We start from the raw sequence: 54,113 nt of genomic DNA on the forward strand, positions 1-54,113 counted from the left end.
TCCCACAAGATCATGCGACTTAGACACTCACATGATCAACGAGCGCCGTGCCCGCCTTGCGTCCAGGTGAAACGACTTTGCCGAAGCCCTGCCCCTGACTGGGAACCCCTGCGTTTCAACGTACTCAGGGGGTCTGACAACGGCGCGGAGCTGTTTTTCACGTACTTTCTGCGTGTGCAGCGAATTGCTTACGGTGACCATGCCAGCCAGTTCGGGGAGCTTTCTGTTCCCGCCGGCGACACGCTCGGTGCTGTTGTCGTCATTCACGGTGGTTTTTGGCATCAGCGGTACGGGCTGGAGCTCGGGCGGCCGTTGGCCGAGGTGTTGGTGGCCGACGGGTTCGCTGTGTGGAACATCGAGTACCGGCGCATTGGCGGGGGCGGTGGGGGATGGCCGCAGACCGGGGAGGACGTGCTCGCGGCCATCGAGGCCGTCGACCTCGGGCCCGTGGTGACGCTCGGGCACAGCGCCGGTGGCCATCTCGCTGTGTGGGCGGCCAAGCACAGTGCGCGAGTGGTCGGAGCTGTGGCCCAGGCGGCGGTGCTCGACTTCGGCCGGCACATAACCGCGCGGGCGTTGGAGCTGTGTGCCGAGGAGCAGTTCGCGGAGGCGTCGCCGCGGGCGTTGGTGCCCATCGGGAAGCCCGTGGTCTGTGTGCACGGGGATCGGGACGAGGACGTTCCGGTGGAGCAGAGCATCGGGTTCTGCGCCGTGGAGCCGCAGGCGGAGCTCGTGGTGGTGGAGGGGGCCGGGCACATGGACGTGATCACGCCCGGCACCGAGGCCTGGGAGCGGTGCCGCTCGGCCGTCGGGCGGCTTGCGCGCGAGTGCTAGAAATGGTCGGGTGCCGAAGGTTGTCGACCATGAGGAACGTCGTCGCGAGCTCGCCGAGGCCGTGTGGCGCATCGTGCGGCGCGACGGGATCGACCACGCGTCCGTGCGGGCCGTCGCGGCCGAGTCCGGGTGGTCGAGCGGGTCGCTGCGCCACTACTTCCCCACGCAGGACGCGTTGCTCGGGTTCGCGATGGAGCTCGCGTACCGGAGGTTCCTGGCACGGCTGGAGAAGATCGACACCTCGGCCGGCAACCAGGCGCTGCTGAGGGCGTTCGCGCACGAGCTGCTGGCGCTGGACGAGGAACGACGGCTTGAGGCGGCCGTGCTGTTGTCGTTCCTGCCGCGGGCGATGGTCGAGCCGTCGTTGCACGACCTCGAGCGCTACGGCACGCGCGAGCTGTACGGCGAGGTCGCGCGGGTTCTCGTTGCGGCGCAGGAAGCAGGTGAGCTGCGCGAAGGCGTCGCGCCCCAGAAGGCGGCACGGCGGCTCATCGTGCTGATCGACGGGCTCAACATCCACCACGGGCTCGGGCCCGCCGACGTGACGACCGGCGAGATGATCGAGGCCGTCGACGAGCAGCTGGACGCCTTCTTCGCCTAACGTCGGGGACATGTCCTGTTTGTTCTGCCGGATCGTCGACGGTGAGATCCCCGCGACGGTCGTGCACGAGACCAAGACGACGCTCGCGTTCCGCGACATCCAGCCCAAGGCGCCCGTGCACGTGCTGCTCATCCCGCGCGAGCACGTGCCGAACGCCGTCGACCTGGACGGCGACCAGCTCGGCGACCTCTTCGCCGCCGCGAAGGAGGTCGCCGAGGCCGAGGGCGTGGCGGAGAGCGGGTACCGGCTGCTCTTCAACACCGGCCCGGACAGCGGGCAGGAGGTCTTCCACGCCCACCTGCACCTGCTCGGCGGGCACAGGCTCTAACCGAGGGCCTGCAGCAACGGCGCGTGGTAGCGGGTGCGGTCACCGGGCAGCCGGTCGGCGTTGCGGACCATCCACGTGGGCGTGCCCCACGACTCCATGCCGTGCTTCTGCACGAACGCCACCACCTCAGGGTCGTGCACGTCCACGCGCACACGGCCGTTGCCGACGGCGGAGTCCGCTATCAGTGCACACGCGTCGGCCGGCGTGTCCGCGATGACCGGGCCGATCAGCATCAGGTCGTCCGCGACGCGCCACGACCCCGCGACGCCGCTGTCGGACACCCGCACCGACCCCGTGGCGAGCAGCGACTCCCACAGGAACGGGCGGGTGATGCCGGTGACCTTGGCGTCGAGTGCGACGAGGTCGTCGAGGTCGGCCCGCGTCGCGATATGCGATATATCGGATATCGGTCCGGTGAACACGCCTGCGCGGATGTCGGTGAAACCGACGGCGGTGAAGCCCAGCTGCTCGTACAGCGGACGACCCATCGACGTCGCGAACAACGTCGACACGCCCGTATCCAATACATGGGATACCAGTCGGCGGCCCAGCCCCTGGCGGGCGACGCGTTCGGCGACGAGCACCATGCTGATCGACGCCAGCTCCGGGTAGCGCGTCACGATCGTCGTGCCGACGAGCTCGTCGTCGTCGAACAGCCCCCAGCCCTCGCCGTGCGTGAGCAGGAGCTCCCACTTCTTCTCCTCGCGCGACCACGACCGGCTTTCCGCCAGGTCGGAGCACGCCGCGCGGTCGTCGACGGTCAGCCGGCGCAGTTCCACGGTTCCCCCAGTGATCATCCGAGTGCGTGCGAGGCGGGTGCGAAGTAACGCGAGCGGTCGCCCGGCACGTCGTCGGCGCCGCGCACCATCAACGTGCAGCCGCCGCTGCGCTTCTCGAAGCCCCGGTCCAGCAGGTAGGCACCGACCTCGATGTTGTCGGTGTCCACCCGGACCTGCCCGGCGCCGGCCGCGACGTCCGCGATCAGCGCGCAAGCGATTGCCACCGAGGGCGCGATCAACGGGCCGACCGTGAACCCCTCGGGGTTCGGGCGCGTGGCGATCACGCCGGCGTCCGTCGTCCGCACGGTGTACGGCGAGGCCGGGTCGAGCAGGCGTCGCCACAGCGACGGCCGGGTGTAGCCGCTCACCTCGTGGTCGAGCGCGGCCAGCGAGCCGGCGTCGGCAGGCGTGGCCTCACGCGACACGCCGGACGCCGAACCGGGGAACACGCCGTGGTAGTCGGTCGTGGCCCCGACGGGGTGAAAGCCCAGCCTGGCGTACAGGGGCTCGCCCATGGTCGTCGCGTACAACGCGGACGGACTGATATCCAATATATTGGTCATCAGGCGGGTGCCGATGCCCCTGCGGCCGGCCCACGACGCGACCAGCACGCCGCTGATCGCCTGTATCTCCGGGTACGGCGTCGTCAGCGCCGTGCCGAGCAGCCCGGACGAATCGAACGCGCCCCACCCCGGTCCCAGCTCGAGCATCAGCTCCCACTGCGCGGGCGTCCACGCCCAACCGCGGTCCGTGATGAGCTTCATGCACTCGGGTACGTCGTCGACACCAAGCCTGCGGATCTCCACAACCGGTGAGCACACACGGTGAGCAATCCGGTAGCCACTCATTTTCGGCCGGACTAGCATCGACGCCACCAGATCCGAGCGACAGGAAGCAGGCCGGGGCCACGTGGCCGAAGAAACACAGCAGAGCGGCAAGGAAGGTCAGTCCCGGTTCGCCGTGCCCGATGGTGCGGTGCTCAGCCTGCTGGGGTCGCGCGACGAGAACCTCCGGCTCGTGGAGGAACTGCTCGACGCCGACGTGCACGTGCGCGGGAACGAGATCACCCTGTCCGGCGACCCCGCCGACGTGGCCTTCGCCGAACGAGTCTTCACCGAGCTCGTCACGCTCGCGAGCCGCGGCCAGTCGATCGACCAGCACGCCGTCCGCCGCGTCGTGACGATGCTGAGCGCGAACGAGGCCGAGTCGCCAGCCGAGGTGCTGAGCCTGGACATCGTGAGCCGCCGCGGCCGCACGATCCGGCCGAAGACGCTGAACCAGAAGCACTACGTCGACGCGATCGACAAGAACACCGTCGTGTTCGGCATCGGCCCCGCCGGCACCGGCAAGACCTACCTCGCCATGGCCAAGGCCGTGCAGGCCCTGCAGGCCAAGCAGGTCAACCGGATCATCCTCACCCGCCCGGCCGTCGAGGCGGGCGAGCGGCTCGGCTTCCTGCCGGGCACGCTGAACGACAAGATCGACCCGTACCTGCGCCCGTTGTACGACGCGCTGCACGACATGATCGACCCGGAGTCGATCCCGCGCCTCATGCAGGCGGGCACGATCGAGGTAGCGCCACTCGCATATATGCGTGGTAGAACGCTTAATGACGCGTTCATCATCCTCGACGAGGCGCAGAACACGACTCCCGAGCAGATGAAGATGTTCCTCACGCGCCTGGGCTTCGGCTCCAAGGTCGTCGTGACCGGCGACATCACCCAGGTCGACCTGCCCGGCGGGCAGCGCAGCGGGCTGCGGGTCGTCAAGGACATCCTCGAAGGCGTCGAGGACGTGCACTTCTCGGTGCTGACCAGCGGGGACGTGGTGCGTCACCGGTTGGTCGGCGACATCGTCGACGCGTACGAGAAGTGGCAGGTCCAGCAGGACGTCCTGGACCAGAACGGTGCCCATCACGGACCCGGTGCACGCCGGGGGAACCAGCGCCGGGGACGATAGGCGCCGTGAGCATCGAGATCGCCAACGAGTCGGGCGTCGGAGTCGACGAGGGTTCCATCGTCTCCGCCGCCCGCTTCGCGCTGGACCGCATGGGCGTGAGCCCGCTGGCCGAGCTGTCCGTCCTGCTCGTCGAGCTGGACGTGATGGCGGACCTGCACGAGCGCTGGATGGACCTGCCCGGTCCCACGGACGTCATGGCCTTCCCCATGGACGAGCTGGACTCCGCGCGCCGGCCCGACGCGGCGGGCCTCGGTCCGGCGTTGCTCGGGGACATCGTGCTGTGCCCGGCGTTCGCCAAGGACCAAGCCAAGAAGGCCGGTCACGGCCTGCTGGACGAGCTGCACCTGCTGACCGTGCACGGTGTGCTGCACCTGCTGGGCTACGACCACGCCGAGCCCGCCGAGGAACGCGAGATGTTCACGTTGCAGAACCGCATCCTCGCGGACTTCCGCAACGCGCGGGACGAGGCGGAACGGGCGGCGTTGCAGCGCAGCTCGGACGACAAGGTGCTCGGTGCCGTCGGCCTGGACGAGCAGAGGCCTCTGCAGCACCCCGAAGAAGACTGACGCCCTATGAGCGCGAACCCTGCCAGTGTGATCGTGCTGGCCGTACTGCTCGTGCTTGCCGCCGGTGTCTTCGCGTGTGTGGACGCCGCGCTTGGCACCGTGTCCCGCGCACGGGTGGAGGCACTGCAACGGCAAGGACGTTGGGGCACCGGGCAGTTGCTGCAGGTGCTCAACGACCGGCCGCGGCACGTCAACCTGTTGCTGCTGCTGCGACTGGCGTGCGAGATGTCGGCGGCCGTGCTGGTCACGACGGTGTTCCTCGACTACGTGGAACAGGACTGGATCGCGGTCCTGTACTCGTGCCTGAGCATGCTCATCGTGTCGTACGTGCTCGTCGGCGTCGGACCGCGCACCATCGGCCGTCAGCACCCGTACGCCGTGAGCCTGTTCGCCGCCGGCACCGTCCGGCAGCTCGGGCGCGTGCTCGGGCCGCTGTCCAAGCTGCTGATCCTCGTCGGTAACGCCATCACGCCCGGCAAGGGCTTCCGCGAGGGCCCGTTCAGCTCCGAGGTCGAGCTGCGCGAGCTCGTCGACATGGCGCAGGAACGCGGCGTCGTGGACGAGGGCGAGCGCGAGATGATCCACTCCGTGTTCGAGCTGGGCGACACCATCGCCCGCGAGATCATGGTGCCGCGCACCGAGATCGTGTGGATCGAGCAGGCCAAGTCGCTGCGGCAGGCGCTGGCGCTGTCATTGCGCACCGGCTACACCCGCGTCCCGGTGATCGGGGAGAGCGTCGACGACGTGCTCGGCGTGGTGAACCTCAAGGACCTCATGCGGGCCACGCTCGCCGAGGACGAGGACCCGAAGACCGTCTCCGACCTCATGCGCCCGACGAGCTTCATCCCCGACTCGAAGCCGATCGCGGACCTGCTGCGCGAGATGCAGCTGTCCCGCAAGCACATGGCGATCGTCGTCGACGAGTACGGCGGCACGGCCGGTCTGCTCACGATCGAGGACATCCTGGAGGAGATCGTCGGCGAGATCACCGACGAGTCCGACACGGACGACCGGCCGCCGGTCGAGCACCTCGACGACGGCGCGGTGCGGGTCAGCGCGCGCCTGCCGGTCGACGACCTGGACGCGTTGTTCGGCACCGAGCTCGACGACCACGAGGTCGAGACCGTCGGCGGCCTGCTCGCGCAACGGCTCGGGCGCGTCCCGCTGCCCGGCACGGAGGCCGAGATCGCGGGCCTGCGCATGCGTGCGGAGGGCGGCAAGGACGAACGCGGCCGCATCCGCGTCACGACCGTGCTCGTGCGTCCCGTGCAGAAGGAGACCGAGGAAGATGAGTGACCTGGACCCCGAGGACGCGAAGCTCGTCACGCTGGCGAGGTCCGTCCGTGCGCGCAACGGCGCCGCGGAGGGTGCGGCGGTGCGTGACCTCGACGGCCGGACGTACAACGCGTCGACCGTCGCGTTGCCGTCGCTGAAGCTCACCGCGCTGCAGGCGGCGGTGGCGGCGGCGGTGTCGAGCGGTGCCGAGGGTTTGGAGGCCGCGGTCGTCGTGACCGATTCTCCCGCCATCGACGACGATTCGGTCAAAGCGGTCCGCGATCTGACCGCGAATGGTCCCGTATTCCGTGCGACCCAAAATGGGGAAATCGCAGAAGTGATCTGATTGCGCGATTGACCGCGTGTTCAATTCCGCCCTGGGTTCGGTCGCGGGGAGAAATTCGCGACCAACCAGGGGTGGGTCATGAAAAAGCTCAGATCTGTTCTCGTCGTGCTGTCCTTGTTGTTCGCCGGAGCCGTGGCCGTCGCGCCGGCGCAGGCCGGGACCGAGGTCAGGGCCGGTGCCGCCACCGACCCGCTGACCGGCATGGTCGTCGGCCACGAACGTGGTGTCACCACGCAGGCCTGGTCCGACTGGGAGTCGCTGGGCGGCTACCTGATCTCGTCGCCGGCCGTCGCGTCGTGGTCCGGCGGAAGGCTCGACGTGTTCGCCCTCGGCAGCGACCACGCGCTCTGGCACAAGTGGTTCGACGGTGGCTGGTCGGGCTGGGAGTCGCTCGGCGGTTATTTGACCTCCGCGCCCGCCGCCGTTTCGTGGAGTGGCGGAAGAATTGACGTGTTCGGCCGCGGAACCGACAACTCGCTGCTCCACAAATGGTTCGACGGCGCGTGGTCAGGCTGGGAGTCCCTGGGTGGCGTTTTGACCTCGGCTCCCGGTGTCTCCTCGTGGGGTGGCGGCCGGCTGGACGTGTTCGTGCGGGGCACGGACAACGCGATGCACCACAAGTGGTTCGACGGTGGCTGGTCCGGCTGGGAGTCCCTCGGCGGCTCGCTGACCACCTACCCGGCCGCGGAGTCGTGGGGCTTCGGCCGCATCGACGTGTTCGCCGGCGGCAGCGGTTTCGAGCTCGGCCACAAGTGGTTCGACGGCGGCTGGTCGGGCTGGGAGTCGCTCGGCGGCACGCTCACCTCGGGACCGGGCGTGTCCTCGTGGGGCTTCGGCAGGCTCGACGTGTTCGTGCGGGGCACGGACAACGCGATGCACCACAAGTGGTTCGACGGCGGGTGGTCCGGCTGGGAGTCGCTCGGCGGTGGCCTGATCACCGGTCCGGGCGCGGTGTCGTCGGGCTTCGCCCGCATCGACACGTTCGTCATCGGCACCGACAACGCGCTCTACCACAAGTGGTTCCAGTGATCAGGTAGCAGATTCCGGGACCGGCGACAACTCCCTTGCCGGTCCCAGGGACAATGGACGGATGGATGGTTACCGCTCCGGGTTCGCGTGTTTCGTCGGACGCCCGAACGCAGGGAAGTCGACGCTGACGAACGCGCTGGTGGGCACGAAGGTCGCCATCACGTCCAGCAAGCCGCAGACCACCCGCCACACGATCCGCGGCATCGTGCACCGCGAGGACGGCCAGCTCGTGCTCGTCGACACGCCCGGCCTGCACCGGCCGCGCACGCTGCTCGGCCAGCGGCTGAACGACCTGGTGCGCGAGACGTGGTCGGAGGTCGACGTCGTCGGCTTCTGCGTGCCCGCCGACCAGAAGGTCGGTCCCGGCGACAAGTTCATCGCCGCCGAGCTCGAGAAGGTCGCCAAGCGCACGCCCGTGGTCGGCATCGTCACCAAGACCGACCTGGTGTCGCAGCAGCAGGTGATGGAGCAGCTGCTCGCGTTGCAGAAGGTCATGGAGTTCGCCGAGATCATCCCGGTGTCCGCGGTGGACGGGTTCCAGGTCGACAAGTTGAGCGACCTGCTGCTGCAGAAGCTCCCCGAGGGCCCGCAGCTGTTCCCGGACGGCGACCTGACCGACGAGCCGGAGCAGACGCTGGTCGCGGAGCTGATCCGCGAGGCCGCGCTGGAAGGCGTGCGCGACGAGCTGCCGCACTCCATCGCCGTGGTGGTGGAGGAGATGATGCCGCGCGAGGGCCGCGACGACCTGATGGACATCCACGCGTTCGTGTTCGTGGAGCGGCCGTCGCAGAAGGCGATCATCCTCGGGCACCGGGGCGAGCGGCTCAAGCAGGTCGGCACGAACGCGCGCAAGCAGATCGAGGCGCTGCTCGGCACCCGCGTGTACCTGGACCTGCACATCAAGATCGCCAAGGACTGGCAGCGCGATCCCAAGCAGCTGCGCCGCCTGGGGTTCTAGATGGCGGGGGCGTAGATGGCCAACCTGTACCGCGACACCGGCATCGTGCTCCGCGTGCAGAAGCTCGGCGAGGCGGACCGGATCATCACGTTCCTCACCCAGCGGCACGGCAAGCTCCGCGCCGTGGCCAAGGGCGTGCGCAAGACGTCGTCCAAGTTCGGCGCCCGGCTGGAGCCGTTCTGCCACGTCGACGCGCAGTTCCACCCCGGCAGGACGCTCGACATCATCACGCAGGTGCAGACGCTGGACGCGTTCGGCGTGGGCATCGTCAACGACTACCAGCGCTACACGGCGGCGTGCGCGATCGTCGAGACCGCTGACCGGCTCACGGCCGAAGAGGGCGAACCGGCCGTGCGGCTCTATCTGCTCGTGGCCGGCGCGTTGAGGGCGTTGGCCGCGGGCGACCGCGACCCGTCGTTGCTGCTGGACGCCTATCTGATGCGTGCGATGGCGTTCGCCGGATGGGCGCCCGCGATCAACGAGTGCGCGAAGTGCGGCGATCCCGGTCCGCACCGGGCGTTCAGCGTCCAGGCCGGTGGCTCGTGCTGCGCGAACTGCCGCCCGCCCGGTTCGGCGTCGCCCTCGCAGGACACGCTGGCGTTGCTCTCGGCGTTGCTGCACGGCCAGTGGCACCTGGTCGACGAGATCCCGCACCTGGCCCGCCGGGACGCGAGTGGCCTGGTCGCGGCACACCTGCAGTGGCACCTCGAACGGCAGCTGCGGTCGTTGCCTTTGGTCGAGCGGAAGGCGCAGCCGGCGGACGGCTAGTCTGGCGCCTACCGACAACGGTTTTCGCGAGAGGAAGCCTGGTTTCATGCTGCGTCGTCGCCGCTCCGAGCGGGAGAAGCGCGTCCCGCGCCCACCGGAGCCGCATTCCTCCGGTGCGACGCCGCCGGACATCCCCGCCGATCTGGTGCCGAAGCACATCGCGATCGTGATGGACGGCAACGGCCGCTGGGCCAACCAGCGCGGGCTGTCGCGGGTCGAGGGCCACAAGCGCGGTGAGCAGGTCGTCCTCGACGTCGCCAAGGGCTCCATCGAGCTCGGCGTCAAGTGGCTCTCGCTCTACGCCTTCTCCACCGAGAACTGGAAGCGCAGCCCCGAGGAGGTGCGCTTCCTGATGAACTTCAACCGCGACGTGATCGCGCGCCGCACCGACGAGCTCGACGAGATGGGTGTCCGCATCCACTGGGCGGGCCGTTCGCCGCGGCTGTGGGGCAGCGTCATCAAGCAGCTGCAGGAGGCCGAGGTCCGCACGGCCGAGAACGACGTGCTGAACCTCGTCATGTGCGTGAACTACGGCGGCCGCGCGGAGATCGGCGACGCCGCCCGCGAGGTCGCGCGGCTGGTCGCCGCCGGGAAGATCAACCCGGACAAGGTCGACGAGCGCACGCTCGCGAAGCACATGTACAAGCCCGACATGCCGGACGTCGACCTGTTCATCAGGCCGTCGGGCGAGCAGCGCATCTCGAACTTCCTGCTGTGGCAGTCCGCGTACGCCGAGATGGTGTTCCAGGACATCCTGTGGCCGGACTTCGACCGCCGCGACCTGTGGCGCGCCTGCGAGAAGTTCGCCGGCCGCGACCGGCGCTTCGGCGGTGCCGTCGACAAGCCGGACGAGGAGGTGGTGTCGTCGTGAACGCGAGCGGTGAGGCCCTGGAGGCCGCGCGCAAGGCGCTGGAGCTGTTCCACGACGTGTCGGTGGACGACGACGGCGCGTTGAGCTTCCGCCACGGCGACGTGCCGTGCGCGGTGCAGGGCATGGAGCTGGCCGAAGGGCTGACCGTGCTCTCGCTGACCGTCGTGGTCGCGTGGGACCTGCCCGGCGACGCGGCCGCGTGGGTCGCCGAACGCGCCGGTCAGGGCCTGTTCGGCACCCTCGGTGTCATCCAGTCCGAACGAGGTGGCACGGACGTGATGCTGCGGTACGCCTTCCCGGCGGACGGCCTCAAGCCCGAGCCGTTGAGCACGCTGCTGATGCTGGTCGTGTCGACCGCGTCGCAGGTGCGCGGCGAGCTCCTCTCCCGGTTTTCTTGAGAAAGGACCCTTCCATGGGTGGCGTGATCATTTACGAGCCGGAAGAGGACTCGGACGTCAACGAGTTCCCGTGGACCGTCACGTTCGAGCCGTCGGGCGGTGACGACTGGGACTCGTTCATCTGCGGTCCCTACGAGCGCGACCACGCCGTGGCGCTGGCCGAGGCCGTGGCGCTGGACGACGCCGAGGGAGGCGTGCTGGCCATCGTGAAGCCGATGCTGCCCGCGCTGTCGGCCGAGGACGTGAGCGCCACGATCGAGGAGCTGCGCGAAGCCGCCCTCGAGGAGGAGGCCGAGGCCGAGGAGACGGTCAACGGCACCCCCGTCGACTTCGACGACGACGAGGACCTCGAGGAGGAAGAGGCCGAGTTCGCCGAGCCGCCCTCGCCCGAGGAGATCCGCGAGGGCATGGCCCGCCAGTACCGCCGGCTCCTGGACCTGGACGCGGAATGACGATCACCGGCGAGATCCGATCGTCGAAGCGGCGCTCCGGCCCGCCTCGGCTGAAGATCACGTCGTTGGAGGTGCTGTGCGGGATCCTCGTTCTCGCACTGCTCTTCCAGTCCCGGCTCGTCGACCTGCTGGACGTGCCGAAGCTGCGCACGGCCTCGACGGTGTTCGTGGCGATCTGCGTGCAGGCCATGCCGTTCCTGGTGCTGGGCGTGCTGATCTCCGGCGCCATCGCGGCGTTCGTGCCCGCTTCGGCACTGCGGAAGCTGCTGCCGTCGAAGACCGCGCTCGCCGTGCCCGTGGCGGGTGTCGCGGGCGTGGCGCTGCCGGGCTGCGAGTGCGCCTCGGTGCCGGTGGCCCGCAGGTTGATGCAACAGGGCGTCGCGCCGGCCGTCGCGTTGACGTTCCTGCTGGCTGCGCCCGCGGTGAACCCGATCGTGCTGGTCTCGACGGCGGTGGCGTTCAACGACACCCCGATGATGGTCGTCGCGCGGTTCGTGGGGTCGCTGCTGACCGCGATGGTCATGGGCTGGCTGTGGGTGCGCTTCGGCAAGGTGGAGTGGATCGCCGAACGGGCGCTGGCACGCCTCGGTGACCACTCCGGCCGCAACAAGTGGGCCGTGTTCGCCGAGAGCGCCCGCCACGACCTCGTCGACGCGGGCGGGTTCCTGGTGCTGGGCGGGCTGTTCGCGGCGGCGTTCAAGACGTTCGTGCCGGTCGCGTGGATGCAGACGCTCGGCGGTCAGATCGTGCTCGGCGTGATCGTGATGGCGCTGCTGGCCGTGATCCTGGCGCTGTGCTCGGAGGCCGACGCGTTCGTCGCGGTCGCGTTCTCCGCGCTGCCCCTGCTGCCGCGCCTCGTGTTCCTCGTCGTCGGCCCTGCCGTCGACGTGAAGCTGATCGCGCTGCAGGCCGGTGCGTTCGGCAAGTCGTTCGCCTTCCGCTTCGCGCCCGCCACCTTCGTGGTGGCGATCCTGTGCGCCGTGGTGACGGGAGTGGTGCTGCTGTGAGGCGGGAAACCCAGAACATCCTGCTCGTCCTGCTCGGCGGGGCGCTGCTGAAAATCAGCTTCTCCGGGCTCTACCTGCGCTACGTGCAGAAGAGCCTGCTGCCGCTGCTGATCGCCGCCGGCGTGGTGATGATCGGGCTGGCGCTGTTCGCGATCATCACGGACATCCGGCGTGGCAAGGCCGCCGCTGCCGACGACCACGGCCACTCGCACTCGTCGCGGTCGACCTGGCTGATGCTGCTGCCGGTGATGGCGGTGTTCCTGATCTCGCCGCCCGCGCTGGGTGGCGACGTCGTCAACTCCGCCGCCGACACGAACCAGACGCAGCGGGCCCGCAACCTGCTGGGCGACCTGCCGTCCGGCGACGTGATCCCGTTGTCCATGACGGAGTTCGTGACGCGCACGGCGTGGGACGAGTCGGGGACGCTGGACGGCCGCCGCGTGAAGCTGACCGGGTTCCTGCTGCGCGCCGACGGCGGCACGTTCGCCGCCCGGCTCGCGATCTCCTGCTGCGCCGCGGACGCCCGCCCGTTGAAGGTGCGGCTGACCGGGGACGTGCCGTCGCTGCCCGACGAGCAGTGGGTCGAGGTGACCGGTCAGGTCGTGCCGAAGTCGGCCAGCGAGAAGAACTCGTGGGTGCCGACCTTCACCGTGGAGTCGTTCAACCCCGTGGCCGAACCGGTCGAGCCCTACGAGAGCTGAGCCCTACTTCAGCCCCTTGGCCGTGCACTCCGCGCACGTGCCGAAGATCTCGACGGTGTGGCTGACCTGTGAGAAGCCGTTCTCAGCGGCGACGCGGTCAGCCCACTTCTCGACCGCGGGACCCTCCACCTCGACCGTGCGGCCGCAGTGGCGGCACACCAGGTGATGGTGGTGGTGCGCCGAGCAGCGGCGGTAGATCGCCTCGCCGGAGTCGGTGCGCAGGACGTCGACCTGGCCCGCGTCCGCGAGGGACTGCAGGGTCCGGTACACCGTGGTCAGGCCGATGCCCTCGCCGCGGCGGCGCAGCTCCTCGTGCAGCTCCTGGGCGCTGCGGAAGTCGTCGAGCTGGTCGAGCAGGTTCGACACCGCGGTGCGCTGCTTGGTGGACCTCAGTCCGGTCACAACTTCTCCTCGACGTGCGTCACAGCGTCCACCACGATGTGCGCCAGGTGTTCGTCCACCAGCCGGTACACGACCTCGCGGCCGTGTCTTTCCCCGTGCACCACGCCCGCCGACTTCAGCACGCGCAGATGCTGGCTGATCAGCGGCTGGGCCACGCCCAGCGCCTCGACCAGCTCGTGCACGCAGCGGTCGTGCTCGCGCAGCTGCAGCACGATGGCGATGCGCACCGGCGCGGCGAGCGCGCGCAGCAGGTCACCGGCCTCGGTGAGCGTGTGCGCGGCGTGCCGCGGCGCGGGTGCGGGTGCCGCGCGTTCGGGGGAGTGCTCGCCGTGCAGCTGAGCGGTCATGGCGGCGCACCTCACCTGGTAGGGATTTTCACAACCAATTCTACGGTGATGAGCACCAGTACCAGCAGGACCACCACGCGCAATGTGCGTTGAGCTGGGGAAAGCACCCGCCAGGCTGCGGCCAGGAGGATGCCGGCGCCGACGACGAGCACGCCGAGCAGCACCGCGCCGAGCGTGCCGCCGACGAGGACGCCCGTGATGAACAGACCCAGCACGAGCACGAACGCCACGACCGGGCGGACGCGCGCGAGCGGGCCGTCGCCGGGCAGCAGGGGGCGCTTGTTGGTCACCGTGCCATCCTTGCACCGTGCTGCTGGTGTGCCGCTTCCGCGTGTCCGACCCCGAGACGTTCACCTCGCGCGTCGAGGAGGCGTTGAAGCTGCTGACGGCTCAACCGGGGTGCCTCAAGGGCACGCTTGCCCGGTCCACCGACGAGGACGACCGCTGGGTGCTGACGGTCGAGTTCGAGTCCGTGGTCGCCTATCGGCGTGCGATGTCGCCGTTCCCCGTGCGCGAACACGTCATCCCGTTGCTGTCGGAGGCGCTCACCGACGAGCCCGCGATGTACGAACCGGCGTTGACCAGCATCGACGGCCAGGTCGAGGAGCACACGAGCCTGCTCGCCGAGGACGCGTTCACCGTCCGGCTGGGCGAGGCCTCGGGTCCCGCTACCCCGCGGCGGCGATAGCTTCCATCTCCGCGACCCACTCCTCGTGCGAGTCGTGGGGGAGGAGCTCCAACGCCCTGCGCGCGGCCTCCGCGGCCTCGGCGGGCCGGCCCAGCGCGTGCAGCGTCTTGGCCTTGCCGCTCTCCGCGTACGCCTCCGGCGTCTTCTCGAACGCCTCCAGCGCCTCGTCGTAGCGGCCGTTCTCGTAGTAGAACCAGCCCAGGTTGTTGTGCAACGGGCCGAGCCACCGCACCAGCTCGGGGTGCGCGACGACGATCTCCAGGCCCTGCCTGGTCCACTTCTCCGGGTCGTCGACCAGCGACGCCATGTGCGCCGCGTCGACCGCCAACGACAGGTCGCCGCGGGTCTTGGCCAGGATGAACGCGGCCACGAACAGCGGCTGCGCCGCCTCGGTGTCGCCGTCGGAGCGGTGCAGCCTGCCGCGTTCGAGCAGGGCGCGGACCCGGCCGGTCGAGTCGGGCGCGACGAGCACCTCCGCCTCGTCGACCAGGGTGTGCCCCGCCGCGAAGTTCTCCCGCAGGACCTCGACGCGGGCGAGCTGGGTCAGCACCTCTGCCCGTTCGTCGTCGCTGGTCACGTCTTCGAGGAGCGCCCGGAACCGCGTTTCGGTGCCGTCGAGGTCGGCGAAGTCCCACAGCTCTCTCAGCCGGTCTTCCATTCGTGCAGGGTAGGCCGCCGGTCGCCCGTTCGGGGCGCAACGTGACGGGCTAGGCTTGGGTCCCCGAATCTGATTCCCCCGATGGAGTTCCCGTTGGCCGCCGATCGCATCGAGACCGTTGTCAGCCTCTGCAAGCGCAGGGGGTTCGTCTACCCGTGCGGGGAGATCTACGGCGGTACCCGCTCGGCGTGGGACTACGGACCTCTCGGCGTGGAGCTCAAGGACAACATCAAGCGGCAGTGGTGGAACTTCATGGTCCGCGGCCGCGAGGACGTCGTGGGCCTGGACTCGTCGGTGATCCTGCCGCGTGACGTGTGGGTCGCCTCCGGCCACGTCGAGGCGTTCGTCGACCCGCTCGTCGAGTGCGAGTCGTGCCACAAGCGGTTCCGCGCGGACACGCTGTCCGAGGAGTACGCCGAGCGCACCGGCAAGGAGGTCGCCGAGGGCGACGTCTCCGACGTGCCGTGCCCCAACTGCGGCGTGCGCGGCCAGTACACCGAGCCGAAGATGTTCAACGGCCTGCTCAAGACGCACCTCGGTCCGATCGAGACCGAGGAGGGCCTGCACTACCTGCGCCCCGAGACCGCGCAGGGCATCTTCACGAACTTCCTGAACGTGCAGACGACGTCGCGCAAGAAGCCGCCGTTCGGCATCGGCCAGATCGGCAAGTCGTTCCGCAACGAGATCACGCCGGGCAACTTCATCTTCCGCACCCGCGAGTTCGAGCAGATGGAGATGGAGTTCTTCGTCGAGCCGGGCACGGACGAGGAATGGCACCAGTACTGGATCGACGAGCGGACCCGCTGGTACACGGACCTCGGGGTGTCGAAGGAGAACCTGCGGCACTACGAGCACCCGAAGGAGAAGCTGTCGCACTACTCGAAGCGGACCGTCGACATCGAGTACCGCTTCCAGTTCGGCGGCCAGGAGTGGGGTGAGCTCGAGGGCATCGCGAACCGCACCGACTTCGACCTCACCACGCACTCGAACCACTCCGGCGTCGACCTGTCGTACTTCGACCAGGCCACGAACTCGCGCTACAAGCCGTTCGTGATCGAGCCCGCGGCCGGCGTCGGCCGCCCGATGATGGCGTTCCTGCTGGAGGCCTTCACCGAGGACGAGGCGCCGAACGCCAAGGGCGGCGTGGACAAGCGCGTCGTGCTGAAGCTCGACCGCCGGCTCGCGCCCGTCAAGGTCGCGGTGCTGCCGCTGTCGCGCAACGCCGACCTGTCGCCGAAGGCCCGCGACCTCGCGACCGCGCTGCGCCGCAACTGGAACGTCGACTTCGACGACGCCGGTGCCATCGGCCGCCGTTACCGTCGCCAGGACGAGATCGGCACGCCGTTCTGCGTGACGGTCGACTTCGACACGCTCACCGACCTCGCCGTCACGGTGCGGGAGCGCGACACGATGTCGCAGGAGCGCGTGGCGATGGACCAGCTCGAGTCGTACCTGGCCGCACGTCTGGTCGGCTGCTAGCGCTACTCCGTTCGGCCGCAAATCCTGCTACGTTGTGAAGTCGTTTCGTCACAGCGTGCAGGGGGTCGATCGGTGGCCGAGGACAACCGCAGGTGGGGCTTCGAGGAAGCCGAGGACTGGGAGCAGGCACCGCCGCCTGCTCCTGCTCAGGACGACGGCTGTGCCGGCACCGAGGACAGCGGTGCCGTCTCGGTGGTCGTCGAGCTCGACGGTCGCGTGCGCGCGGTCCGGCTGGCCGCGCAGTGGCGTGACGTGCTCGAACCACGCTCGCTGGGCGCCGCCGTGGTCAGCGCGACCACCGATGCGACCATGCGGGCGCTGGCGCGCGCCGTGGAAGACCAGGGGGATCTGACGGCCATCGCGCCGCCCTCTCCCGTCGCCGACCTGGACGAGGCGCCGTTCACCCGCGCCGACGCGGAACGGCTGTTCGCCGCCGTGAACGCGGAACTGGCCGCGTTCACCGCCGAGCTCGACCGGCTGACGAACGTCCCCGCGCGAGCCGAGAGCCGCGGCGGGCACGTCAGCGGCACCGCGCAGGCCGGCCGGGTCGTCGCCGTCGAGATCGACGGCCAGTGGTCGCACGCCGCACCCAATCCCGAGATCGAGGGCGAGCTCACCGAGGTGCTGCGGGCGCTGCACCGCACACCCGTCGCCCAGCCCGCCGGACCCGCCATCGCCCAGCTCCAGGCGTTGGCGAGCGACCCGGCGAGGTTGCTGCGGAAGGTGGGGCTGGCATGAGCGACGTCCAGGTCTCGCTGGAGGCGATGCGCGCGGACGCCGCCCTGTGGTCTGCCGCCGCCGACGCCGTGCAAGGCCCGCAGAAAGCCGTCGGCGACCTGGCCGTGAGCGGTGACGCCATGTCGATGTGGGCCGTCGACCACGGCTTCGACCGCGCGTACGAGAACGCCCGGACAGTGCTCGAGGACCTGCTGCGGCAGGCGACGGTGGCGTTCCACGGCCTCGGCGACGGTCTGCGTGCCGCCGCCGACACCTACGAACGCGAGGAAGCGGCCACCCTGCACGAGATGACGCGGCTCACGGGGGAGATCAGGTGACCGACGCACTGGTGGTGCAGGCCGAGGAAAAGATCAAGGCGGTCGACCGCGACCTCGAACGGTTCTTCGACGTCGTCGACGCGACGCTGACCTGGGTGCCCCCGCCGCTGCGCTGGGTGGTCGACGAGGTCGGGAAGGGCATCCGGTGGCTCATCGAGAAGATCGCCGAGTTCCGCGACCGGGTCGGCGAGCTCTGGCGCCAGAAGGGGGAGCCGGACCGGCTCCGGCAGGTCGGCACCGGGTGGGTCGAGCGGATCGGCGACGTGCTCGGTGACGTCGCCGGCACGGTCACGCTCGACAAGATGCGCACGAACATCGAGTGGGAAGGCCGGGCCGCCCGCGCGTACACGGCGACGGTCCCACCTCAGTCGCAGGGGCTGAGTGCCGTGAAGGACGTCGCGAACCAGCTTCGCGCGTCGTTGAACGGTCTCGCCAACTCGATCGAGGTGTTCTGGATCTCGATGGTCGTCGCCCTCAGCACCTTCGCCGTGGCGGCGGTCGGTGCGTGCTACGCCGCCGTCACGGTCGTGGGCGTCCCCGCTGCCATCGCCGCCCTGGCGACCGGCCTGACCGCCGTCATCGGCGTCATCGGTGCCACGGTCATGGCGCTCGAGTCCCACACCAACACGATCGAGACCGAGCAGAACGCGATCATGCAGAAGATCCACGACATCGGCCGCGCGTGGACGATGCCGGCCGTCGGTTCGGACTGGAGAGCAGCCAGGTGATCGTGGTCGGCCAGGGCCCGGCACCGTGCTGGGTGTGGATCTCCCCTCCCCGCGTCGACTGGATCCGGGCGCGCCTGGCCAGGACGGGGGCGGCCGTGATCGCGCTGGGATCGGTGGCGGTGGTCGTGGTCCTGCTGAACCTGCCGTCGTCGCACCACCCGTTCGCCTGGTTCGGGGTGGTCATGGGAGGGCTGGGGGCGTTCTGGGGACTGCTGGCCGGCCTGAGCCTCGTCCTCGCCAGGGACTGCGCTCGCGACGGGTACTTCGACGTGACGAACGCGCAGGCGGTGCGCCGGACGCTCGGGGTCCTGTGGGGTGCCGTGATCGCCTGCGCGACGATCGCCGGTCTGCTGCAGGTGGGACTGCTGAGCGACGACACGCGACCGGTGCCGTTCACGGTGGGGGTGGCGCTGTACTTCGTCGCGCTGTACCTGCTCGTGGTGCTGGGCGGGGTCGCGTTCTTCGCCGGGCGCGGCGTGCTGCGGGTCAGCCCTTGACGGTGAGCCTGCCCAGGACGGCCTGCGTGACGGCGTTGATCGACTGGCGGGCCGTGGTCCAGCTGCCGGTCGGGTTGGTCGTGAGGACGGCGACGGCGTAGCGGTTGTCGAGCACGCCCGCGCTGTGCAGGTAGACCTCGCTCGGCAGGTAGTACATCCAACCCTGCTTGGCGTACGCGCCGGTGACGCCGAGCAGGCCGAACGCCTGGTCGAAGCCGTCGGCGGCGGTGGCCGGTGCGGCGGAGAGGGCGGCGACGACGGCGTCGCGCACCGGTGAGCCGAGGATGTAGTGGTAGAGCCGCACCATGTCGTCGGCGGTGATGACGACCTCGCCCCACTGCGACGGGTCGTCCGGGGCGTGGGTGCCCGTGAGCCCTGCTTCGGCGGCGACGCGGCCTATCGCGTCCATGCCGTCGAACCTCGTCCACAGCACGTCCATCGCGTTGTCGTCGCTGGCGCTCAACGCGCGGTGGATCAGGTCCTGGTCGTCGGTGGACAACTGCTGCTGCAGCGCGTCGACGGCGAGGATCAGCTTCGACAGGGACGCCGAGTAGAACGGCTTGTCGCCCTGTTCCGAGACCACCTGGCCGGTTTCGAGGTCCAGGACGGCGACGCCGACGTCGGACGCGCCGCCCGCCGCTGCCATATCCGATATATCAGCGGCTGATATATCGGATATGGCTGAGCTGACCGGGGGGCTGGTATCCGATGTATCAGCTCCGGTATCCGATATATCGGGTCCGTCGAGGACGTCGGGGCCGCGCGACATATCAGCTGAGGGCTTCGCGTGCGCCAGGCAAGGCGACGCGTCCGGAATCGCGAACACCGCCGCAACGAAGAAGACGATCAGAGCCCAACGCACACTTCCAAGGTCCGTCTCACAGGAGCCTGGTGTCGAGCTTTTCCTCCTGTGCGGTTGCTGAAGAATCGTCCCTGACCACCACATATGCGCCGGAGCCCTGGCGTTCCGCCACCGCCTCGACGAGCTCGGTGCCGCGGTACAGCAGACCGGCGCCGTCGTCGGTGCAGTAGGTCTTCGGCAGGACGCCGGCGGCGACGGCCTCGTGGACCTTCGGGCGGCGCTGCTCCTCGGAGTCGTAGTGCACGCCGTTGCCGTAGGGCAGGAGGGCCAGGCCGTTGGTGACGACCCGCAGGTCCGGGCCGAACGAGTCGGTCGTGCCGCCCAGGTGCCAGCAGATCGACCCCGCCGACACGCCGCTGAGCACGACGCCCGCCTCCCAGGCCGTGCGGAACACCGGGCCCAGGCCGTGGACGTCCCACACCGCGAGCAGGTTCGCGACCGAGCCGCCGCCCACCCACACCACGTCCTGCGAGAGCACGTAGCTCTCCAGGTCGTCGGTCGGCGGCATCGTGAAGAGGTTCAGGAACGAGACGTCCACGCCCGCGATCGCGCCGGCCTCCGCCACGTTCGCGTTCGTCGCCCGCTGGTCGCCGCCCGCCGTGCCGACGTGGAGGAACCGCGGCCTGCGGCCCTCGACGCCGGACAGGTCGAGCGCGAAGTGGATCAGCTTGCCGAACTCCAGCGCGCTGCGGTGACCGGGGCGGTAACCGCCGGAGGTGGCGAGGATCGTGGGCTGTTCAGCAGGCATGACGGTGATCCTCGCAGGGTCGTCAACGCGGGACCCGTCCGGTCTGGAACCATGCAGGGCGTGCGGACCACGCCCCTCAAACCATTCGCCAGGATTCGCCGGATCGTGTTGCGCCTCGTGTTCGGGGCGTTGGTCATAGGCGTGCTCGTGGTGGGCGGCACGGCGTTCCGCGTGTGGCAGGTCGCGCGCGTCGACGACTGGACGAAGGCCGACGTGGCGGTCGTCCTCGGTGCCGCGCAGTACAACGGGGTGCCGTCCGACGTGCTCGAAGCCCGGCTGGAGCACGCGCTGGGCCTCTACCAGGAGGGTGTGGTCAGCTACATCGCGACGACCGGCGGCCGCCAGCCCGGCGACAACTTCACCGAGGGCCAGGTCGGCAAGCTCTGGCTGGTCAAGCGGGGTGTGCCGGAGGACCGGGTGCTGCAGGTCGGCGAGGGCGCGGACACGCTCGGCTCGCTGCGGGCCGTCGCGTCGGTGGCGAAGGAACGCGACCTGTCGACCGCCGTGATCGTCAGCGACCCGTGGCACTCGCTGCGCGCCCGCACGATGGCCGAGGACGCCGGTCTGAAGGCCTGGACGTCGCCGACCCGCGTCGGCCCGAACGTGCAGACGCGGGAGACGCAGTGGTTCTACATCAAGCGCGAGACCGGAGCGCTGCTGTACTACCGCTTGATGAAGGCCCACGCCGGCGTGTTCGAGGAGCTCAACCTCCCTAAAATCGGGTGATGGGATACACCGGCCACGACGCGGAGCGCCTGCTCCCCGAAGGACCCAAGAGCGCCGCGCTGCCGGGTGCCCGCACCGACACGCGCACGCCGTTCTCCCGTGACCGCGCCCGCGTGCTGCACTCCGCGGCGTTGCGCAGGCTCGCCGGCAAGACCCAGGTCGTCGGACCCGGTGAGGGCGTCGAGGTCACCGGTGTGCCGCGCACGCGTCTGACGCACTCGCTGGAGGTAGCCCAGATCGGCCGCGGCATCGGCGAGGAGCTGGGCTGCGACCCGGACATCGTCGACACGGCCGGTCTTGCGCACGACATCGGCCATCCACCGTTCGGGCACAACGGCGAGAGAGCGCTCAACGAGCTCGCGGGTCCGTGCGGCGGTTTCGAGGGCAACGCCCAGACGTTCCGCATCCTCGCGCGCCTGGAGCCCAAGTCCGCGCACGGCCTGAACCTCACCCGTGCGGTGCTCGACGCGTCGACGAAGTACCCGTGGACGCGCACGCCCGGCATGGTGAAGTTCGGCGTGTACGAGGACGACGTCGAGGTGTTCGAGTGGATGCGTCAGGGCGCACCGGACCGTGAGCGGTGCATCGAGGCACAGGTGATGGACTGGTCCGACGACGTGGCGTACTCGGTGCACGACGTCGAGGACGGTGTGCTGGCCCACCGCATCAGCCTCGGCGCGCTGGCCCGTTCCGACGAACGCGCCGCCATCGCCTCGCTCGCCGCCAAGACGTTCTCCGACGAGTCCGTGGCGGACCTGGAGGCCACCGCTGAGGAGCTGCTCACGCTGCCGGTGATCGCGTACTGGACCGAGCACGAGTACGACGGCTCGCTCGGCGCGCAGGTGGCGTTGAAGAACCTCACCAGCGAACTGGTCGGCCGCTTCGCCTCCGCGGCCGTCACCGCGACCCGCGCCGTGCACGGCGACGGGGCGTTGACGCGCTACAACGCCTCGCTGGAGGTGCCGCGCCAGGTAGCCGCGGAGGTGGCGCTGCTCAAGGCGATGGCCGTCCGGTACGTGATGAGCGACCCCGCGCGCCTCGCCATGCAGGCGAAGCAACGCGAGCTGATCGCCGGTCTCGTCACCCGTCTGATGGAGCGGCCGACGTTGCTCGACCCGGCGTTCCGCCCGGTGTTCGCGGCCGCTTCCTCTTACGCGGCAAGGCTTCGCGTCGTCGTCGACCAGGTCGCGCTGCTCACGGACGCGCAGGCCGTGGCCTGGCACCGCGCATCGGCGTAGCTTCGAGGTCATGGCGGACGAATCCAGACCGCCGGGCCGACCGTGGCCGTGGCGGAGACCCAGCAGGGAAGCCGTTCCAGCGGGCTTCGACGACGACGAGGACGACGACGGTTCGGCCGGAGTGCGCGAACCACGTCATCCCAGACCTCTCGGGCCGATGGGAGGAGCGGGGGAGCGGCCCGTCCCGGACGATCCGATCGTGATGTCACTGCCAGACCCACGCCACTAGGGAGCACCTGTGACCGATCAGGCCGACTTCGCCCTGAACCTGCACCGCGTCGCCGTACCTGATCCGTCCACCACCGCGTGCTGGTCGCCGTTCTCGGTGGCCAGCGCGCTCGCGTTGGCCCGTGAGGCCGCCCGCGGCGAGACCCGCGCCGAGCTCGACGGGCTGCTGTCGGACTTCGATCCCGCCGACGCGCTCGACGTGCCCGAGCTGGCCGTCGCGAACACGTTGTGGGCCGACGACGACCTGACGCTCGACCCGGGCTTCTCGTTGACATCCTCGGTGCGGCGCACGGCGTTCAACGACCCGTCGACCGTCCGCAAGCTCGTCAACACCGACGTCGCCGAGACCACCCGCGGCCTCGTCCCCGAGCTGCTGGACAGCCCTCCGCCGGCCGACGCCGCCGCGATCATCGTCAACGCCCTGTACCTCAAGGTGGGCTGGCTGACCCCGTTCGCCGCCTGGGACACCGCGCCCAAGCCGTTCCACGCGCCCGGCGGTGACGTGGACGTGCCCACGATGAAGGTCACCGGGAAGTTCCGCTACGCCCACCGCGACGGCTGGCAGACGATCGTGCTGCCCGCGGACTCGGGCGTCGAGGCGGTCGTCCTGCTGCCGGACTCCTCGCTGGACCAGCCGCTCTCCCCGTCCGCGTTCGAGGCCTCCGACCTCACCAGGCTGGAGCTGTCACTGCCCAAAGTGGACGTGCGGGCGAAGTTCGCCCTGAAGGAGGCGGTGCGGCAGCTCGGGGTGGAGCGCATGTTCGCGCGTGACGCCGACTTCAGCGGGCTCTCCCCGGACGAGCGGATGTTCGTCGACGACGTCGTGCACGAGGCCGTCCTGCGCATCGACGAGGAAGGCCTCGAAGGCGCCGCGGCCACCGCCGTCACGTTCCGGACCGTGTCGATCGAGATCCCGGTGGACCCGGTCGTGGTGACCGTCGACCGGCCGTTCCTGCTCGCCGTCCGCCACGCGGCCTCGAAGGCGGTCTACTTCCTCGCGCAGGTAGCCCGACCGTGATCATTTAGAAAGCGCATTCGCCCTGTAGGGCGAGCGTTTCGCGCGGCGAGATCATGATCACGGCTTTACCGTTCCAGGCATGACCCAGCACGGTGCCGGTGAGCAGCTCGTCGTGCTCGCCGCCGCGGGCGCGACCCGGATCACCTGCTTCAGCGGCGTGACCATCCCCGTCCTCCTGCGGACCGAGTGCTACGCGAAGGCCCTGGCCACGGCCCTGGGCCTCGCACCGGCGCCCGAGCTGCAACGCGACGGCGTCCTGCCGCAGTGCGTGTTCTTCATCCACGAGTACGCGCTGAACACCGTCGTCGGGAGCAACAGGCTGATGGAGGACCAGGTCCTGCACCTGCTGTTCCACGCGCCGTCGATCCGGATCGTGCCGGTGAGCGCGGGCGGTGCGGCGGCGGTCGGGCTCGACTACGCGCTGATCCAGTACGAGCACGAACCGCCGCTGGTCTACCTCGCGAACTGGACGCTCGCCAGTGACGAGCAGACCGTCGAACGGGCTGTGACGATCTTCCAGCGCATGCACGCCATCGCGCTCGACAACGAACGGTCGCGCGACCTGCTGATGGAGTACGTGGAGGTCTACGACCGCCGTTAGTTCGGTGTGTTGCGCCGCAGGAACAGGCGCATCCCGTCCTCGCCCGGCAGCGCGCACAGCAGCAGTTTGACGTTCTGGTGTCGCACCGGCACCGCACACGAGTCGCCCGCCAGCAGCGTTCCCGCCAGCAGGCCGGCCGACTCGTGGTCGATGTCCAGCACGAAGTCGTTGCTCATGCGTGGACCCTATGAGTGACCGCCCCAGGAGCCCAGTCACCCAAAGGTGTCACATTTCGTCACGCTGTCCCGTCCAGTGGTCATGACGAGGATCAAGGGAGTCTCCACGAAGGACGCCGGCCTGCTCACCAGGGCCGTGTACTGGTTCGCCCGGCGGGAGTTCGGCGCGGTGCCGGAACCCGTCACGGTGATGGCGCACCACCCGAGGCTGCTGGTGGCGAGCGGCCGGCACGAGCTGGCGGTCAAGAAGGCGGTGGCGCCTTCTGGCCACGGGCCGTTGTTCGAGCTCTGCGTCTACCGGACCGCGGTGAAGCTCGGCTGCTCGTGGTGCGTCGACTTCGGGGCCATGCTGATGAAGCACGACGGGCTCGACATCGAACGTCTCGAGCACATCGACTCGTATGCCACGTCCGAGCTGTTCACCGACCTCGAACGCAAGGCGCTCGCCTACGCCGACGCGATGACCGACACGCCCGTCACCGTCACCGACGAGCAGGTCGCCGAGCTGGACCGGCTGCTGGGGCGCGAGGAGCTCGTCGCGCTGACCTACCAGATCGCGCTGGAGAACCAGCGCGCCCGGTTCAACAGCGCGTTCGAGATCAAGGACCAGGGGTTCACCAGTGGTGACGCCTGCCGCGTCCCGACACACTAGGAGGGTGGAGAAGATCACCCTGACGGGTGCCCAGGAGACCATGCTCGCCACGCTGTACGGCCGGGCGGTCGACAGCGGGCGGCCGCTCTCCGTGCTGCACGACGACGAGGCGAAGCGCGCGGTCGACCGCATCGACTACGACTTCGCCAAGACCGGGATGAACCTGACCTCGGCCGTCGGGGTCGCCATCCGCGCGCGGGTGCTGGACGACTGGACGCGCGAGTTCCTGGCGCGCACCCCGTCGTGCACGGTGCTGCACCTGGCCTGCGGTCTGGACACCCGCGCCCACCGGGTCGAGCGGCCGGACACCGTGCGGTGGGTCGACGTCGACATGCCGGACGTGGTCGCGTTGCGGCACAAGCTCCTGCCCGAACCCGGCGGCGACTACCGGCTCGTGGCGTCGTCGGTCACGGAGGACGCGTGGCTCGCCGACGTTCCCGCGGACCGGCCGGTGGTGGCGGTGTTCGAAGGCCTGTCGATGTACCTGACACAGGCAGAAGGGCACGCGTTGGTCAGGCGGATCACCGAGCGGTTCTCCAGCGGTGAGCTGCTGTTCGACGTCTACGGGTCGTGGGGCGTCAAGCTGCAGAGGCTCGTCCCGGCGGTGCGCAACGCCGGGGCGACGTTGCACTGGGGCGTCGACGATCCGGCCGAGATCGAGGCGGTGCACCCCGGACTGACCACAGTGGACGCGTGGCGCAGCGTGGACCTGCCGCACGTCGAGGCGTTGCCCAGGGCCGGGCGGCTCCAGATGAAGGTCGTCAGCGCGATCCCGAAGCTGCGCGACGTCGGGAAGCTGCTGCGCATGAGGTGGTAGTCAGAACTCCACGTGCGTGAGCTTGTCCGGGTTCGCCATGTCGTAGATGGCGGCGACCTTGCCGCCGTGCACGGTGAACGTGGTGACGCGCGACGCCACCTCGCCCTGCGCGGCCATGACCATGCCGAGGTCGCCGTTGACGAGCACCGGCCGGTGTTCCGGGTAGCCGTACTTGCGCAGCAGGCCGAGGAAGAACCGGGCGACCTTGTCCGCGCCGGAGACCGTGTTGACGGCGGTGCGCGCCTTGCCACCGCCGTCGCCGATCATCACCGCGTCCGGGTGCAGCAGGCCGAGCACGGCGTCGATGTCGCCGTTCACCATCGCGGTGAGGAACTTCTCCAGCACCTCGCGCTGCTCGTCCAGCGCGGCGCGCGGTGGCGGTGTGGAACCCGTCACGGTCCTGCGGGCCCGGGACGCGTGCTGCCGGGCCGCCGCCTCCGAGACGCCCAGCACGTCCGCGATCTCGCCGAACGGCACGGCGAACGCGTCGTGCAGCACGAACGCCACGCGCTGGTCCGGGGTGAGCTTGTCGAGCAGCACCAACGCCGCCATGCGCACGCCGTCGGACCGCACGACCGCCGCCAGCGGGTCGTCGTCCTCCGGGGTCGTGACCAACGGCTCCGGCAGCCACGAGCCCACGTACGTCTCGCGGCGCACGGCGGCCGACCGCAGCCGGTCGAGGCAGATGCGGCTGACCACGGTCGTGAGCCAGCCCCGCGGGTCCTCGACGCCCTCCGCCTTCGCGAACCGCGGCCAGGCCTCCTGCACGGCGTCCTCGGCGTCGGCGACGCTGCCGGTCAGGCGGTACGCGACGCCGATCAGGTGCGTGCGGTGCAGTCCGAAGACGTCGGCCGTGGTCACGGTTGGCAGTTTGCCAAAGGATTAGACTCGGGGGCGTGGCAGGACGCATCAGGGAGAGCGACATCGCGTTGGTGCGTGAGCGCAGCCGCATCGACGAGGTCGTGGGGGACCAGGTCTCGCTCAAGAGGGCCGGTGGCGGCGCGCTGAAGGGGTTGTGCCCCTTCCACGACGAGAAGTCGCCGTCGTTCAACGTGCGCCCGTCGCACGGCACGTACCACTGCTTCGGCTGCGGCGAGGGCGGCGACGTGATCGCCTTCGTGATGAAGGTCGAGCACCTGTCGTTCGTGGAGGCCGTCGAGCGGCTCGCGGACCGGGCGGGGATCCAGCTCGTCTACGAGGGCGGCGGCGCGACGATCCAGCGCGACCGGGGCACGCGCAGCCGGCTCATCGAGGCCCACAAGGCGGCCGCCGAGTACTACGCGGAGCAGCTCGCCACCCCGGAGGCGCAGCAGGCCCGCGAGTTCCTGGCCGAGCGCGGGTTCGACGAGGCCGCCGCACGCCAGTTCGGCTGCGGGTTCGCGCCGGGCGGCTGGGACAAGCTGACGAAGCACCTGCTGGGACGGGGTTTCGAGCTCCAGGAGCTGATCAAGTCGCAGCTCACCAAGGAGGGCAGGCAGGGGCCGATCGACCGGTTCCACCGGCGGCTGCTGTGGCCCATCAAGGAGATCAGCGGTGACGTCGTCGGGTTCGGCGCGCGCCGGATCTTCGACGACGACCCGATCCAGGCGAAGTACCTGAACACCAGCGAGTCGGTGATCTACAAGAAGTCGCAGGTGCTGTTCGGGCTCGACCAGGCCAAGCGCGAGATCGCCAAGCGCAAGCAGGCCGTCATCGTCGAGGGCTACACCGACGTCATGGCGATGCACCTCGCGGGCGTGCCGACGGCGGTCGCGTCGTGCGGCACGGCGTTCGGCACGGACCACATGAACGTGCTGCGCAGGCTGCTGATCGACGACGACGTGAACGGCGAGGTCATCTTCACCTTCGACGGTGACGAGGCGGGCCAGAAGGCCGCGCTGAAGGCGTTCGAGGGGGAGCAGCAGTTCTCCGCGCAGACCTACATCGCGGTGGCGCCGGACGGCATGGACCCGTGCGAGCTGCGGCAGAACAAGGGCGACGTGGCGGTGCGCGACCTGGTGGCGCGGCGCACGCCGTTGATCGAGTTCGCGATCAAGGCGCAGCTCAAGGCCTACGACCTCGACTCGGTGGACGGCCGCGTCGAGGCGTTGAAGAAGATGGTGCCGTTCGTCGCGCAGATCAAGGACCGCGCCAAGCGCGACGGCTACGCGACGCGGCTGGCGTGGTGGGTCGGCTGGGACGACGAGGCGATGGTCGTGCGCCGGGTCCGCCAGACCGCCGGCGGCAAGGCCCCGGTCGCCGCCCCGCGGACCGACCCGAACCAGATGGCGCTGGGCGTGGAGGTCGACGGCCCGCAGCGGCCCAACCCGCGCGACCCGCGGCTGGTGCCCGAACGCGAGGTGCTCAAGGTCGCGCTGCGGCTGCCCGAGTACGCCGGACCGCTCTACGACTCGTTGCCCGACGAGGCGTTCACCGACCCGGCGTACGTGGCGCTGCACCGCGCGATCCGGGCCGCCGGTGGTGCCGCCTCCGGGCTCGCGGGCACGACGTACCTGGACGCGATCTCGCAGGAGTGCTCGCACGCGTCGGTGCGGTCGGTGCTGACCGAGCTCGCCGTGGAACCGTTGGCGGTCAAGCAGAACGACGAGTTCCGCTACGTGTCGATGGTGATCGCGCGACTGCAGGAGGTGCAGGTCGGCAAGCAGGTCGAGGACGTGAAGTCGCGGCTGCGGCGGCTGTCCCCGATCAAGGACGCCGACGAGTACCGGGCGCTGTGGGGCGACCTGGTGGCGCTGGAGGAGTACCGCAAGGCGCTCCTGCAGCAGAGCGCGGGAGTGCTGTAGTGGGACTGTTCCGACGGTTTTTCGGCGACGGTGCGCCGGACGGGTTCGCCGGCGCGCTGGAAGCGGACGAGACGGTGATCGCCCACACGACCGTGCAGGGCGGCGGGCACCTCGTGGTGACGTCGCTGGGGCTGTGGGTGCCGGGACCGCGGCGGATCGGCTGGCACCTGGTCAGCAAGGTGAAGTGGGAGGGCGTGCTGCGGGTCGTGGAGGCGTCCGAGGCCTCCGCAGAGGGACCCGTCGTGCTGCTGGAAGACCTTCCCGCGCAACGGTTCTCGCTCGACGATCCCCAGCGCGTGATGCGTGCGATCAGCCAGCGCGTGGAGGGCTCGATCCGCGCCCGTGAGCGCGTCGAGTCGCCCGGCGTGTGGGTGCTGCAGCGCAAGATCCCCGGCCAGGACGGCTTCGTGTGGCAGGCGCGGGGCGACGAGGGCGTGGGCCTGGAAGCCGTGCGCGAGGCCGTGGGGCCGCTCGTCTCGAAGCTTGCGGGCTAGCAGTACGCGTGTACTGTTAGGCGCATGTGGGATCCGGCGCAGTACCTGGCCTTCGCCGATCACCGGGCGCGGCCGTTCTACGAGCTCGTGGCACGGGTGGGGGCCGCCGAGCCCCGGCGCGTGGTCGACGTGGGCTGCGGCCCCGGCAACCTGACCGCCTCGCTGTCCGCCCGCTGGCCCTCCGCGGTGGTGGAGGCGTTCGACTCGTCCCCGGAGATGGTCGAGGCCGCGCGCGCCGCCGGCGTCGACGCGCGGGTGGACGACGTGACCACGTGGAAACCGTTGCCGGACACCGATGTCGTGGTGTCCAACGCGGTGCTGCAGTGGGTCCCGTCACATCCCTCGATCGTGTCATCGTGGGTGGCGGCGCTCTCGCCGGGCGCGTGGCTCGCGTTCCAGGTGCCCGGCAACTTCCTGGACCCGTCGCACCGGCTGATCCGCGAGGTGGCGGGGGAGTCGTTGACGCACGTCTTCCGAGGGGAGAAGCCCGTTCTGGCGCCGGTGGAGTACGCGGACCTGCTGGGCGACTGCTCCACTGTGGACGTCTGGGAGACGACGTACGTGCAGCGGCTCGAAGGGCCGGACCCGGTGCTCGAATGGGTGAGTGGCACGGCTTTGCGGCCAGTCCGCGCGGCACTGTCCTCACCGGACTGGGAGGCCTACGTGGCGGAACTCGCGCCGCGGCTGCGCGAGGCATATCCCCGGCGAGCCGACGGCACGACTTGGTTCCCGTTCAGACGGATCTTCGCGGTGGCTCAGGTGTGAAGGTCGTCACATGAGCGGCGTGACAGGACGGCCGTTGGCCTGTTCCTTGTTCTTCCACGGAGCCTTCTCGGCTGCCTTCTCCGCAGCGTCGGCGGCCAGGTCTTTCGCCTGGTGAGCGGCCTCGAACGCCTTGTCCTTGGCCTGGCTCGCCGTCTTGCGCACCGTGGGGTTCGCGGTGAAGCGGTGCCAGAGGCGCACGATCTGGTCGTAGCGCTCCCGCCCGGCCTTCGCGCCGAGCACGTAGCCGATCGCCGCACCGACCAAGATGCCCTTCATGCGGTTCTCCTCTCATCGTGCCTGGTCAGGGCCCATTTTGCCGCAAAGTGGGGGTCCTTGCGGAACCCGTTTTGAGGCTCATGTAGAGTTACCCACTGTCAGGAGGAACCAAGCCTGACAGGCAGAACAACAGAACATTCCCCCATAGCTCAATTGGCAGAGCATGCGACTGTTAATCGCAGGGTTACTGGTTCGAGTCCAGTTGGGGGAGCCATCGCCGAGACCCTAGTCCATCGACTGGGGTCTTTCGCTTTGTGCGGGTGTGCGTCAGCTTGGGAGCCATGGCCCGCTTCACGAACCTCCGCCGGATCTCGTCACTCGATCCGGTGAACGACCACGAGGAGATCCTGCGGATCTCCGCCGGCCTGGAGTTCCCGTGGGACTACCAGAAGTCGTTGGAGATGGCGCTCTTCCGCACGTACTGCGTCCCGACGATCTCGGGGCTGCTGGAGCGCACCGGCGAGTTCGAACGGCGGCCGCAGAAGCGCTACGACGACACGGCCGTGCTCATGGCCGAACTCGTGGAGCACGGCTACGACTCCCCTCGCGGCCGTGAGGCGTTACGCGTCGTGAACCGCCAGCACGGCCGTTACGACATCACGAACGACGACATGCTCTACGTGCTGTCGACGTTCGTGTACGACCCGATCGACTGGTTGTCACGCTACGGCTGGCGGCCGCTGACGGACAACGAGCGGCTGGCGTCGTTCCACTTCTACCGCGCGGTCGGCGCGCGCATGGGCATCCGCGAGATCCCCGCGTCCTACGACGAGTTCCTCGGCTTCAAGAAGGCCTACGAGGAGCGGCACTTCGTGTTCGCGCCGTCGAACCGGCGCATCGGCCAGTACACGCTCGACCTCTTCTGCTCCTGGTACCCGGCGGCCGTCAAGCCGCTCGTCTCCCGAGCCGTGATCGGCATGCTCGACCCGCTGATGGTGCGCGCGTTCGGCTTCACCGAACCCCCGTCGTGGGTGAGCACTCTCGGACGGCTGGCGTTGCGCCTGCGAGCCTTGGTGGTGCGCCGCCTGCCCGTGCGCCGCTCGCTGAAGCTGACGCGTGCCCGCAACCGCACCTACCCCGGCTACCCGGACGGCTACCGCCCGTCGGACCTCGGCGCGAGCTCCAGCACGGCCCGCTGACCGTCCGGCACGAAGCCCGTCGCCCTGAGGAACTCGTTGCCCGGCTTGAAGTCGTCGAGCCGCACGTGCACCCGCGTGACCGACGGGAACCGCTCCGCGAGCGCCTTGACCATCTCCGAGCCGATGCCCCACCGCCGCAGGTCCTTGGGCACCAGGAAGAACCCGACACTGGCCTCACCGGCCGCCGGGTGGTCCAGCACGAGGTCCACGAACCCGATCATGCCCTCGGCCTGCGCCACCAGCAGCCGCTTCTGCTCGAACGCCGCCCCCTCCGGCAACGCGTAGAAGAGGCTCTGCACGTCACCGGGCCCGGACGGATGCCCGGTGGCGGCCTGGAACCAGTCGTCGCAGTCGGCGAACAGCCGCAGCACCTCGGGCTCGTCCGCCGGGGTGAAGTCGCGGAGGGTCAAACGCACGCGTGCAAGCCTATGTGTCGCTCGCCACGGGGGCGCGCAAGACCCGTTCGGCGTGATCGGTATCCTCCACCACGCAGCGTCAGGGGAGATGGTTCGACGCCGCGAGGGGGCAGTAGCTCAACCGGTCAGAGCAGCAGACTCATAATCTGTCAGGTTGTCGGTTCGAATCCGACCTGCCCCACCAGTCTGACCAGCACGGACGGTGGTTTCCAAGATCCACTAAAGATCATCTGTCCATGTTGCTGTCCATTGACACCGGGTTGACCATGGGCTCATGACCAGGTCAAACGGCTCCGAAGACCGCCGGACGCGAGGCAGCATCCGCGTGCGCGGCAACTCCCTCCAGGTCCGCGTCTTCTCCGGTAAGGACCCGGTGACCGGCAAGGACGTCTACCTCACCGAGTCGGTGAAGGGCACGGACAAAGCGGCGTACAAAGCCGCCGACAAAGTGCAGACCCGGCTACTCGCTGAGGTCGACTCGCAACGCGCCACAAGCTCGAACGCGACGTTCGCCTACGCGGCCTCAGAATGGCTCCGCGTGAGCGAGTTGGAGGACAGCACGCGCGAGCTTTATGTGGGCTACATCGACCGCACGATCAACCCTGCTTTCGGCTCCACGCCGGTCCGGAAGATGACCACTCGGATGCTGGAGAACCTGTACGCGGAACTTCGCCGGTGTCGGGTGCGCTGTGACCGCAAGCCGTTCGTGGAGCACAAGGCCGCTGGCGACCACGACTGCAAGGAAGCCAAGTGCAAGCCGCACAAGTGCTCGCCGCTGTCGACCTCCGCCGTGCGGCAGGTCCACTCGATCATCAGCGGGATTCTCGGCGCGGCTGACCGGTGGGACTGGATTCCCGGCAACCCGGCCAAGGCCGCGAAGCGACCGAAACAGAAGCAGCCACAACCGGAGCCGCCTTCGTCTGCCGAAGCCGCGCGTCTCGCTGAAGAGGCGTTCCGGAGGGATGACGACTGGGGAACGCTGGTGTGGTTCGTCATGACCACGGGCGTGCGCCGTGGCGAACTCTGCGCGCTGAAATGGTCCTCCATCGATCTGGACGAAGGCGTGGTCGAGATCCGTCGCAGCTACCGCCTGCGTCGTGGAGTTGGCACCGAGAAGGACACCAAGACTCATCAGATGCGGCGCATTGCGCTCGACACCGAAACCGTCGTGTTGCTGATGGAGCACCGCGACCGCTGGCGTGACCGGCTCGCCACGGCGGACGTTGATCTGACGGACGACATGTACGTCTTCACCGGCATCCGGAAGGCTGACCCGACCGCTCCCTACTCCCCACACGCCGTGTCGAGCCGTTACAAGGAGATGGCTGACCGGTTGGGGATCAAGACGCACCTTCACGCGCTGCGGCACTACTCCGCGACCGAACTCCTGACGGCCGGAACTGACCTTCGGACCGTCGCCGGACGTCTCGGGCACGGTGGCGGAGGTGCCACGACCTTGAAGGTCTACGCAGCCTGGGTAGCGGCATCCGACCGGAAGGCCGCCGAACTCCTCGGTTCCCGGATGCCGAAGGTTACGCGCAAGCCGCGTGACAAGAAATCAGCCGATTAGAGCGGCGAGCCGCTTGCGCTGACGTATCGAACCGACCTGCGCAGACAGCAGCCGTGCACGTTCCGCGTGCACGGCTGCCGCGTCTTTCTCGCCGGTCGCGGTGAACACCTGGGCAAGATCGATGCGAAGCGTGGTCTCGGCTCTCGTGAAACTGGAGTCGAGACGGTCCAGGACATCGGTAAGGACGTCGATCGCCTCACGTGCGCCCAGGCGGGCAAGCGCATTGCCGCGCCACCGCGACAGGTGCGTTGAGTCGAAGACGAGATACGGCGTCTCGCCATCGTCTGAGTCGGGCATGTAGCGCGCGGCATCGTCAAACGCTTCGAGGCACTTTGAGCGCTCACCGTTCGCCGCGCACGCTTCGCCGTAGCCCGCGGAAAGCCATGAGAGCAGCAGATCGGGCACCTGCCCCCGCGCGTTCGTTCGCGCATGGTGGGTCAAGTCGACGGCTGCCTGTGTCTCTCCTATGTCCAGCAGAACGACCGCCTGTCCAGCGCGCGCGTAGGCCTCCAATGCGGGCGACTGCGCATACCTGCCTACTCGGATGGCCTTGCTGTAGTGAGACCACGCGTCGCTCGTTTGTCCCTGGTCAAGTGACTGCCATCCGGCAAGCGCGGAAGCGTCCACCAGAACAGCGGCCAAGTGTCTCTGTGTCGCCTGATCGAGCACGTCATCCAGCACCGCGTCCATCTGCTCGATTTGTGAACGGAGCTGACCCAGCAGGGCGGGTGCGCCCAGCCGGCGATCGATCACCCGAGTGATGTCGAGTTGGTGCTGGAAGAGCCCCACCGTGCGCTCATCGATGTTCCGCCCGGCGGCAATACGGGCCTGCAACTCCAGATCATCAGACACGGCTGACAGGGGAGTCTGCGCCGGTTCGAGAAGCCGAGTGATCGGCAGGTTGAACATCTCTTCGAGCAGTCGGCACGTAACCGGCCTGGGAGGTCCCAGCGGTCTGCCATCGGCGCGCACCCCCGACGCCAGACGTTGAACATGGCGCGGGCTGAGCGTGGCTTTCAAGCCGCGTTCCTGCGCGAATCGTTCGGCTTTCCGGCTGAACTCCTCAGCGGTCAGCCGTCGTTGCCGTAGCAACTCACCGAACAGCGTCCCCGGCTGCCCGCTTCGTTCTGACGAACTCATCGGCTGACCTCTCCGTCTCGCTAATGTCAGCGCCAACGAGTGTAGGTCGCGGGACGTCGCTCTAGGTCTTTGTCAGGTCATTTACGCCTGATGTGCTGCTTGCGAAGCTGATGTCGGCGGATCTGATGTCGACCCGGTGCGAGGAACTAGACATGCCGAAGAGGATCTCCACCGCGCGTGGCCGCGAGTTCGGCGCTGGCGTTCGGGCAGCGATCACCAGTGCAGGCCTGACTGCACGTGCTGTCGCCAAGATTCTCGACTGGGACGAAGCCAAGCTCTCCGAGGTGGTGAACGGCAAGGGCGCGGTCAACCAACTCGACGTCGCCGCACTGCTGGGCGTGTGCCGCGTCAAGTCCGCCGAGTTCGCTCACCTGATGTCGCTGTATCCCGAGACGCACGTCAGAGGCTGGTGGCAGCAGCACGGCGAGTGTGCGCCCATCCGCCTTCGAACGTTCTCCGAGAACATGGCGATCGCCGAGTCCCTGACCAGCTGGCAGATGCACACGGTGCCGCTGTTTCTCCAGACAGCTGAGTACATGGGAGAGGTGCTTCGCGCGTCCTCCACGGTGCCTGCGGGCGAACTGCAAGATCGGGTGAAAGCGCAGCTCGCCCTGCAAGAGTTGCTTCGCGGCGGCAAGACGTGTGACTTCTTCATCCACGAACTGGCGTTGCGTCTGCCCGTCGGTGACGTCGAGACGTACACCGGGCAGTTGCTCCACCTCCTGCTCATGTCGAACTGGACGAACATCACGATCCGCGTTGTGCCCGCAGCGATGGGTGCGCACGCCGGTCTGGCCGGTGCGTTCACTCGGCTGACCTTCGCCAAGTATGAGCCGCTGGTGTGGGTGGACACCGAGAACTCAAGTCTCCTCATCGAGGAGGCGGACGCGATCAAGGGCTACGAAAAGGTCATTCGTGCGCTTGATGCCAAGAGCTTGGACGAGGTCGACTCAAGAGACCTGATCGTCCGTCTCTACGACGCTGCACGCCCTGCCGAGAAGGAAGCGGCGACGCACAGATCTGTCTGTTGAGGACACAGAGCCGCCAGCCCGGGTACTCCGTCTCACACGACCAGGGCTGGCAAGGGGAGCCGACGCGGTGCGTGTCGCCGCGTCGGCTTCACCTACTCGCAGAGCGAGGGAACATGCCGAGAAACTTCAGGTCCAACCTTCAGAACCGGGCGGTTGGTCGCGCGCTTGCGTTGTGGCGCAGGGAAAGCGGGCTCAGTCTGGTAGAGGTCAGCGAGCGCGTGCACTGGTCGACAGCCAAGACGTCGATGTTGCAGAACGCCCTGATCCCGATCGTTGATGCCGACGTTGTGGCACTCGCGCTGGCGTACAGAATCAGCAACGAGAGACGGGCACCCGTGGTGCTGGGGGCTCAGCGCGCTCGCGATCCGATCAAATTCGATCTTCTGACTGGTGATGCCTCATCGTGCGTCGGGTGGACGTACGACGAAGTGGAGTCCGAAGCGAGCCATGTGCGAGCCGTCGCGCTCGATGTGCTGCCGCCGTTCGTCCGGACCTCGGAGTACGAGTCCGCTCTGCGCCATGTCCAGGTGGATGCGATGTTGGAGCAGAACCACCGTCACTACAGCGACGCCCACCGCGCGCGAGTGACGAGCCATCTCACGGAGGGGCCGTCGCTGCGACTGGACCTCATCCTGGGAGAGGCCGTTCTCCGGCGACCGATCGGGAGCGCTCTGGCGATGGCCGATCAGTTGCTGAGGCTGGCCGCGCTCGCCGATCTTCCTGGAGTACAGGTGCGGTTGGTACCGGACGAGGTGGGCGCATTCGCAGGGATGACGTCGTTCTCCCAGTTGTCATTCCGCGAGGCAGTCTTCGACGACGTGGTGTACCTCGACACGTTGCACGGCGGAACCTGGCTGGAATATGAGCACGATCGGCGGCCGTACGCCGAGACGTTCGAGCGGTTGGCCACCGTGACTCTTGGCGCCGAGAGCACCGCTGGCAGGTTGATCGAGGCTGCCCAATCGTTGAAGGACAGCGCAGCTTGAGTGACGGGTTGGCTGTGTGCCGCGCTCTCTCATCGGAGCGCGGCACACGGCCGTTTTGCGGCGGTTGTGACAGGTCAGCTGGCACGCGTCACACGTGTCACGGCGGCTCATTTACGCAGCTTGGAGCCTGTTTATGGCCCGTCACGAGCCGTGTGACGGCGTGACGTGTCCTCGGGGCGAGTTGTGACGGGTTATCGGTCATCCCCAACCACCTCAGTGTCGGTGGCTGTGGAGTCGTGAGCGCGCTCGACTGCCGCCCGGATGTCGGCGAGGTTGTAGCCGCGCACTTGGCGGATGCGGCTGCCATCGCTCACCCGGTCGCGTGTCGGTCGACAGCCGAGTTCTGCCATCTCCCGACCGAACGCAGTGGGCTCGACCCCAAGCACGGCGATGAGTTCTGCCGTTGGCACGAAGTCGCGGTCGCCGTTCTCCAGTTCGTCAGCGAGGTAGTCCACAACGGATGCCAGCGGCTCAGCCAGCTCGATCTCAGACGCGCGCTCGGACTTGGCCGGTGCGGCGCTACCGATGGCCTTGGCTACGGCAGCGTGGTCGAGCATCGGTCGTGTCGTGTGTCCGGCCGCGTGCCCGGTGAGAGTCCCCTCCTGTTCGCGTAGGACGCGGCCTTGTGCGCAAATCTCGCGCCAGTCTTCGTTGGGCATGTAGAACGTCCGCACGGTCAGTGCCAGCACGTCGGCCCCGGCCTGGGTCTCGCCGTCCGGTCGCAGGATGCCCACGCCCTTGTGAGAGGGCAGCAGACGGCTGGAGTCGTAGCCTCGGGTGTTCATCTGCTCGCCCAGGATGATGTTGCTGTCGCGCCAGTCCATGACCCGCAGCGCGAACCTCGACCCGAGCACCGCCCGCAACCCGGATGGGATGGTCTTGCCGTCCGGGCGCTGAGTCGCCAACACCAGGATCACCCCTGCTGCCGGTGCCTTCTTGGCGAGCCACATCAGCAGTTCGCCGCAGTACTCGCCGGCGGTCAGCTTCTTGCCCTGCACCTCCAGGGGCGTTCGGTCTTCCAACGGGATCTGGACCTCGTCCACCACCAGGGCGGTGATGGGCATCCCGAGCGCGATGTCACGGGACATGGACGGGGTGACCTTCGATTCCGGGCACGTGACGTCGTCCAGGTCCTGCATCCGGCGATAGCGGGCCTGCACATCGGCCACGAGCTCCACGAGCCAGTCGACGAACTCGAGGACGTGCTCCGAGTCGTCGCCCGCCATGAACCGGTGCGCTACTCGCTCCGCAGCCTTCCAATCCTTCCCGTTCTTGAAGTCAGCGACATAGAGCCGAACGTGCGGGTCCAAGATCAAGCCCGCGGCTGCCAATCGTTCGGCCATCGTCTTGCCCTGCCTGGGGATTGCGCCGATCAGAACCGACGTCCACACCAGCGGCAGATCGATCCGGCGGCCGCGAGCGTCGGTGCCGAACGGCACCGGCCGCCACGCGTCCCACCGGTCCGCCGCAAGCAACGGTGTCCGGATCGGCGGGGTGCCGTAGGGGTCCTCATCGGCTACCCACAGCGCCACGCGTCCGGCATGGCCGCCATTGCCCCGGACGCGCTCGACGTTGAGCTGGATCTCGTCCACCGCGAGCGCCGATGCGAGCGCATCCCGGTTCTTCACGATGTCGACCGCCTTGCGCGTGGCTGGCAGGTCAACCGTGATCGCCCAGCCTTCGCCCTGTCGGGTTGCACGCTCGACCAGGCGCAAGGTCTCGTCCTTGCCGATGAGTTTGGCGTCTCGGAACGCGTCCACGAGGACCTGCGGGTCCATCGTCCACGTGAGCGTGCGTGGTCCTGAGAGCACCGCACGCCGTCCAGGACTTCCGTCGCGATGACGTCCCAGCACCGCCAGCGCCACCGCGACGGCGGCTCCGGCGATCCACAGCGCACGTGGCCCGTAGAGCAGCCACAGCACCAGGCCGACCGTGGGCACTGCGGTGGCGACCGCACCGGTGACCTTCCAGCGGAACAGGGTCAGCGCGCGGATGTCGGTGAACTTGTCCGCCAGCTTCTCGGACTGCTCGGCAGCCTCTCGGTAGTCCCGCACGGTCACCCAAGACCGCCACCACCGCACCGTGACCACTAGACCGCGCACCACGGCACCGAGGAATCGGAACGGTGAGCGCAGCACCGTCACCGTCAGATCCTTCAGGGCTTGGATCGCGTGAACGCGGTCCTTCGCCCACAGCGGCACACGCGGTGAACGCCGCCATGCGTTCACGAGCCTCCGCCACCAGGACGGAGGCGACACGGCGGAATCGTCGTTCACGAACTCGCCTTCGAACACAGCTCGGACCGGAAGGCTCTGGCCCGTGTCGGCGTCAGTCATCGGAACCACCTGCCAGTTCCGCGATCAGAACGGCTGACAGTCGGGACGACAAGCCGCGTGAGCAACCAGTGACTCCACGGACCCATGCCGGGCTCACCACGACACCAGGCGACCACGCTTCACGTGCTTTGCTCAGGTAGTCGGCAAACGACACTCGCTTATGTGGCTGCTTTTTGTTGCTCTGCTTGGGTTCCGGCGGTTCATGAACGGCGCGCGCAGACAAGTCCGCGGTGACGTCTGCGGCCTGTGTGGACGCTTCTTTGAACGCTGTCGCAACGGCCTCCGTGAGCTTGTCTCGCAGATCCGTGACGGCCTCTGCCGCGACGAACACCACGAGCGGTGGGACCGAATGCAGCACCACCCCGGACACCGACCCGGCCGCCCACGAATGCCAGGTGTTCATGACGTAGGTGGCGGCGAGCGTGAACCACTTCGCCCGCCGCGTCCACGCACCAGTTCGCACCTGGTACCTCGCGGTCACCTGCTCAGCTCGCAGGATGGCCAGCAGCACCAGCGACACCGTCGGATCAAGCAGCCATGCCGCCAGCCACGGCATCGACCAGGCCGGCGTTCCCGCCGCCGCAAACGACTGCACGTTGGTCATCGTGAAGCCGAGACCGAGCACGATCCCCGACCAGCACAACCGGTCGACCTGAGCGCGCACCCGCTCGACACCCAGCGCGATCACGTCCGGGTGCGTAGCGTACGCCCGCAGTTCTGCCGCCTCTGCCGCATCAGCGGCCAGCCTCTCAGCAGCCGGTGCGGCGGGTGGCCGCCCGAAGGCGGCCACCCCTTCCCGGACCTTGTCCAACGTCCTCATCGCCGGTCACCCCGACTGCGAGGACTGTCCTGCGTGGTGATCGTGAGCGCCTTCGTCAGCGTGTACGCCGCGAACAACGCGGGCAGACCCAGCACCACGAGCAACAACGTCACGTCGCCCCGGTGCGTGATCACCACCCACTGCACACCCACGATCGCCCCGGCCATCAGCAGCACCCGCCCAGTCAGCGAGAGCAACCGAGCACCGGCACGCGCCGCGCCAGCCGCCGCCTTCGCCCGTCGGGCACTCGCTCGCCAGACCCACAGCAGCACCACGACCGCACCCACCGCAGCGAGGATCTGCGTCGGCGTCAGGTTGATCGTCATGACCGCTCACCGCCTTCACGGCGAGCACGCCACACCCGGTAAACCTCACGGCGATCTTCCTGCGACAGACCACCCCAGACACCGACGGTGTCCTCACCGGCCGTGCGCAGCTCCAGTTCCAAGCACAAGCGCCGGACCGAGCAGCCCGCGCACAACCGCGCAGCGGCGTCGCGATCGGTGATCTCATCGTCTTCCCAATCGGGGCCGTCGTCGTTGGCCCACAACCACATGCACGCACCGTCCCGTGTGACGATCTCCAGCAGAACGTCATCCGGCACTTTCGCGTAGCGGTCCAGGTCGGCCGCCACAACCTCGTAGTAGTTCTCCGGGTTCACCACGCACCCCCGGTCGCCCGCTCGAAGTCACGGGCGTTGCGCTTTTCAGCGGCCATCTGCGCGACGTCCACAACGCCGCTGGACTCCGCCGCCTGCCGGGCCAACTCCTCGATCGCACGTGCAGGCACGACGTACCGCGTCCGCACTCGCACGGCGGGGAACGCGTCCTCCCTGATCGCCCGGTAGATCGTGGCCGCGTCGACACGCAGGATTCGCGCGGCCTCTGTCACGGTGTAGAAGATCGGCGAGCGTTCGCCCGCCATGCTGTTCGATGTCATTGCTGTGAGCCCTTCAGAAGACTGATTTCTTCGATGAGGGCGCTGACATTGGCGGCAATAACTGCCGATTCTCCGCTGATGTCTGCGCCAAGTCCGTTTTCCGTCAGCAAGCCGCGCTAATGTCGGCGCTGAGGCGGAGCACGGAGGCGCACGTGGCGGAGGACTGGTCGGCGGTCGCGGAGGCAATCAATGCCCGCGCGGCAGAGCTGGCTTTGAAGCAAAAGGAAATCGCGGAGAGATCCGGCGTATCGCACGCGATCGTTCGCGAGATACAGCAGGGCCGAATTCAGCGCCGGCGAAACCCGCGCACTCTCGAAGCGCTGTCGATCGCGCTCGACTGGCACCCGCAGCACCTCAGTGCCGTGCTGCAAGGCAAGACGCCACCCGAGGTGGACGCGCAGGCAGCGCCCGCAGATGACCCGTTGGTGCCGCTGCTGCAAACCATCATTCGTGAACTCCGGGGCCTTCGAGCCCAGGTCGGAACTCTGGCAAGCCGCATCGACGACGGGAGCCGTCAAAAGGACTGACCGGGATTCCTGAATCAGTTGCGGTGTCGCTGTCATGAGAACAGCAGACCGCCGAGCAGGGGGTGGAAATAATTGTCCGCGGTTAGCAAGCCGCGTGTTAGAAGGAGTTAAGTCCGCAGGTCACGGCCGTTGGGGAACGGGGGGAACGTGGCGAAAAGAAGGCAGGGAGAGCCGCCGCGCACGCGTTTGCAGGCGGTGCGAGAAGAGCTTGGACACACTCAGGGCCACGTCGTCAGGTACTTCCTGACGCGCGGTCCGCAGATCGGCGTCACCGTGGCGTCCGCATCGGCGCTGCCAATCATGATCTCGCGCTGGGAGAACGGCCACGTTGAGGTGGCTGAGCCCGGCTATCAGCGGCTGTTCCGGGAGCTGTACGGCCGCTCGAACGAAGAGCTTGGTTTCCCACCGGAGACCTTCAACCAGTCCGCTGAGGAGCTTCGCGATCGTCTCTTCGTCGCGAGGAACATCGATGCCGGGATGCTCGACCTGTTCCAGCGGCAGGTGAACGACCTTCGCAGCTCGGACCACCGCTTCGGCGCGCTTGTGGTGCTGGATCAGCTCAACAGCCTTGTGCGTCAGATCGAGGACGTGAAGGTGTTCAGCGTGAGCACCCACCTACGTCAGCGCTTGGCGACGATCCTCACCGACGCGCGGACGCTTGCGGGATGGACGGCGCTCGATCGTGGTTCGCAGATGCAGTCGTGGCAGTACCACGAGGACGCGAAGGTCTCTGCAAGAGAAGCAGATTCGCCGTCGCAGCTTGCACATGCGGCGGCGCAGCAAGCCGTGATCCTGCTCGACATCGGGGAGGCCGATGCGGCGGTCGAGCTGCTGGAGTACGCGCGATATGTTGCGGAGCATCGAGCGCCTTCGCTGTTGCGGAGCTGGCTCGCTGCTGCGCATGGTGAGGGTCTGGCTGCCGCCGGCCAACGCGACGCGTCGTTGCACGCCTTCGATGACGCAAGCTCTTTACTGCCAACGAATCCGGTCGATCCTGAGCTGCCGTTTCTACTGCTCAATGACGGCCAGCTCGTTCGGTGGCGCGGCAACGCGCTTCTGCACCTGGGAGACCTTGATGCGATCGCTCAGCTTGAGGCTGCGGTGCGGGACTTCGCCAACCCGCAGCGGTCTGCGGTGCGCGGGTTGACGAGTACCTACGTGGATCTTGCGTTTGCGTACGCCGCCGCTGGCGACAGCAAGGGAGCTGTGGAGCTGGCGCAGAAGGCACGGCAGCTCGCCAAGCGGATCGGTTCCGACCGTCAGCGGCAGCGTCTCGCGAAGCTTGAGCTACCGAGTCCCAGAGGTCCCGGCGTTGCGTGAGGCTAGGTAATAAAGGAGGGGGATGATCGCGCCGGAGCCGAGCACTTCGCCGCGCCGGACGAGATCCAGGACGCGGTCAACAGGAATCCACTCGATCCGCGCGGCTTCCTCCGCGTCAGTTGGTTCGCCGACCTTCTCAGCCGCTCGCCACAGGTAAGCGTCCACGGGTGCGTCTATGATCCCGGGGAGGGGCTGGAACCTTCCTATATGCTCGGGTTCTCCAGTTGGTTTCCATCCCGTTTCTTCCACAGCCTCACGTGCGGCAGTGAAAGCTGGGTCTTCGCCATCTTCCACTAGACCGCCGATAAGTTCATATCCCCACTGATTGACGGCAAATCGATAGCGCCACAAGGTTAGACATTCCTCCTTCTCGTTAATCAGGAGGGCAACTGCAACACGGTCAAGTTTTACGACATGATGCTCGAACCTGCTTCCGTCTGGCGGTTCTACGTCAACAAGATTAACCGTGACCCATCGATTGTCGTAGACAGTTCGTTCGCCGTGGATCTTCCAAGAAAGCGCTTCTGGGTACTCCGTCACACGGCCAAGACTACTTCTGTTAAGTGATGGTCACAAGGCGAGTGAAGTCCATCAGTCTGAACTTGGTGGATCTATCGACTTACCGTCCGACTCGCCGCCCGACTTCTTGTGAAGTTCCCTATTGAGTAGATCTGTGACATCGCTCAAGCAAGAGGTGATTCGAGTCACTACTGACTCGAAAGCATCAATGTTGGATAGTCCTTCGATTCCCAAGTCTGCGGCTGCCTTTGCTTTCTGTGATCCAGCGAGATGTGCTATACCTCCCCTGGAGCGGAATCCCTGCAGATTGAAAAGTATTGCAGTCGTGTCAGGTTCTCCGCCAATTTGCTGTACGTACCGTTGAAGAAGGCGCAGCGATTGATCTCCTTTGTCGTATGAGTCGAGGCTCGACTTAAGGGGCGAGTTATTTATTGCGTCAATCATTGCCTTGGTTAGAACCAGGAGTGAAGCGCCGAGTGCTGCTGGATCTTCGGTCAATGGGCCTATTAGGGATTGAAACTCTGCTGCAATATCTCCATCGAGTGGCTTCCAGAGCGGCGATCCAAGCAGTTCAGATGACACCTTCGATGCTTGCGCTCGGGCGCGGCGAAGATCGCCGATGACGTCTTTCGAACTCGCCCACTGTCCGAGAAAGTCTCGACGAAATCGTCCCTCATCCATCTTGCCCTCAGGGGGAACGTTATAAGAGCGCCAGTGGCCCCACTCATCTGAAGGCAGATCTCGCCCGAGATCTCCCAAGTAGGCTTCGACCAGTCCGATAGAGTTGAAGGAAATGGAAATTCCCCACAAGTTCAAGCACGAAAGTCGGTTCGATGAAAGGCTGTATCGTGCTGGCTCGGCTGCATACGGTTGCAGTACTTCGCGCTTGAAGTAAACTGGAGTAAGGTAATGTAGCCTTGTTCCATCCTTATCGAAATAGGTTCCAAGATTATCCGGGTCGCAAGTATGAGTCAGAGGTTTTCCTGACTCGGTATCGACACCATAAATGAAGGTAGGATAATCCCGGTCTTGCTGGCGTTCTTCCCAACGCGGCAGCCGAGACGTCTTTAGGCCGCTGATGATGTATTGGCCCACAAGGCGCGAGAATGCCGGACGGTCACTCATCATTCCGCGGTCATGTAGGCAATGAAAGTCTAGATGGGCCCACTCGTTTCTGAAGGAGTCATCTACGCGTTCGAAGGGTTCGTGTTCGATCTTTGTAACATAATCGAATTGAATAATTGCACTCCGCTTGCTGTCTGCGAGGAAAGAACGTAGCTCTAGTGCTCGCACCTCGACTTTCCAGCTATCGTCTGTTTGCTTCCAACGGACGAGCTCTTGCTCCCTTCCTGCTCGGTTTAGGTAACTCCATCCAGACTTTACTGGAAACGCGTCCCAATACCAGAGGAATGTATGTGAAAGCTCAATTACTGGCGAGGTGCTACCGCTTGGCCTGCGTGCTTGAGCGAAGAACTCCGTTGTTAGGTTCTCGGATTCCAGAGTCAAGCCATTATCGAATCTCTCGGTATTCCATACAGCGACATCTCCGAGGTCGCGCCCGATCCATGTAGTTCCTTCTATGGACTCTGAAGTTTGATGAGAAGGAACGAGTACGCATCCGGTGCCGCCGTGCTCGGCTTCCGTAAAGAAGTGTTCTTCGATTGTAAGCCATTCTGCGGGGTACGGTGATGCTTTGCGCAAGTGTTTTGCGGGCCATAGCCCGGAAGGTATATTCTCAGGCTCGGTCCAAAGGTCGGCGAGTGTGCCGCCTCTATGCGGTTCAAGGTATCCCGGTATTGATGGCATGCTCATCGCGTGATCGTAATGCGTGTCTGGGCTTGGCGGGGTTCACGCTTTAGGGTGATGTCGCTTGTAATTCCGCTTAAGTCGGCCACTGTAATCGTTCTATTGAGCTTAGTTGTTACTTCGAAACCTTCAGTAATTAGTCGTTCACTGGCTGCGAGCATCAACTTGCGCAGGGGTTATAGTGGATGCTCCACAGTGGACCGGCTTGTCCATGGCGTTGTCCATGGAGGGGTGTCTAGTGGTGACGCATATGCGTCATCTCGTGGATCCGTGACCGCTCCTGTAGCAGGTGGTGACCCTAGGCAATGTGACCTTGGACACTCATAATCTGTCAGGTTGTCGGTTCGAATCCGACCTGCCCCACCAGCCTCAGGTGGACTCTGTCCGCGGACAGCGTGGACCTCGTCGGCTGGCTTGTCTTCTGGGGGACGACCCCCAGACCCCCGAGGTTCGGGCGCTGAGCGCCCTCACTGGCGGTGGCGCGGCCGGTGGGGCTAGCCGTGCAGCCCGTCGACGTAGATCGACAGGAACCGCCGCCACTCGCCGGGCGAGTCCCTGATCACCTGCGCCATGGCCCTGGTCAGGGTGGCCAGGTCGGCCAGCGAGTAGTCGGCTCGCAGCACGCCCGCCGCCGCCGCCCGGTCGATCAGGACCTCGGCGTGGCCCGCGCCGCGGTGGCACGTCGAGACCGCCTCCGGCGCGTTCGGGAAGTCCCGGGCGAGGATGTCGTTGAGGCCCCTGTCCTGGGCCTGCAGGGCGTAGAGGTCCTCGAGGAACGTCGTGAAAGCGCGCCACGGGTCCTCGTCGGCCAGGGCCTTGGCGCCGAGGACGTCCAGGGCTGCCAGGCGTTCCGGGAAGATCGCGGTCACCAGGTCCTCGCGGGCCGGGAAGTGCTTGTACAGCGTGCCGATGCTGACCTCGGCGTGGCGGGCGATGTGTTCCATGGGCACGTCGAGGCCGCGGTCGGCGAACAGGTCGGCGGCCGCCGCCAGCAGCTTCTCCCTGTTGCGGGCCGCGTCCGCTCGCAGGGGCCTCGACGCGGTGGACATGGGCGGATCCTACTCGGCGGTTAAGTCGAGGGTGCCCTCGAATTGTGTGGTAGCGTCGGCGGCGTTAAGTCGAGGGTTGCCTCGAATTAGTCTTCGGAGGGGAAAGTCATGTCTCGCACCGCTGTCGTGTTCGGGGTGGGTCCCGGGCTGGGCATGTCCATGGCGCACCGGTTCGGCCGGGAGGGGTACGACGTCGTGCTGCTGTCTCGTCGGGAGGAGCGACACGCCGGGTTCGTGGCGGAACTGGCCGAGGCGGGGGTGAAGGCACGGGCGTTCGCGCTCGACCTGAAGGACCGCGTTCGGTTGTCGGCCGTGCTGGACGAGATCGGGGACGTCGACGTCGTGTACTGGGGGCCGGGGGCCACCGACCTGGACGGGTTGCCGCCGGAGATCACGTCGACCACCGCCGACGAGGTGCGCGTGGCCATGGACTGGCTCTACCCGGCGGTCGACGTCGTGCAGCGCGTGCTGCCGGGGCTGGTCGAGCGCGGGGGAGGACTGGTGTTCGCCGGCGGGCTCAGCGCGGTGCGGCCGATGCCGGTGCTCGGGGCGCTCGCGTTGTCCACGGCGGCGTTGCGCAACTACGTGCTGACGCTCAACGCGGCGTTGGCCGAGAAAGGCGTGTACGTGGGCACGTTGACGATCGGTGGTGTGATCGCGCGGGGCGACATCCACGGTGTCGTGCTGGGCGATCCCGTGCGGTTCGGGAACCTCGCGGAGCGCACGCTCGACCCGGACGAGATCGCCGAGACGGCGTGGCGGATGTTCGTGGAGCGGGACCGGGCGGAGGAGGTGTTCTCCGTGCTCGGGTAGCGGGGCGGCGAGGTGGTCGGCGCTGACGACCTGCCGCCGCGGAGCTAGACCTGTTGCGGGACAACGAGGTGGGACGGTCGCGCGACGGTCTGCAGGGCGTGCGCCACGAGGCGCCTTATCCGGAACGCTCCGGTGGGGAGCTCGTCGACGAGGTGGGCGTTCGTGAGGCCGTGCAGCGCGGTCTCGCTGCGGGCGGGGGCCCAGCCGAGCACCGTGCTCAGCCCGCCGCGGCACAGGCGTCTGGAGGGGGCGGTGGCCAGCGTGTTCAGCGCCGTCTCGCTGTCCGTCGGCACGTCGTGCAGGCGGGAGCGCACGCTGTCCTCGAACGTGCGGCCCTCCATCCAGAGCCGCGTCAGGTGCCGCGGGTCGGCTTGGAGCTCTCGCACGGCGCGGCTGAGCGGCCACGACGGATGGCAGGCCAGCCAACGGGACACGCCGCACAACGCCAGGGGCACGCCCTCGCACAGGTCCGCTATCAGGCCGGCGGCCTCGGGTTCGCGGTGGACGCGGTCCTCGCCGGTCAGCTTCGCGAGCAGGCGGACGCCCTCCGCGAGCGGGAGCGGGGCGAGCTCGACCAGGACGTTGCCGACCGCGCCGGGCAGGAAGAGGCGGCTGACGACGATCATCGCGCTGTCCTGCCCGCCCGGTCGCAGCGCGCCCAGTGCGCACGTGGAGTGCGCGTGGTCGGCGATGACCAGCGTCCGGCCCCGCGCACTCCACGTCCGGAACCGCTCACCCAGCTCTTCGAGGTCTCGCACCGGTGGCAGCGGGACGCCGGCCTTGTGCAGCCGGTCGCGGAGCAGGGCCGCGTGGGAGTCCTGCTTCCCGTCGACGCCCGCCAGGTCGACCGTCACGACGCCGCCCGGAAAGTGGTCGCGCAGCTCATGCGCGGCCTTCAACGCGAACGCGCTCGTGCCCACCCCCGGCGCGCCGACGATCTCGACGACGCGCAGGCCGCCGCGGTTCGGCGCGGTGAGCGCGTCGCGCAGCCCCGCCAGCTCGAGGTCGCGGCCCACCAGCGCGGGGGGCTCCGGCAGCTCGGGCCGTCGGACGGGCAGCACCACCCGTTGCCGCGGTACGTCAACGGGTTCGTCCTGCAGCACCTCCTGCAGCACGCGCTGCACACTCGCGGACGGCGGCACGCCGAGCTGCCGGTCGAGCTCGGTGCGCAGGAGGTGGAAGACCTCCAACGCCTCGGCCCGGCGCCCGCTCCGGTGCAGGGCCTGCATCAGCTTGGCGGAGAACGCCTCGTGGGTCGGCTCGTGCCTCGTCAGCCCGTACAGCTCGTCGACGATCTGGTGATGCCGGCCGAGCCGCAGGTCGGTGTCGACGCGCAGCTCGATCGTGCTCTTCCTCGCCCGGTCGAGACGGACGGCGACCGCCGACAGCATGGGTCCCGTCTCCACGCCGGCGAACGCGGAACCGCGCCAGAGGTCCAGCGCTGCCTTGAGCGTGTGCGACGCCTCGGCGAACCGGTCGTGGTCGAACTCGGTGCGCGCGGTGCCCACCAGCGTCTCGAACCGCGCGATGTCGAGCGAGGTGGCGGAGCTCAGGCGCAGCTCGTAGCCGCCGGAACGGGTCAGCAGGGCGCTGCGGCCCTGGTCGCCGTCCTGCCCGTCGCCGAGCGAGAGCAGCTTGCGCAGGTGGTAGACGTACGTCTGCACGGTTCTGGTGGCGCTGGTGGGCGGTTCGTCCTCCCACAGCTCGTCGACGAGCTGGTGGGTGGGGACCACCTGGCCGGAGTTGAGGCTGAGAGCGGCGAGCACCGCGCGTTGTTTCGCCGCCGAGATGTGTATCTCGACCCCGAACCGTTGCACCTGTAACGGGCCGAGCAGGTTCACGTGCATTTCGTTTTTCCCCCTGGTCCTGGACGAAGAACTCGCGAATCCAGACGGTTGCACGAAATTCCGCGGTCGTCAGAGGTCGTGACGAGTGCGGAGTCCCCAGTCCGCCTGCGCAATAGGAGCGACTTTAGTGCTCGTCTCAGCAGGTCCGTCGTGACTCGAATCACAGGGAAGTCGCCGGAAGGCTGGTCCGGTGGCGCGGTGTCTCGACCGCCGACTCCTGACCGAAGTCGTTGTCGCAGCTAGGAGGCGGGTGTTAGGTGCTCGACGCGGTCGTTCCGGCCCTTCTGACCGTTTCATCCCCGCTCAAAAGGATGTCCGTTTTTCGTTTTTCGGTAACAATCGAACGCGTGGATTGGTCCGATTTGGTTCGGTTCTGATCGGGGCAACCGATGACCGATATCGGAAACGCCGGGAAAACACCGATGCCCGTGCGCATCCGCTCGACATCGCTTCGACGGCCGCTCGACGGACCGATGGATCAGTTTCACCTACCCACCGGAGCGCCGGCGGACCGGTGCCGAACACAGCGGAGGTAGGCGTGCGTTCGTTGCGGGTCGTGGTCATCGGGGGCGGACCCGCGGGTCTCTTCCTCGGCAGGTTGCTCAAGCTCGCGGATCCCGGGTGCCGTGTGGAGGTGCACGAGCGCAACGGCCCGGAGGAGGCGTTCGGCTTCGGCGTCGTGTTCTCCGACCGGACGATGTCGGCGTTCCGCGCCGCCGATCCCGAGACGCACCAACGCATTCGGGCCGCGAGCGTGTCGTGGACCGACATGGAGATGCGCCTGCCCGGCCGCGTGCTGCGCTACGGCGGCTACGGGTTCACCGCCATCTCCCGCCGCGAGCTGCTGCGCGTGCTGCAGGAACAGGCCGCGGCCGCCGGCGCCGGGCTCGTCTTCCACAGCCGGATCGACCTCGCGCGGGCGGGCGAAGACGCCCCCGACGTCATCGCGGTGGCCGACGGCGTCAACTCGGCGGCGCGGGCCGTGCTCGCCGGACGCCTCGGCAGCAGGGTGGAGACGGGCGCGGCGAAGTACATCTGGTTCGGCACCGAGACGAACTACGACGCCGTGGTCTTCCCCTTCGTGGAAACGAGGTTCGGCACGTTCGGCGCGCACGCCTACCCGTTCGGGAACGGCCTGAGCACCTTCATCGTCGAGACCAGCGAACGCACCTGGCTGGCGGCGGGGATGGACGTCTCCACGGCGGGCGCGCGAGAACCCGGCCAGACCGACGAGTACACGCGCAGGCTGCTCGGCGAGGTGTTCCGCGAGCACCTCGACGGACGGCCGCTGATCGGCAACAACAGCAAGTGGTCCACCTTCCAGGTGGTGCGCAACGACCGCTGGTCCGATGGCAACGCGGTCCTGCTCGGCGACGCCGCCCACACCGCGCACTTCTCCGTCGGCTCCGGTACGAAGATGGCGATGGAGGACGCGATCGCGTTGTCCGCCGCATTGACGTCCGCCGGCACGACCGCGGAGGCGTTCGCGGACTACGAACGCGCGCGGCGCTCGCCCATCACCCGCACCCAGGCGCTCGCGGAGCCGAGCATGCGGTGGTGGGAGACGTTCGGCAACCGGACGGGGCTCGCGCCCGGCCAGTTCGGCCTGCACTTCCTCACGAGGACCGAGGCCATCGGCTACGCGGGGCTGCGGCGCCGGCACGCGGCGGAGGTCGACGAAGCGGAGGCCCACGTCGCCGTCCAGGCCTGGGCGGTGGTGCCGGGATCACCGGTCGTCGCCGCGCGCACCGCCGCGGACGGTGTCCAGAACGGGCTGCACCTGCCGATGCAGCTGGGGTCGGTCCCGCTGGGCAACCGGATCGTGCTCCCGCTCGCCGGTTCTCCCGCGGAGCAGGTCCGGCAGGCGGGTTCCAGTGCCACGACCGGCGGCGCGTTGCTGCTCGCCGACTGGCGGGCGGGACATCTGGCGGACGGGTGGCGCGACGCTGTCACGCGGGCGGGGGAGGGCGACGTGGTGTTCGGCGTCGTGCTCTGCCACACCACCGCGCACCTGGCGGGAGCCGCGCTCGCCGCCCGCGCCCTCGTGGTCGAGCACGTGGCGAGCGGGGACGACGAGGCCGACGACGAGGTGCTCACCTGGCTGCTCGACCTCACCGGCCCGGACGCCGCGGTGCTCGCCGGGGTCGACGTGCCGGACGGGTCGCCGTTCTCGCCGCTGGGAGAGCAGGTGCTCGACCGCTGCGAGAAGCTGCTCGCCGCCGGGGTGGCCGCCGTGCACCTGCGGTGCGGGGAGGGGCAGACCTGGGCGCACACCCTGACCTGGGCGGACCGGCTGCGCGCCGAACGCGGGGTGCCGGTGCTGGCCGACGGACCGGACGGCTGGGCCCTGCGCGTGCGGGCGGACGACGCGCAGGACGACTGGGCGACCCGGCTGCACGTGGCCGTCGTGAGCGGGCGCGCCGACATGGTCGTCGCCTGGCCGTCGGGCAGGCCCCGGCTCAGGAGCGCGTGACCGCGGCCCTGCTCGCGAACACCCCGCGGGCGGTCGCGAGCAGGGCCGCGACGCTCGGCTTGTTCTCCTGGCGGCGCAACCACGTCATGGTCACCGTCGTGCGGGAGTTGCTGCCCTGCAACGGAATCGCTGCCACGTCACCCCGTGCGGCGTGGTCGCGCGCGGCGATCTCGGGCACCAGCCCGCACCCGACGCCGGAGGTGACGCACCGGCAGAGCGCCGCGAGGCTGCCGACCTCCGCGTCGATCACCGGCCCCTGCGGCCCCGCGTTCAGCAGCGACTGGTCCAGCATCGCGCGGAAACCGCACCCCGGTGGCGTGGCGAGGAACCCGACGCCGTCGAGGTCCCGCACCCTCACCTCGGTGAGCGCCGCGAGCGGGTGGCCGGGTGGCGTGATGATCATCAGCTGGTCGGTGGCCAGCGTCTCGCTCGTCAGCTCGGGATCGTCAGGAGCGTCGCCGAACGTGAAGCACACGTCCATCTCACCGCGTTGCACCGCGCTGTAGAGCTCGCCCCTGCCGCCTTCCTTGAGCGAGATCCGCACCTTCGGCCAGCGGCCGCGGTAGTCGGCGAACAGCTCGGGCACCCGGTGGGAGCACAACGTCTCCAGCGCGCCGATGACGAGCGGCCCGCTCGGTTCGACGAGGTCGTCCTCGACAGCGGCCTTCGCCTCCTCCACGAGCACCAGCACCTGGTCCGCGTACCCGACCAGCCGCTCGCCGGCGGGCGTCAGGCTCAGCTTCCGCCTGGTGCGGTCGAAGAGCAGGGTGCCGAGCTCCGCCTCCAGCGTCTGGATCTGCTCGGTGACGCTGGACTGCGCGTAGTGCAGCTCGGCGGCCGCCTTGGTCAGGTTCAGCGTTCTCGCGACCGCTCGGAACGTGCGCAGGTGCCTGAGCTCCACGAAATCCCCCCGGATCCATCGGTTGTCCCGATGGAAGCCATCTTAACTGCCTGTTTCCGTTCGACACCACAGAGCGACGATGGTGGACACGTGGCGTTCACACCGGCGCCCACCCGTGCCCTCCGTCAGTCAGGGGAGAGATTTAGATGACCACCAAGCCCATCCGGCCGGACGCGCCGGCGGCCGACCCGGCCGCGCGGACGGGGCGTCCGGGTGGACTGCTGCTGCTCGGGCTGTCGCTCGGGTACTTCCTGGTGATGCTGGACACCACGATCATCACCGTGGCGCTGCCCGCGATCGGTGCCGACCTCGGCGGCGGTCTCGCCGCGCTGCAGTGGGTGTCCAACGGCTACACGCTGACCTTCGCCGCGCTGCTGCTGACAGCGGGCGCGTGGTCGGACCGCTACGGCGGCCGCCGGGTGTTCCTGCTCGGCCTCTGGTGCTTCGCCGCGCTGTCCGGGGTGTCCGCGCTCGCCGGGTCGATCGGTGTGCTCATCGGTCTGCGCGCGCTGCTCGGCATCGCGGGCGCGCTGCTCGTGCCGACCTCGCTGGCGCTGATCGCCAACACCTACACCGTGCCGGCGGAACGCGCGAAGGCCATGGGCGTCTGGGCCGCGCTGAGCGGCACCGGTCTCGTCGCGGGGCCGGTCGTGGGCGGGCTGCTCACCGACGCGTTCGGGTGGCAGGCGATCTTCTTGGTGAACGTGCCCTTCGCGCTGGTCAGCATCGCGATCACGATCCGGCACGCACCGGAGACCGCGCGCAAGACGGGCAAGGGCACCGACGTCACCGGTCAGGTCTCGGCGGTCGCCGCGCTCGCGGGACTGACCTACGGCCTGGTCCAGAGCGGCCCGCTCGGCTGGACGGCGCCGGAGGTGCTCGTGTCGATCGCGGTGTTCGTCGTCGCCACTGCGGTCTTCGTGCTCACCCAGCGGCGGCAGGAGACCGAGCGGTTCTCCCCGATGCTGCCGCCGCGGCTGTTCTCGTCCAGGACGTTCTCCCTGGGACTGGTGGCCGGCGCGATCGTCAACTTCGGCCTGTCCGGCGTGCTCTTCGTGCTGTCGCTGTACTTCCAGGGCACCCGGCACTTCTCGCCGTCCGTCGCCGGTCTCGCCTTCCTGCCGCTGACGATCCCGACGGCGTTCAACCCGATCTTCACCGGACGGCTGGTGGCGAGGGTGGGGCCGAAGGTGCCCGCCATCGCGGGCTTCCTGATGATGGCGGCCGGCACGCTGGTGCAGGCGTTGTTCGACGGCGACTCCGTGGCGGAGACCGTCATCGCGCTCGCGGGGCTCGCGCTGCTCGGGTTCGGGGTCTCGTTCGCCATCCCGTCCCTGCTGACCGCGGTGGTGGGATCCGTGCCCAAGGAGCTGGCAGGAATCGGTTCCGGCGCGTTGAACTCCGCGCGCCAGACCGGCGCCGTCCTGGGTGTCGCGGTGCTGGGCACGTTGCTGAGCAGCACCACGGCCTCCACGTCCGGAACGCGCACCGCGTTGGTCGTCGCCGCCGCGCTGCTGGTGATCGGCGCGGTCATCGCCGCGTCCGCGCTGGAGCGCAAGAAGACCGCATAGGACCACCAGGCGACCCCCAGCCGAGGCGGGGGCGGTACCGGGCACGGACCCGATACCGCCCCCGCCTCGGTTTTTCGCGCGCCCCGACAGGCGCCCGACATCCGCTTGATCGTCGCTAGACACCTCGGCGCGACGGTGGGGCAAGACCGATTCCGGTTGTGCCACAACAACACCGCTCACGTGGAGGAACCCAGCCATGGCCTCATCGCCCGATCAGCACCCGGACTCCGTCGACGTCGTGGTCATCGGTTCCGGCCCCGGCGGTGCGTCCACCGCCATCAAGCTGGCGCAGGCCGGTCGTTCGGTGCTCGTGCTGGAACGCCGCAAGCTCCCGCGGTTCCACATCGGGGAGTCGTTGCTGCCGCCCACGATGCGCATGTTCGAACTGATGGGCGTCCTCGACCGGATCAAGTCGCAGGGCTACGTGCCCAAGTACGGCGCGGAGTTCAGCGGTCCCACCGGGAAGTTCGGCCGGATCCCGTTCGACGGGCAGGGCCCCGGCCGGTACCCCTCGACGGTGCAGGTGGAGCGCGCGCACTTCGACAACGTGCTCGCCGAGTTCGCGCAGGAGTGCGGCGCGACGCTCGTGCAGGAGGCCACCGTGCACGAGGTCCTGTGGAAGGGCGAACGCGCGGTCGGTGTGCGCTACGAGCACGAGGGCAAGTCCTACACCGTGCGGTCGACCTACGTCGTCGACGCCGGCGGTCGCGCGAGCAAGATCGCCCAGACCAAGGGACTGCGGCGCTACATCGACAACCTGCGCATGATCGCGGTCTTCCAGCACTACAACAACCTGGACG

At 68.2% G+C, this 54,113-nt stretch carries 63 protein-coding genes and 2 tRNA genes (1 of these 65 running past the window's edge); 42 read left to right on the forward strand and 23 right to left on the reverse strand.

The window, feature by feature from the left end; all coding sequences use genetic code 11:
• Positions 1–12: 12 nt before the first annotated feature.
• Genes ACFWV3_RS34940 through ACFWV3_RS34950 form a run of 3 tightly spaced genes read left to right on the forward strand, consistent with a single transcriptional unit; the run spans position 13 to position 1,763 of the window.
• On the forward strand, positions 13–834 hold the full coding sequence (locus ACFWV3_RS34940; RefSeq protein WP_382417982.1) for an alpha/beta hydrolase: 822 nt from the start codon (positions 13–15) through the stop codon (positions 832–834).
• Between the two features lie 10 nt (positions 835–844).
• Complete coding sequence (locus ACFWV3_RS34945) at positions 845–1,435, forward strand: TetR/AcrR family transcriptional regulator (RefSeq protein ID WP_382417771.1); 591 nt, start codon at positions 845–847, stop codon at positions 1,433–1,435.
• Between the two features lie 10 nt (positions 1,436–1,445).
• Entirely contained in the window at positions 1,446–1,763 is a 318-nt protein-coding gene (locus ACFWV3_RS34950; RefSeq protein ID WP_382417773.1) for a histidine triad nucleotide-binding protein, read from the forward strand.
• Here ACFWV3_RS34950 and ACFWV3_RS34955 read toward each other — a convergent pair.
• Both ACFWV3_RS34955 and ACFWV3_RS34960 read right to left on the reverse strand, forming a co-directional pair.
• Complete coding sequence (locus ACFWV3_RS34955) at positions 1,760–2,542, reverse strand: GNAT family N-acetyltransferase (RefSeq protein WP_382417775.1); 783 nt, start codon at positions 2,540–2,542, stop codon at positions 1,760–1,762. The genes ACFWV3_RS34950 and ACFWV3_RS34955 overlap by 4 nt on opposite strands.
• A gap of 14 nt (positions 2,543–2,556) precedes the next feature.
• A complete protein-coding gene (locus tag ACFWV3_RS34960; protein ID WP_382417777.1) occupies positions 2,557–3,306 on the reverse strand; it encodes a GNAT family N-acetyltransferase in 750 nt (249 codons plus the stop codon).
• A 145-nt stretch (positions 3,307–3,451) separates the two neighbouring features.
• On the opposite strand from ACFWV3_RS34960, the gene ACFWV3_RS34965 reads away from it, so the two are divergent.
• From ACFWV3_RS34965 to ACFWV3_RS35020, 12 genes are all read left to right on the forward strand, one after another.
• Entirely contained in the window at positions 3,452–4,501 is a 1,050-nt protein-coding gene (locus ACFWV3_RS34965) for a PhoH family protein (RefSeq protein ID WP_382417779.1), read from the forward strand.
• Between the two features lie 5 nt (positions 4,502–4,506).
• Complete coding sequence (ybeY, locus tag ACFWV3_RS34970) at positions 4,507–5,067, forward strand: rRNA maturation RNase YbeY (RefSeq protein ID WP_382417781.1); 561 nt, start codon at positions 4,507–4,509, stop codon at positions 5,065–5,067.
• A 6-nt stretch (positions 5,068–5,073) separates the two neighbouring features.
• Positions 5,074–6,363: a hemolysin family protein gene (locus tag ACFWV3_RS34975; RefSeq protein WP_382417783.1), complete on the forward strand. Its 1,290-nt coding sequence runs from the start codon at positions 5,074–5,076 to the stop codon at positions 6,361–6,363.
• Positions 6,356–6,688, forward strand: a complete 333-nt coding sequence (locus ACFWV3_RS34980) for a cytidine deaminase (RefSeq protein ID WP_382417784.1) — start codon at positions 6,356–6,358, stop codon at positions 6,686–6,688. Before ACFWV3_RS34975 ends, ACFWV3_RS34980 begins: the two co-directional genes overlap by 8 nt.
• A gap of 78 nt (positions 6,689–6,766) precedes the next feature.
• The gene (locus ACFWV3_RS34985) at positions 6,767–7,717 is read left to right on the forward strand and encodes a carbohydrate-binding protein (protein WP_382417785.1); all 951 of its coding nucleotides are present in this window, start codon (positions 6,767–6,769) and stop codon (positions 7,715–7,717) included.
• Positions 7,718–7,778: 61 nt separating this feature from the next.
• Positions 7,779–8,675 carry a GTPase Era gene (era, locus tag ACFWV3_RS34990; protein WP_382417786.1) on the forward strand — a complete coding sequence of 299 codons (897 nt, stop codon included), beginning with the start codon at positions 7,779–7,781 and terminating at the stop codon, positions 8,673–8,675.
• A gap of 15 nt (positions 8,676–8,690) precedes the next feature.
• Entirely contained in the window at positions 8,691–9,443 is a 753-nt protein-coding gene (recO, locus tag ACFWV3_RS34995; protein WP_382417788.1) for a DNA repair protein RecO, read from the forward strand.
• A 46-nt stretch (positions 9,444–9,489) separates the two neighbouring features.
• Positions 9,490–10,314 carry an isoprenyl transferase gene (locus ACFWV3_RS35000; RefSeq protein ID WP_382417790.1) on the forward strand — a complete coding sequence of 275 codons (825 nt, stop codon included), beginning with the start codon at positions 9,490–9,492 and terminating at the stop codon, positions 10,312–10,314.
• Entirely contained in the window at positions 10,311–10,712 is a 402-nt protein-coding gene (locus ACFWV3_RS35005; RefSeq protein WP_330850762.1) for a YbjN domain-containing protein, read from the forward strand. The genes ACFWV3_RS35000 and ACFWV3_RS35005 overlap by 4 nt, the downstream gene beginning before the upstream one ends.
• A 23-nt stretch (positions 10,713–10,735) precedes the next feature.
• On the forward strand, positions 10,736–11,164 hold the full coding sequence (locus tag ACFWV3_RS35010) for a hypothetical protein (protein ID WP_382417792.1): 429 nt from the start codon (positions 10,736–10,738) through the stop codon (positions 11,162–11,164).
• Positions 11,161–12,171, forward strand: coding sequence for a permease (locus ACFWV3_RS35015; RefSeq protein WP_382417794.1), 1,011 nt, complete (start codon positions 11,161–11,163; stop codon positions 12,169–12,171). Before ACFWV3_RS35010 ends, ACFWV3_RS35015 begins: the two co-directional genes overlap by 4 nt.
• Positions 12,168–12,872, forward strand: coding sequence for a TIGR03943 family putative permease subunit (locus ACFWV3_RS35020; protein ID WP_382417796.1), 705 nt, complete (start codon positions 12,168–12,170; stop codon positions 12,870–12,872). The genes ACFWV3_RS35015 and ACFWV3_RS35020 overlap by 4 nt, the downstream gene beginning before the upstream one ends.
• 3 nt (positions 12,873–12,875) lie before the next feature.
• Here the strand turns inward: ACFWV3_RS35020 and ACFWV3_RS35025 are convergent, their stop codons facing one another.
• From ACFWV3_RS35025 to ACFWV3_RS35035, 3 genes are read right to left on the reverse strand one after another with little or no spacing between them, the layout of a single operon-like run.
• The gene (locus tag ACFWV3_RS35025; RefSeq protein ID WP_191304953.1) at positions 12,876–13,274 is read right to left on the reverse strand and encodes a Fur family transcriptional regulator; all 399 of its coding nucleotides are present in this window, start codon (positions 13,272–13,274) and stop codon (positions 12,876–12,878) included.
• Complete coding sequence (locus ACFWV3_RS35030) at positions 13,271–13,621, reverse strand: ArsR/SmtB family transcription factor (RefSeq protein ID WP_382417798.1); 351 nt, start codon at positions 13,619–13,621, stop codon at positions 13,271–13,273. The genes ACFWV3_RS35025 and ACFWV3_RS35030 overlap by 4 nt, the downstream gene beginning before the upstream one ends.
• An 11-nt stretch (positions 13,622–13,632) precedes the next feature.
• The gene (locus tag ACFWV3_RS35035; protein ID WP_382417800.1) at positions 13,633–13,911 is read right to left on the reverse strand and encodes a hypothetical protein; all 279 of its coding nucleotides are present in this window, start codon (positions 13,909–13,911) and stop codon (positions 13,633–13,635) included.
• A gap of 17 nt (positions 13,912–13,928) precedes the next feature.
• On the opposite strand from ACFWV3_RS35035, the gene ACFWV3_RS35040 reads away from it, so the two are divergent.
• Positions 13,929–14,309 carry an antibiotic biosynthesis monooxygenase family protein gene (locus tag ACFWV3_RS35040; RefSeq protein WP_382417802.1) on the forward strand — a complete coding sequence of 127 codons (381 nt, stop codon included), beginning with the start codon at positions 13,929–13,931 and terminating at the stop codon, positions 14,307–14,309.
• On the opposite strand, the gene ACFWV3_RS35045 is transcribed toward ACFWV3_RS35040, so the two are convergent.
• Positions 14,290–14,967 (reverse strand): tetratricopeptide repeat protein, encoded by a 678-nt coding sequence (locus ACFWV3_RS35045; protein WP_382417804.1) that lies wholly within the window; start codon positions 14,965–14,967, stop codon positions 14,290–14,292. The genes ACFWV3_RS35040 and ACFWV3_RS35045 overlap by 20 nt on opposite strands.
• 93 nt (positions 14,968–15,060) lie before the next feature.
• Here ACFWV3_RS35045 and ACFWV3_RS35050 point away from each other — a divergent pair, with 93 nt between their 5' ends.
• From ACFWV3_RS35050 to ACFWV3_RS35070, 5 genes are all read left to right on the forward strand, one after another.
• On the forward strand, positions 15,061–16,446 hold the full coding sequence (locus ACFWV3_RS35050; protein ID WP_382417984.1) for a glycine--tRNA ligase: 1,386 nt from the start codon (positions 15,061–15,063) through the stop codon (positions 16,444–16,446).
• Between the two features lie 72 nt (positions 16,447–16,518).
• Complete coding sequence (locus tag ACFWV3_RS35055; RefSeq protein WP_382417806.1) at positions 16,519–17,184, forward strand: hypothetical protein; 666 nt, start codon at positions 16,519–16,521, stop codon at positions 17,182–17,184.
• Positions 17,181–17,501, forward strand: a complete 321-nt coding sequence (locus ACFWV3_RS35060; protein ID WP_382417808.1) for a hypothetical protein — start codon at positions 17,181–17,183, stop codon at positions 17,499–17,501. Before ACFWV3_RS35055 ends, ACFWV3_RS35060 begins: the two co-directional genes overlap by 4 nt.
• On the forward strand, positions 17,498–18,229 hold the full coding sequence (locus tag ACFWV3_RS35065; RefSeq protein WP_382417810.1) for a hypothetical protein: 732 nt from the start codon (positions 17,498–17,500) through the stop codon (positions 18,227–18,229). Before ACFWV3_RS35060 ends, ACFWV3_RS35065 begins: the two co-directional genes overlap by 4 nt.
• On the forward strand, positions 18,226–18,726 hold the full coding sequence (locus ACFWV3_RS35070) for a hypothetical protein (RefSeq protein ID WP_382417811.1): 501 nt from the start codon (positions 18,226–18,228) through the stop codon (positions 18,724–18,726). Before ACFWV3_RS35065 ends, ACFWV3_RS35070 begins: the two co-directional genes overlap by 4 nt.
• Here ACFWV3_RS35070 and ACFWV3_RS35075 read toward each other — a convergent pair.
• Both ACFWV3_RS35075 and ACFWV3_RS35080 read right to left on the reverse strand, forming a co-directional pair.
• The gene (locus ACFWV3_RS35075; protein ID WP_382417813.1) at positions 18,716–19,372 is read right to left on the reverse strand and encodes a serine hydrolase; all 657 of its coding nucleotides are present in this window, start codon (positions 19,370–19,372) and stop codon (positions 18,716–18,718) included. The genes ACFWV3_RS35070 and ACFWV3_RS35075 overlap by 11 nt on opposite strands.
• 232 nt (positions 19,373–19,604) lie before the next feature.
• Positions 19,605–20,336, reverse strand: coding sequence for a Type 1 glutamine amidotransferase-like domain-containing protein (locus tag ACFWV3_RS35080; RefSeq protein WP_382417815.1), 732 nt, complete (start codon positions 20,334–20,336; stop codon positions 19,605–19,607).
• 60 nt (positions 20,337–20,396) lie between these two features.
• On the opposite strand from ACFWV3_RS35080, the gene ACFWV3_RS35085 reads away from it, so the two are divergent.
• The 4 genes from ACFWV3_RS35085 (at position 20,397) to ACFWV3_RS35100 (ending at position 24,147) form a co-directional block, all read left to right on the forward strand.
• The gene (locus ACFWV3_RS35085; RefSeq protein WP_382417817.1) at positions 20,397–21,062 is read left to right on the forward strand and encodes a YdcF family protein; all 666 of its coding nucleotides are present in this window, start codon (positions 20,397–20,399) and stop codon (positions 21,060–21,062) included.
• Positions 21,062–22,300, forward strand: a complete 1,239-nt coding sequence (locus ACFWV3_RS35090; RefSeq protein ID WP_382417818.1) for a deoxyguanosinetriphosphate triphosphohydrolase — start codon at positions 21,062–21,064, stop codon at positions 22,298–22,300. The genes ACFWV3_RS35085 and ACFWV3_RS35090 overlap by 1 nt, the downstream gene beginning before the upstream one ends.
• 238 nt (positions 22,301–22,538) lie before the next feature.
• Complete coding sequence (locus ACFWV3_RS35095; protein ID WP_382417820.1) at positions 22,539–23,546, forward strand: serpin family protein; 1,008 nt, start codon at positions 22,539–22,541, stop codon at positions 23,544–23,546.
• Positions 23,547–23,625: 79 nt separating this feature from the next.
• On the forward strand, positions 23,626–24,147 hold the full coding sequence (locus tag ACFWV3_RS35100) for a Scr1 family TA system antitoxin-like transcriptional regulator (RefSeq protein ID WP_382417822.1): 522 nt from the start codon (positions 23,626–23,628) through the stop codon (positions 24,145–24,147).
• Here the strand turns inward: ACFWV3_RS35100 and ACFWV3_RS35105 are convergent.
• Positions 24,144–24,323, reverse strand: a complete 180-nt coding sequence (locus tag ACFWV3_RS35105; protein ID WP_382417824.1) for a hypothetical protein — start codon at positions 24,321–24,323, stop codon at positions 24,144–24,146. The two genes, ACFWV3_RS35100 and ACFWV3_RS35105, sit on opposite strands and share 4 nt — an antisense overlap.
• Before the next feature lie 82 nt (positions 24,324–24,405).
• Here ACFWV3_RS35105 and ACFWV3_RS35110 point away from each other — a divergent pair, with 82 nt between their 5' ends.
• Complete coding sequence (locus tag ACFWV3_RS35110; RefSeq protein WP_382417826.1) at positions 24,406–24,975, forward strand: carboxymuconolactone decarboxylase family protein; 570 nt, start codon at positions 24,406–24,408, stop codon at positions 24,973–24,975.
• A 4-nt stretch (positions 24,976–24,979) separates the two neighbouring features.
• The gene (locus ACFWV3_RS35115; protein WP_382417828.1) at positions 24,980–25,792 is read left to right on the forward strand and encodes a class I SAM-dependent methyltransferase; all 813 of its coding nucleotides are present in this window, start codon (positions 24,980–24,982) and stop codon (positions 25,790–25,792) included.
• Here ACFWV3_RS35115 and ACFWV3_RS35120 read toward each other — a convergent pair whose 3' ends face one another.
• Positions 25,793–26,653: a sigma-70 family RNA polymerase sigma factor gene (locus tag ACFWV3_RS35120; RefSeq protein WP_382417830.1), complete on the reverse strand. Its 861-nt coding sequence runs from the start codon at positions 26,651–26,653 to the stop codon at positions 25,793–25,795.
• Between the two features lie 35 nt (positions 26,654–26,688).
• Here ACFWV3_RS35120 and dnaG point away from each other — a divergent pair, with 35 nt between their 5' ends.
• The 3 genes from dnaG to ACFWV3_RS35135 are packed head-to-tail and all read left to right on the forward strand — an operon-like array spanning position 26,689 to position 29,834.
• The gene (dnaG, locus tag ACFWV3_RS35125; RefSeq protein ID WP_382417832.1) at positions 26,689–28,575 is read left to right on the forward strand and encodes a DNA primase; all 1,887 of its coding nucleotides are present in this window, start codon (positions 26,689–26,691) and stop codon (positions 28,573–28,575) included.
• Entirely contained in the window at positions 28,575–29,069 is a 495-nt protein-coding gene (locus ACFWV3_RS35130; protein WP_382417834.1) for a hypothetical protein, read from the forward strand. The genes dnaG and ACFWV3_RS35130 overlap by 1 nt, the downstream gene beginning before the upstream one ends.
• Positions 29,070–29,093: 24 nt before the next feature.
• Complete coding sequence (locus tag ACFWV3_RS35135) at positions 29,094–29,834, forward strand: trans-aconitate 2-methyltransferase (protein ID WP_382417836.1); 741 nt, start codon at positions 29,094–29,096, stop codon at positions 29,832–29,834.
• A gap of 6 nt (positions 29,835–29,840) precedes the next feature.
• On the opposite strand, the gene ACFWV3_RS35140 is transcribed toward ACFWV3_RS35135, so the two are convergent.
• Positions 29,841–30,110: a YtxH domain-containing protein gene (locus ACFWV3_RS35140; protein WP_382417838.1), complete on the reverse strand. Its 270-nt coding sequence runs from the start codon at positions 30,108–30,110 to the stop codon at positions 29,841–29,843.
• A gap of 138 nt (positions 30,111–30,248) precedes the next feature.
• Here ACFWV3_RS35140 and ACFWV3_RS35145 point away from each other — a divergent pair.
• Both ACFWV3_RS35145 and ACFWV3_RS35150 read left to right on the forward strand, forming a co-directional pair.
• Positions 30,249–30,324: transfer RNA gene (locus tag ACFWV3_RS35145), tRNA-Asn, on the forward strand.
• Between the two features lie 67 nt (positions 30,325–30,391).
• The gene (locus ACFWV3_RS35150) at positions 30,392–31,249 is read left to right on the forward strand and encodes an oxygenase MpaB family protein (RefSeq protein WP_382417840.1); all 858 of its coding nucleotides are present in this window, start codon (positions 30,392–30,394) and stop codon (positions 31,247–31,249) included.
• Here the strand turns inward: ACFWV3_RS35150 and ACFWV3_RS35155 are convergent.
• The gene (locus tag ACFWV3_RS35155) at positions 31,204–31,665 is read right to left on the reverse strand and encodes a GNAT family N-acetyltransferase (RefSeq protein ID WP_382417842.1); all 462 of its coding nucleotides are present in this window, start codon (positions 31,663–31,665) and stop codon (positions 31,204–31,206) included. The two genes, ACFWV3_RS35150 and ACFWV3_RS35155, sit on opposite strands and share 46 nt — an antisense overlap.
• 106 nt (positions 31,666–31,771) lie before the next feature.
• On the opposite strand from ACFWV3_RS35155, the gene ACFWV3_RS35160 reads away from it, so the two are divergent.
• Positions 31,772–31,849, forward strand: a tRNA-Ile gene (locus ACFWV3_RS35160).
• Between the two features lie 90 nt (positions 31,850–31,939).
• A complete protein-coding gene (locus ACFWV3_RS35165; protein ID WP_382417843.1) occupies positions 31,940–33,235 on the forward strand; it encodes a tyrosine-type recombinase/integrase in 1,296 nt (431 codons plus the stop codon).
• Here the strand turns inward: ACFWV3_RS35165 and ACFWV3_RS35170 are convergent.
• Positions 33,224–34,375: a hypothetical protein gene (locus ACFWV3_RS35170; protein ID WP_382417845.1), complete on the reverse strand. Its 1,152-nt coding sequence runs from the start codon at positions 34,373–34,375 to the stop codon at positions 33,224–33,226. The genes ACFWV3_RS35165 and ACFWV3_RS35170 overlap by 12 nt on opposite strands.
• 152 nt (positions 34,376–34,527) lie before the next feature.
• On the opposite strand from ACFWV3_RS35170, the gene ACFWV3_RS35175 reads away from it, so the two are divergent.
• Entirely contained in the window at positions 34,528–35,406 is an 879-nt protein-coding gene (locus ACFWV3_RS35175; RefSeq protein ID WP_382417847.1) for a helix-turn-helix domain-containing protein, read from the forward strand.
• A gap of 113 nt (positions 35,407–35,519) precedes the next feature.
• Positions 35,520–36,392, forward strand: a complete 873-nt coding sequence (locus ACFWV3_RS35180) for a Scr1 family TA system antitoxin-like transcriptional regulator (protein ID WP_382417849.1) — start codon at positions 35,520–35,522, stop codon at positions 36,390–36,392.
• Positions 36,393–36,583: 191 nt separating this feature from the next.
• On the opposite strand, the gene ACFWV3_RS35185 is transcribed toward ACFWV3_RS35180, so the two are convergent.
• The 5 genes from ACFWV3_RS35185 to ACFWV3_RS35205 are packed head-to-tail and all read right to left on the reverse strand — an operon-like array spanning position 36,584 to position 40,487.
• Positions 36,584–38,728 carry an FtsK/SpoIIIE domain-containing protein gene (locus tag ACFWV3_RS35185; protein ID WP_382417851.1) on the reverse strand — a complete coding sequence of 715 codons (2,145 nt, stop codon included), beginning with the start codon at positions 38,726–38,728 and terminating at the stop codon, positions 36,584–36,586.
• On the reverse strand, positions 38,721–39,548 hold the full coding sequence (locus tag ACFWV3_RS35190; RefSeq protein ID WP_382417853.1) for a hypothetical protein: 828 nt from the start codon (positions 39,546–39,548) through the stop codon (positions 38,721–38,723). The genes ACFWV3_RS35185 and ACFWV3_RS35190 overlap by 8 nt, the downstream gene beginning before the upstream one ends.
• Positions 39,545–39,874 carry a hypothetical protein gene (locus tag ACFWV3_RS35195; protein ID WP_382417855.1) on the reverse strand — a complete coding sequence of 110 codons (330 nt, stop codon included), beginning with the start codon at positions 39,872–39,874 and terminating at the stop codon, positions 39,545–39,547. The genes ACFWV3_RS35190 and ACFWV3_RS35195 overlap by 4 nt, the downstream gene beginning before the upstream one ends.
• Positions 39,871–40,209 carry a WhiB family transcriptional regulator gene (locus tag ACFWV3_RS35200; protein WP_382417857.1) on the reverse strand — a complete coding sequence of 113 codons (339 nt, stop codon included), beginning with the start codon at positions 40,207–40,209 and terminating at the stop codon, positions 39,871–39,873. The genes ACFWV3_RS35195 and ACFWV3_RS35200 overlap by 4 nt, the downstream gene beginning before the upstream one ends.
• Positions 40,206–40,487 carry a helix-turn-helix domain-containing protein gene (locus ACFWV3_RS35205; RefSeq protein WP_382417859.1) on the reverse strand — a complete coding sequence of 94 codons (282 nt, stop codon included), beginning with the start codon at positions 40,485–40,487 and terminating at the stop codon, positions 40,206–40,208. The genes ACFWV3_RS35200 and ACFWV3_RS35205 overlap by 4 nt, the downstream gene beginning before the upstream one ends.
• Before the next feature lie 152 nt (positions 40,488–40,639).
• On the opposite strand from ACFWV3_RS35205, the gene ACFWV3_RS35210 reads away from it, so the two are divergent.
• Positions 40,640–41,014 carry a helix-turn-helix domain-containing protein gene (locus tag ACFWV3_RS35210; RefSeq protein WP_382417860.1) on the forward strand — a complete coding sequence of 125 codons (375 nt, stop codon included), beginning with the start codon at positions 40,640–40,642 and terminating at the stop codon, positions 41,012–41,014.
• A gap of 147 nt (positions 41,015–41,161) precedes the next feature.
• Complete coding sequence (locus ACFWV3_RS35215) at positions 41,162–42,334, forward strand: tetratricopeptide repeat protein (protein WP_382417862.1); 1,173 nt, start codon at positions 41,162–41,164, stop codon at positions 42,332–42,334.
• Here the strand turns inward: ACFWV3_RS35215 and ACFWV3_RS35220 are convergent.
• From ACFWV3_RS35220 to ACFWV3_RS35230, 3 genes are all read right to left on the reverse strand, one after another.
• On the reverse strand, positions 42,302–42,874 hold the full coding sequence (locus ACFWV3_RS35220) for an NUDIX hydrolase (RefSeq protein ID WP_382417864.1): 573 nt from the start codon (positions 42,872–42,874) through the stop codon (positions 42,302–42,304). The two genes, ACFWV3_RS35215 and ACFWV3_RS35220, sit on opposite strands and share 33 nt — an antisense overlap.
• Before the next feature lie 51 nt (positions 42,875–42,925).
• Positions 42,926–44,665, reverse strand: coding sequence for a hypothetical protein (locus tag ACFWV3_RS35225; protein ID WP_382417867.1), 1,740 nt, complete (start codon positions 44,663–44,665; stop codon positions 42,926–42,928).
• Positions 44,666–45,153: 488 nt separating this feature from the next.
• Positions 45,154–45,708: a TetR/AcrR family transcriptional regulator gene (locus tag ACFWV3_RS35230; RefSeq protein ID WP_382417869.1), complete on the reverse strand. Its 555-nt coding sequence runs from the start codon at positions 45,706–45,708 to the stop codon at positions 45,154–45,156.
• Positions 45,709–45,816: 108 nt separating this feature from the next.
• Here ACFWV3_RS35230 and ACFWV3_RS35235 point away from each other — a divergent pair, with 108 nt between their 5' ends.
• Positions 45,817–46,521, forward strand: coding sequence for an SDR family NAD(P)-dependent oxidoreductase (locus tag ACFWV3_RS35235; protein WP_382417871.1), 705 nt, complete (start codon positions 45,817–45,819; stop codon positions 46,519–46,521).
• 44 nt (positions 46,522–46,565) lie between these two features.
• Here the strand turns inward: ACFWV3_RS35235 and ACFWV3_RS35240 are convergent, their stop codons facing one another.
• Positions 46,566–48,368 (reverse strand): BTAD domain-containing putative transcriptional regulator, encoded by a 1,803-nt coding sequence (locus tag ACFWV3_RS35240; RefSeq protein WP_382417873.1) that lies wholly within the window; start codon positions 48,366–48,368, stop codon positions 46,566–46,568.
• A gap of 538 nt (positions 48,369–48,906) precedes the next feature.
• Here ACFWV3_RS35240 and ACFWV3_RS35245 point away from each other — a divergent pair.
• Entirely contained in the window at positions 48,907–50,841 is a 1,935-nt protein-coding gene (locus tag ACFWV3_RS35245; RefSeq protein ID WP_382417875.1) for an FAD-dependent monooxygenase, read from the forward strand.
• Here ACFWV3_RS35245 and ACFWV3_RS35250 read toward each other — a convergent pair.
• Positions 50,828–51,742, reverse strand: a complete 915-nt coding sequence (locus ACFWV3_RS35250) for a LysR family transcriptional regulator (RefSeq protein WP_382417877.1) — start codon at positions 51,740–51,742, stop codon at positions 50,828–50,830. The two genes, ACFWV3_RS35245 and ACFWV3_RS35250, sit on opposite strands and share 14 nt — an antisense overlap.
• Positions 51,743–51,888: 146 nt before the next feature.
• Between ACFWV3_RS35250 and ACFWV3_RS35255 the strand changes: the two genes are divergently transcribed.
• Together ACFWV3_RS35255 and ACFWV3_RS35260 are read left to right on the forward strand one after the other, a co-directional pair.
• Positions 51,889–53,313 carry an MFS transporter gene (locus tag ACFWV3_RS35255; RefSeq protein ID WP_382417879.1) on the forward strand — a complete coding sequence of 475 codons (1,425 nt, stop codon included), beginning with the start codon at positions 51,889–51,891 and terminating at the stop codon, positions 53,311–53,313.
• Between the two features lie 196 nt (positions 53,314–53,509).
• Positions 53,510–54,113, forward strand: the 5' end (the start) of a protein-coding gene (locus ACFWV3_RS35260; RefSeq protein ID WP_382417881.1) for an NAD(P)/FAD-dependent oxidoreductase. 734 nt of this gene lie beyond the right edge of the window; the window shows 604 of its 1,338 coding nt (coding positions 1–604); its start codon is at positions 53,510–53,512; the stop codon falls past the right edge of the window.

It is taken from the genome of Lentzea sp. NPDC059081, from assembly GCF_042738015.1.
In the GTDB taxonomy this organism is placed as follows: Bacteria; Actinomycetota; Actinomycetes; order Mycobacteriales; family Pseudonocardiaceae; genus Lentzea.

Bases quoted from the DNA above. Each gene is read 5' to 3' on its own strand.
- ACFWV3_RS34940 (WP_382417982.1), top strand. From the start codon at position 13: ATGCGACTTAGACACTCACATGATCAACGAGCGCCGTGCCCGCCTTGC.
- ACFWV3_RS34950 (WP_382417773.1), top strand. From the start codon at position 1,446: ATGTCCTGTTTGTTCTGCCGGATCGTCGACGGTGAGATCCCCGCGACG.
- ACFWV3_RS34960 (WP_382417777.1), bottom strand. From the start codon at position 3,306: ATGAAGCTCATCACGGACCGCGGTTGGGCGTGGACGCCCGCGCAGTGG.
- ACFWV3_RS34975 (WP_382417783.1), top strand. From the start codon at position 5,074: ATGAGCGCGAACCCTGCCAGTGTGATCGTGCTGGCCGTACTGCTCGTG.
- ACFWV3_RS34980 (WP_382417784.1), top strand. From the start codon at position 6,356: ATGAGTGACCTGGACCCCGAGGACGCGAAGCTCGTCACGCTGGCGAGG.
- ACFWV3_RS34985 (WP_382417785.1), top strand. From the start codon at position 6,767: ATGAAAAAGCTCAGATCTGTTCTCGTCGTGCTGTCCTTGTTGTTCGCC.
- era (WP_382417786.1), top strand. From the start codon at position 7,779: ATGGATGGTTACCGCTCCGGGTTCGCGTGTTTCGTCGGACGCCCGAAC.
- recO (WP_382417788.1), top strand. From the start codon at position 8,691: ATGGCCAACCTGTACCGCGACACCGGCATCGTGCTCCGCGTGCAGAAG.
- ACFWV3_RS35000 (WP_382417790.1), top strand. From the start codon at position 9,490: ATGCTGCGTCGTCGCCGCTCCGAGCGGGAGAAGCGCGTCCCGCGCCCA.
- ACFWV3_RS35015 (WP_382417794.1), top strand. From the start codon at position 11,161: ATGACGATCACCGGCGAGATCCGATCGTCGAAGCGGCGCTCCGGCCCG.
- ACFWV3_RS35030 (WP_382417798.1), bottom strand. From the start codon at position 13,621: ATGACCGCTCAGCTGCACGGCGAGCACTCCCCCGAACGCGCGGCACCC.
- ACFWV3_RS35045 (WP_382417804.1), bottom strand. From the start codon at position 14,967: ATGGAAGACCGGCTGAGAGAGCTGTGGGACTTCGCCGACCTCGACGGC.
- ACFWV3_RS35060 (WP_382417808.1), top strand. From the start codon at position 17,181: ATGAGCGACGTCCAGGTCTCGCTGGAGGCGATGCGCGCGGACGCCGCC.
- ACFWV3_RS35075 (WP_382417813.1), bottom strand. From the start codon at position 19,372: ATGGCAGCGGCGGGCGGCGCGTCCGACGTCGGCGTCGCCGTCCTGGAC.
- ACFWV3_RS35080 (WP_382417815.1), bottom strand. From the start codon at position 20,336: ATGCCTGCTGAACAGCCCACGATCCTCGCCACCTCCGGCGGTTACCGC.
- ACFWV3_RS35090 (WP_382417818.1), top strand. From the start codon at position 21,062: ATGGGATACACCGGCCACGACGCGGAGCGCCTGCTCCCCGAAGGACCC.
- ACFWV3_RS35100 (WP_382417822.1), top strand. From the start codon at position 23,626: ATGACCCAGCACGGTGCCGGTGAGCAGCTCGTCGTGCTCGCCGCCGCG.
- ACFWV3_RS35105 (WP_382417824.1), bottom strand. From the start codon at position 24,323: ATGAGCAACGACTTCGTGCTGGACATCGACCACGAGTCGGCCGGCCTG.
- ACFWV3_RS35110 (WP_382417826.1), top strand. From the start codon at position 24,406: ATGACGAGGATCAAGGGAGTCTCCACGAAGGACGCCGGCCTGCTCACC.
- ACFWV3_RS35135 (WP_382417836.1), top strand. From the start codon at position 29,094: ATGTGGGATCCGGCGCAGTACCTGGCCTTCGCCGATCACCGGGCGCGG.
- ACFWV3_RS35140 (WP_382417838.1), bottom strand. From the start codon at position 30,110: ATGAAGGGCATCTTGGTCGGTGCGGCGATCGGCTACGTGCTCGGCGCG.
- ACFWV3_RS35150 (WP_382417840.1), top strand. From the start codon at position 30,392: ATGGCCCGCTTCACGAACCTCCGCCGGATCTCGTCACTCGATCCGGTG.
- ACFWV3_RS35165 (WP_382417843.1), top strand. From the start codon at position 31,940: ATGACCAGGTCAAACGGCTCCGAAGACCGCCGGACGCGAGGCAGCATC.
- ACFWV3_RS35170 (WP_382417845.1), bottom strand. From the start codon at position 34,375: ATGAGTTCGTCAGAACGAAGCGGGCAGCCGGGGACGCTGTTCGGTGAG.
- ACFWV3_RS35175 (WP_382417847.1), top strand. From the start codon at position 34,528: ATGCCGAAGAGGATCTCCACCGCGCGTGGCCGCGAGTTCGGCGCTGGC.
- ACFWV3_RS35180 (WP_382417849.1), top strand. From the start codon at position 35,520: ATGCCGAGAAACTTCAGGTCCAACCTTCAGAACCGGGCGGTTGGTCGC.
- ACFWV3_RS35185 (WP_382417851.1), bottom strand. From the start codon at position 38,728: ATGACTGACGCCGACACGGGCCAGAGCCTTCCGGTCCGAGCTGTGTTC.
- ACFWV3_RS35190 (WP_382417853.1), bottom strand. From the start codon at position 39,548: ATGAGGACGTTGGACAAGGTCCGGGAAGGGGTGGCCGCCTTCGGGCGG.
- ACFWV3_RS35195 (WP_382417855.1), bottom strand. From the start codon at position 39,874: ATGACGATCAACCTGACGCCGACGCAGATCCTCGCTGCGGTGGGTGCG.
- ACFWV3_RS35205 (WP_382417859.1), bottom strand. From the start codon at position 40,487: ATGACATCGAACAGCATGGCGGGCGAACGCTCGCCGATCTTCTACACC.
- ACFWV3_RS35225 (WP_382417867.1), bottom strand. From the start codon at position 44,665: ATGAGCATGCCATCAATACCGGGATACCTTGAACCGCATAGAGGCGGC.
- ACFWV3_RS35230 (WP_382417869.1), bottom strand. From the start codon at position 45,708: ATGTCCACCGCGTCGAGGCCCCTGCGAGCGGACGCGGCCCGCAACAGG.
- ACFWV3_RS35235 (WP_382417871.1), top strand. From the start codon at position 45,817: ATGTCTCGCACCGCTGTCGTGTTCGGGGTGGGTCCCGGGCTGGGCATG.
- ACFWV3_RS35240 (WP_382417873.1), bottom strand. From the start codon at position 48,368: ATGCACGTGAACCTGCTCGGCCCGTTACAGGTGCAACGGTTCGGGGTC.
- ACFWV3_RS35255 (WP_382417879.1), top strand. From the start codon at position 51,889: ATGACCACCAAGCCCATCCGGCCGGACGCGCCGGCGGCCGACCCGGCC.